This window comes from Brucella sp. HL-2 (genome assembly GCF_025846885.2).
Lineage (GTDB): Bacteria > Pseudomonadota > Alphaproteobacteria > Rhizobiales > Rhizobiaceae > Brucella > Brucella quorumnocens.
In genome coordinates, this window is record NZ_JAOYTK010000001.1 from 574,852 (window position 1) to 632,522 (window position 57,671).

The following is a 57,671-nucleotide window of genomic DNA, read 5'->3' on the forward strand; positions in this document are numbered from 1 at the left end:
GTTCCAGCTGGCGCTTCGCTGACAATAAAACGGATGGCGAGCAGCGAGAGAACCTCATCCGGTTTCTGCCGATCAATGCCTGTTGCTTTCGCGACCGTTACACGATTGAAATGCAATGTGGCGCGACGGCGCTGATACTGGGGTTTGCGAAACAGCTTTGGCTTGGCTTCTTCCCAAGCAAAACGGTTGGCAGTCAGGACAAAGCGTTTGTCCTTCGCAAGATATTGAAGATCGGAGACTTTAAGGACTGCATCCTGAAGATGGGCGGACAGGACCTGCAAATCCTCCTCATCCAGTGCCACAAGCTTCAACATTTCCATATCTGGCATCGTTCCCTGCTATTTTTCAGATCGCGTAGTGCAACTTTACATGCCAGCACAAAAAAATCGACAGGCTTTTCAGCCTGTTGATTAATAAGCCTGAAATGAAAGAAAAGCCGGAAACAAGTTTCCGGCTTTTAGATTTTAGCCGCTGATGCGTTCGACATTCGCGCCGCAACGCGAGAGCTTTTCTTCCAGGCGTTCAAAGCCGCGATCAAGGTGATAGACGCGGTTGACGATGGTTTCGCCTTCGGCAGCAAGGCCTGCGATGACGAGAGAAACCGAGGCACGCAGATCGGTCGCCATAACCTGCGCACCCTTGAGACGATCAACGCCTTCAACGGTTGCGGTCTGGCCGGACAACGAAATCTTTGCGCCAAGACGCGCCAGTTCCTGCACGTGCATGAAGCGATTCTCGAAGATCGTTTCGGTAATGCGCGAGGTTCCCTTTGCCATGGTCATCAGGCCCATGAACTGCGCCTGAAGATCGGTCGGGAAGCCGGGGAATGGATCGGTCGTCACATCAACCGGATGAATTCCGTGACCATTGCGCACAACGCGCAGGCCGCTGTTGGTTTCGGTGATTTCCGCACCAGCCTTACGCAATGTGTCAAGCGCTGCTGTAAGCTGGCTTTCCTGTGCGCCTTCGAGCAGCACATCGCCACCGGTCATGGCAACGACCATGGCATAAGTACCGGTTTCGATGCGGTCAGGAATGACGCGAACACGTGCACCTGACAGGCTGGTGACGCCTTCAACATGGATCGTGCTGGTTCCGGCACCGCTGATCTTTGCGCCCATTGCATTCAGGCAATCCGCAAGATTGACGACCTCTGGTTCGCGGGCTGCGTTTTCGATAACCGTTTCGCCGCGGGCAAGGGCTGCAGCCATCAGCATGACATGGGTCGCGCCGACGGAAACCTTCGGGAACTTGTATCGTGAGCCGACAAGGCCACCCTTTGGCGCGCGCGCCTTGGCATAACCGTTTTCAATGTCGATCTGAGCGCCGAGTGCCTGAAGGCATTCGAGCAGCAGGTCAACCGGACGCGTGCCGATCGCACAGCCGCCGGGCAGGGACACATTGGCTTCACCCATGCGCGCCAGAAGCGGACCGATTACCCAGAAGCTCGCGCGCATCTTGGAAACCAGCTCGTAAGGAGCGGTGGTGTCGACGATGTTGCGGGCTGTGAAATGAATGGTGCGCGAATAGGCTCCATTCTGGTGTTCGCGGCGTCCATTAACCGAATAATCGACACCATGATTGGAAAGAATGCGGATCAGCTGCTCGACATCGGCGAGGTGCGGCACGTTTTCAAGCGTCAGCGTATCGTCGGTGAGGAGGGAGGCGATCATCAAAGGAAGCGCAGCATTTTTCGCGCCAGAGATAGGAATAACGCCGTTGAGCTTGTTGCCGCCGACGATTTTGATGCGATCCATGCTGTTTCACCTTCTGGGCCGAAGCCATTGCCCGGTAATCGATTTTTGCAAATTCCGCAGCGTTCAAGCATGCAGCGTTGCATTATGAAATGACTGTTCTTACGGCAAAATTACGTCGATCACGAATCGTACCCGGACCGCAACGCCATCAAGAATTGAACTGCGCTTTTAACGCAGGTGCTCCCTATCTTCAAGGAAGGCTTTGCTGCGATTGTTTCAGCTTAAATCGAATTCCTTAAAGCTTGCCTACAGCATAATTCCTTAAACTTGAATCAGTTTAAGGTAAAATTATGCTGTAAATATAGAGTGTTAGAGCGACCTTTGTGCACCCAAGAAGGCGCACGGCGCTCTAGTGGTCCGATTCCGGCATTTGCATCTATCTGTTACGAGTGTGGCTCAAATGTCGGGATATGAAGCGCTACCCGCTTCTCGGGCAATTTGCAGTTCAGCGCAGAAAATCGGTTCTTACATTTTGTGAAACGGCTCTAATCATTATCTTCTTTGCCGGCTGTAATGCCGTCATTTCGCTCATCTGCATCGCCCGCGCGTCGCGAACGTGATTGCACTTTGCGGCGCATCAGATTCGCACGGAGCTGCTCCGCGCGCCGCTTTTCGCGTGGATCAGATTGGGCTTCGTTGTCGTTTTTTGTCTTTTTTTCGCTCATAGGTCTCATGTACTACGGTAAAAAGCCTACGAAAAGCCGGTTTCAAAGCGAGTATCCAATGATTTCCACATTAAGTGAAAAGAAATGCGATTGCTTGCTTGCGGTTTGCGTAATGATGTGGCAGAAGTCCGCCGCGTTCAAGAGAATGCTGCGGTAGCTCAGTGGTAGAGCACTCCATTGGTAATGGAGAGGTCGAGAGTTCAATCCTCTCTCGCAGCACCAGTTTCCTCCAGGTTGGAAACCAAGGCCGTATCCCCCCGAGATTAAAGTTCAAACTTCACAATGATAGATATCATTGCGGTTCGCCATGACTTGCGATGACCTGCGATTTGATTTTGTGAATGGAAAAGCAAATTCATATCACTCGTCCGAGTCTCTTTACAAAGAAGAATTCCTGCAGAAACTTATCGGCTACAGCATAATTCCTTAAACTTGAATCAGTTTAAGGAATTATGCTGTAAATATAAAGTGTTAGAGCGACCTTTGTACGCCCAAGAGGGTGCACGGCGCTCTAAGTAGCTGAATAGTTTTAGTAAATCAGCGTTTCCGCTGATCTAAAAACATTGAATTTTATATAGAAAGAATGGCGCACCCGAAAGGATTCGAACCTCTGACCCCCAGATTCGTAGTCTGGTGCTCTATCCAGCTGAGCTACGGGTGCTTGCCTGTGTGCCGCGATTGCTGCGGCGATGGGCGGTTGATAATCGGACGGATTACTAAAAGCAAGCACCTTCTTGGAAAAAAATGCGCTTATGTGAAGTTTTCTTGTCAAAGCCCGCATTTCCAAGGGTTTCCGCGGTGTTTTAGAACGTGGAAAACTAACCTAAAGCGCGAAAATCTTCCGCCGCACTCGTTTTAAGGCAGTCGCAAACAGGAATCAGCTGTATCAACGCTCTGTTTTTTATGAGCATTTTTTGAGTGCACCGTAAAAATCAGGCCACTTCGCTTTCAGATTGGCTGTTTCGCTTGTCATTCCAATTCGGCAGGTCAGGAAGACGAATCTCGAAATGCGCGCCGATGGGCCGATCTTCACGCAGTTCGATCGTGCCGCCATGCGCGCGCACCAGCTCTTGTGCAATCGCCAAGCCGAGGCCTGTGCCGTCGCTGCGTGTAGAGCCCTTAAACGCAGTAAAGAGATTATCGCGTGCTTTCTGCGGCAGGCCAGGGCCAGTGTCTTCGACGCCGATAATTGTTGTGGTCCCGATTCTACCTGCAGATAGCGTGAGGCGCTTGACGGTAGACACATCGCTACGCCGATCACGCTCCATGGCCTGAACGGAGTTGCGGCACAGGTTGTGCAACACACGGAACAGCTGTTCGGAATCGACATTCAGTTCGAAATCAATTGGAATGAGATTTTCGAACTCGATACCGCTTTCCGTTTTCAGATTGAGCGTTTCCTGCACATCAAGAATGACGGTGCTCAGTTGCACGCGGCGCGGGGCAGGTGGGGCCTCTTGCGAGCGGCCATAGGCCATAACGCTTTCAGAGTAATTGATGGCACGACTCAACGTGTGGATGAGCTTTGGCGCGAAGCGCTGCACCATCGGATCCTGAGTGTCGGCCAGTCGATCTGACATGAGCTGCGCCGATGCCAGAATGTTGCGCATGTCATGATTGATCTTGGAAACAGCGAGGCCGAGATCGGCCAGATGTTTCTGTTCTTTCAGGGTGCGCTGCAAATCGCTCTGGATGTGTGCGATCTGTCGTTGCGCTATACCGAATTCATCCTTGCGGTTTTCAGGCACGAGAATCCGGGTTGGATTGTCGGGTGCCGAGGCAAAATCAATCATATTGCGATGCATAAGGCGCACAGGACGCAGCAGCATCTCATGAATGATCAGATAGATAAGGCTTGCGGCTATAACCGAGATAAGCAGAGAGATGATCGCTACATTGGTCGCATAACTCAGCATGGCATGGCGCAGCGGGGCGTCCGATGTGACGATTTCGATAATCCGTCCCGGATTGGCCGATGGCGGGTTCGATCCATAAATGCGCAACGTGCGATTGCCGCCATTAAAGAGCGTTCCAAATGCATCCCAGATGGCAGCGGCTTCACTGATATTATTGAGATCGACCACCTGATCGATCGTGCCCGGCATTTCGCTCATTGCCAGAAGATGGGATGCACCGGCTTCACGCAGCGCAATTGCTTTGGTGCCGGTTGCAAGCAGAACCTTATCCTGAACCTCGCGTGGAATATTGATGTTGCCGCTCGCAATAAGCACTTCGCTCACAGCATCTACGGTGTCGAGGCGTGAACTCATCCAACGCACACGCATATTGGCGATGGACGGCACGAAGATCAGAACTTCAGCGATAAGAACGGCAAGAGCGGTTAGGATAAGGAGCTTGCTTGAAAGCCGGTTTCGCCAGCGAAGACGCGTGAAATGGATAGGCGACATCTTATCGTCTTTGGGAGATGCCACAGCGGAATGCTGCGCAGCTGCATCGGCAACGACCCCACCCGTATCCATGGTTTTTTCAACAGCCGCCATACGTCAAATCCAAACCGACAGGCTGTGTGGCTGCAATGCAGCCGTGCCTTATCCAGAAAGCTCATCACAATGCGATACATATAAATATCGCCTTCTATATATGGTGGCACACGATAATTCCAACGGACTTTGTCGTTTTTGATTGAAACAACTGAGAGCATATCCCGAAAAGTGGGCACCGGTTTTCGGAACAAGACGTGCGTAACACAAAAAGTGAGACGCATTTCTAATGATTCAACTTAATCCAGAAATACTGTAGCCCACTCCTTTGCCAGCATTACCGAAATTTAACTCGACGTGCTGAATCGCGACGTGCAAACTCGCAAAAAGGGAAATCTGTGATGCTTCAATGGCGGCACTTTCGGTGCAATCTATTGGGGCGATCATTATTTTGATACTGTTTGCAGCTTATCCTGCGCCCAACGTGAATATGAATGGTTTGAATCAGCGGCTTGTCGAGGCATTCGATAAGGCCCTGCCGGAGAGTTGAATGAAGTCTTGGAAGCAGATTGTTCTGTGCCTGCTTGTTATTATTGCCGCCAGTGGCGGTTGGTACATCTATAAAAACAAGGACTCTTTGGCGCAAACGGCATCAGGCGCAGCTCCCGGACAGCAGACGCATGGATCAGCCTCAGGACGCGGTGCTCCGCTGGTTGTTGTTGAACCGGCAGGCGAGGAGACGATCAACAGTCGCCTCACAGCCATTGGTTCCGCACGCGCGCTGAGCACAGTTTCAGTCACGCCTTATTCGAGCGGTTATATGGATGAGCTGCTTGTGAAAGCAGGCGATTCCATCAAGGCTGGTGATCCGATTGCAGTGCTGGATAATGAAACCGAGACCATTGCGGTCAGCAAGGCGCAGATCGCGCTGAAAGATGCGGAAACCACCCGCCAGCGCATCGTACGTTTGCGGGCCACGAATACGGCAACGGTGGTGCAGGAAGTTGAAGCTGATCTGGCTTTGTCCAACGCCAAGCTTGTATTGGAAGATGCACAGCTCGCACTGAGCCGCCGCACGGTACGCGCACCGATTTCCGGTGTTGTTGGTATCTTGCCGGTTAATGCCGGGAACTATGTCACGGCACAAACTTCAATCGCCCGCATTGATGATCGCTCCAAGGTACTGATCGACATCTGGGTGCCGGAACGTTTTGCGCCACAGATCAAAGTTGGTCAGCCGCTGACAGCCGAATCCACAGCATTTCCCGGCGTGACGCATAAGGGTGAAATCAACGCTGTTGATAATATGCTCGATGAAGCGAGCCGTACATTGCATGTTCGTGCCGAGATCAACAACGATCAGGACCGCTTGCGTGCTGGCATGTCGTTCTCGGTGACTGTTTTGTTCCCAGGAGATAATTATCCTTCCGTTGATCCGCTGGCTATCCAGTGGGGTGCTGACGGCTCTTACGTCTGGCGCGTGGAAGAAGGCGTCGCGAAGAAGGTTGCTGCGCGCATCGTACAGCGCAATTCGACCAACATATTGATCGACGGTGCAGTTAAGGAAGGCGACATGATCGTTACGCAAGGCGTGCAGACTGTGCGCGATGATGCACCGGTCCGTTTGCAGGATGAGCAAGGCACCGCCCGCATTGATCCTTCCGCCAAAAGCCGCGTTGCAGGGTGAGGATAAAGCGTGAGCAATCCTAATTCGCATTCGGGCCATACCGGTGGATCGACAGCGCTGTTCATTCGGCGCCCGGTCTTTGCCTTCGTCATCAATGTTCTGATCATCGTTGCGGGCCTTGCGGCCTTTACCGGCGTCGACATCCGGGAGCTGCCGGATGTGGACCGGCCAGTCGTTACCATCAGCACCGATTTCAGTGGCGCTTCGGCTGAAACCATTGACCGTCAGCTGACACAGGTGCTTGAAAATGCCGTTGCCCGCGTATCGGGCGTGAAATCCATTTCGTCGTCGTCTTCTTTTGAGCGCAGCCGTGTCACGGTTGAGTTCAACGACGGCGTTGATCTTAATGTCGCTGCAGCCGATATGCGTGACGCCATTTCACGTGTGGCAAACGATGTGCCTGAGGAAGCTGATCCTTCGCGTATCATCAAGGCCGATTCCAATGCCGATCCGGTCATGCGCCTCGCTGTAACGTCCGACACCATGGCGGTCGACGATATGACGGTGTTGGTTGAAGATCAGATCCAGGATGTTCTCTCGGCAGTTCCCGGTGTCGCCGATGTGCAGATCAATGGTGATCGCGACAAGATTTTCCGTATCGATATCAATCAGGCGCGCTTGGCAAGCTACGGGTTGACTATCGCGGATATTTCCAGCGCACTTTCGTCCATGGGCCTTGATGCGCCAGCGGGCTCGTTGCGTAGTTCCGATCAGTCGATTGTGGTTCGCGCCACGGCCAATCTTGAACGGCCAGAAGACTTCGAAAGTGTCTATGTTAAAGGGCGCACGCAGATCCGCGATGTTGCGACGGTAACACTGGGTCCGGATATTGAAAGTTCGGCTGTCCGGTCGAACGGCAAGACAGCCATTGGTCTTGGCATCGTGCGTCAGGCGCAGTCGAACACGCTTGATATTTCGGAAGGTATTCGGGCAGCAGTCGCCAATCTGAAAAACACATTGCCGCCCGGCGTCGATGTGACAGTGACCAGTGACGACGCGAGCTTTATTAACGGTGCTATCCACGAAGTTGAAATTGCGCTGATTGCCTCGGTCATCATCGTTGTCGTCATCATCTTCATGTTCTTGTGGGATATCCGTGCAACGCTTATTCCTGCTCTGGCCATGCCTGTGGCATTGATCGGCACAATTGCGGCGATCTATCTGAGCGGTTTCTCGGTCAATATTCTCACCTTGCTGGCATTGGTGCTGGCCACCGGCCTTGTGGTGGATGATGCGATCGTTGTGCTCGAAAATATCGTGCGACGACGCAATCAGGGCATGGGTCCGCGTGCTGCTGCAGTCCTTGGCACACAGGAAGTATTCTTCGCTGTTATTGCAACGACACTGACACTTGTGGCTGTGTTTGTACCAATTTCCTTCCTACCCGGTCAGGCTGGCGGTCTGTTCCGCGAATTCGGTTTCGTGCTGGCAATTGCTATTTTGCTGTCATCGATTGTTGCGCTGACTTTGTGTCCGATGCTGGCATCGCGGTTCCTTAAAGAAGGTGTTGAAGCCTCTGAGGGTGGCGGTCATGGTCCAAAGTTTTTGCGTCGGATTGGCAGTGGGTTGGCGAACTTCTATCGCAAGAGCCTGCATGCCTGTCTCTCCGCACCGTTCATTGTCGTTCTGGTTGCAGTGCTTTTTGCCGGTGCTTCCTATGTCGGCTTTGGCATGTTGCGACAGGAGCTGACACCGACGGAAGATCGCGCCGTTGCAGTGTTGCGCATCAATGGGCCACAGGGCATCAGTGTCGAGTTTCTTCAGTCGCAGCTTGAGAAGATCGAGACGGCTATCCAGCCCTTGCGCGATAGCGGCGAAATCCTGACCACTTATGGCATTGCCGGGTCAGGCGGTTCGTCAAACAACGGCTTTATGGTTCTGACGCTGGCACCGTGGAAAGAGCGCAGCCGCTCACAGCAGGAAATCATGGCTGATATCACTGCGCGTACACGCGGGATTATGGCTGTGCGTATTTTCACGGCGCAGCCCAACAGTCTGGGTATTCGCGGTGCAGGCAATGGCTTGCAGTTTGCTGTGCTCGGTCAGGATTATGCGAAACTGCGTCCTGCCACTGACGCTATCGTTTCAGCGCTCGAAAAAGATCCTCGTTTTGTGCAGCCGCGTTTGTCTGTCGAACCGACACAGCCGCAGCTTTCTGTCGAGATCAACCGTGAGCGTGCATCTGATCTGGGCATTGATATCACCGGTCTCGCCAATGCGGTTCAGGCTGTCCTTGATGGTCGTAAAATCGGTTCGGTCTATGTTGGCGACAGAAGTTTCGATGTGAAGCTTGTATCGACAACCAACCCGATCAACGATCCAACCGATCTGGAAAACGTCTTCCTGAAGACGACAGATGGTCGTTATGTGCCAATGTCTTCCATCGCAACGGTGGTCGAAAAAGCGGTTCCACCACAGCTCAACCGCGAAGAACGACAGCGTTCTATCGCGATTACAAGTGACCTGCGCAGCGATTTCGCCTTGGGCGACGCCTATGCTGCCGCACTGGAAATAGCCCTTCCGCTATTGCCACCCGGCGCGCATATCATCCCCCTTGCCGAAGCCTCGACACTGAGCGAAACCTCGACGGGCATTGCACTGGTATTTGGCTTTGCCATCATCATTATCCTGCTGGTTCTGGCGGCACAGTTTGAAAGCTTTGTGAGTGCGCTGATCGTTATGGCAACCGTGCCGTTGGGTCTTGGTTGTGCGGTCTTCGCGATGATCCTCACTGGCACGACGCTGAATGTGTACAGCCAGATCGGCCTTGTGCTGCTGGTCGGCATCATGGCCAAGAACGGTATTCTGATTGTCGAATTTGCCGATCAGTTACGCGACAAGGGCATGAATGTTCGACAGGCCATTGAAGAGGCGGCAAATATCCGCCTGCGTCCGGTCTGTATGACCATGATCTGTTCGGTTTTGGGTGGTGTGCCGTTGATTCTGGCAAGTGGCGCTGGCGCTGAAGCCCGTGTGGCGCTTGGCTGGGTGATTGTGGGCGGCTTGGGTCTTGCCACGATAGCAACCTTGTTTGTGACGCCGGTCGCCTATCTTCTTCTTGGTCGGTTCACCAAGCCAAGAGTTGAGGAAGAAGCGCGGCTTGAGCGCGAGCTGGTCAGGGCAGTCGCACTGGAAGAAAAGCTGAAGTAAACTTTGCAAAAAGAAAAAACCCCGGAAGAGCAATCTTCCGGGGTTCTTTGTTATGCACTTTGTTACTTCTTCATCGCATCCGTGATCTTGGAGGTCCATGCGCCTTCCGGCTTTTTGGTAATCACAGGATCGGAACCGCCACCGAGTAGTGTCTCGACCGTGCGGTCTGCCGCTGCCACGTCCAGCGTGCCGTCTGAACCGTCGATCAGCTTGCCGATTTCCTTGATCATCCGCTCCTGAACTTCCTGAGTCTGAGCGCCCGAAGCATCATTTTCGAGAATGATTTCGGCCGCCTCAGCAGGGTTTTCTGATGCATACTGCCAGCCCTTCATCGAAGCGCGGACAAAGCGGGCGAGCTTGTCGACCATTGCAGGATCATCAAGGCTCTTATCAAGCACATATAGCCCGTCTTCCAGCGTTGCCACGCCCTGTTCTTCATAAGGGAACACGACGAGCTGGTCGGCAGGAATCCCGGCATCGATCACCTGCCAATATTCGTTATAGGTCATGGTAGAAATGCAGTCGGCCTGCTTCTGGATCAGCGGATCGACATTGAAGCCCTGTTTGAGGACGGTCACGCCATCCTTGCCGCCTTCGGTCGGAATTTTCAGATGGCTCATCCATGACAGGAACGGATATTCATTGCCACCAAACCAGACGCCAAGCGTGCGGCCCTTGAAATCCTCCGGCTTGGTAATGTTGGTGTCCTTGCGGCAGGTCAGCATCATACCGGATTTCTTAAAAGGCTGTGCGATATTGACGAGCGCCACACCTTTTTCGCGGGTTGCGAGTGCCGAAGGCATCCAGTCCACCACCACGTCCGCGCCACCGCCAGCAATCACCTGTGGCGGAGCAACGTCCGGGCCACCCGGCTTGATGTCCACGTCTAAATTTTCGGCTTCGTAGAAGCCTTTGTCCTTGGCAACGTAATAGCCTGCAAATTGTCCCTGTGTGACCCACTTGAGCTGCAAGGTCAGCTTGTCCGCTGCCATTGCCGAGCTACTCATAAGCGCGAGCGCCAGTCCGGCTGTTCCAAGGCATACAGAAATTGCCTTTTTCATTTCAGTTCTCCTCTGGTTAAGGCTCTACCTTATTTTTGTAGATGCCAAATATTCAGGCTTAAGCCCTCCTGTATGAAGGGTGCCAGAATGTCATTTTGCGCTCAATCATTGCGATCAGCCCATAAGAGAGCGACCCTGCAAGAGCGGCTACAAAGATTTCAGCCCAGACCATATCCACATTCATGCGGCCTATTTCAGCTGATATGCGGAAGCCCATACCGACAATCGGCGTGCCGAAAAACTCGGCGACAATCGCGCCGATCAGCGCCAGTGTGGAGTTGATTTTGAGCGCATTGAAGATGAAAGGCATAGCTGCAGGCAGGCGCAGTTTGACGAGTGTCTGCCAGTAGTTTGAGCCATAGGTTTCCATCAGGTCGCGTTCCATCGAACCGCTCGCTGCAAGCCCCGCAACGGTGTTTACCAGCATCGGGAAGAAGGTCATGATGATGACGACGGCTGCTTTCGACTGCCAGTCGAAGCCGAACCACATCACCATAATGGGCGCAACGCCGACGATGGGGAGGGCAGCAGCGAGATTGCCGAGCGGCAGCAACCCTTTTCGCAGGAATGGCACACGGTCAGCGATGATGGCGGTGATGAAGCCCAGACCGCAGCCCGCAACATAGCCAATGATAACAGCTTTAAGAAATGTCTGCTGAAAGTCGGCCCACAGGATTGGGATGGAACTGGTTATCCGCGCCCATATAACCGATGGTGCGGGCAAAAGCACCTGCGGCACGGCAAACAACCGCACAGTGACTTCCCACAGGAGCAACATTGCAAGGCCGAACAGGGCAGGGACCGCGATGTCCAGCAATTTCTGGCTGCGGGGATTGCGGGATTTCAGGCTTGCGACCCAACCGACAATCGCCCATGAGACGGCAATCAGTGCGACGATGATTATGACATTCGTCATGTTACCGCCCTTTCTGGCTTTGCACCCATGCGTCGATTGACGACGCTTGCGACAAACCCGACGAGGGCCACAAGCACTCCGGCCATGATCGCAGCTGCAATAAGTGCTGCCCATATCTGAACGGTCTGCCCGTAATAAGAACCGGCAAGCAAACGTGCGCCAAGGCCCGCGACTGCGCCCGTTGGCAATTCGCCGACGATAGCGCCCACAAGGCTGATGGCGACGGCGATCTGCATGGATGTGAACAGGAAGGGCATGGCAGCGGGCCAGCGCAGTTTCCAGAAAACTTGATTCTGTGACGCGTTGTAGGTCCGCATCAGATCAAGATGCATGACATCGGGGGATCGCAGACCTTTCACCATGCCCACGGCCACGGGAAAGAAGGAAAGGTAAGTCGATATGATGGCTTTTGGCAAAAGCCCCGATATGCCGATGGCGTTCAAAACCACGATAATCATCGGTGCGATGGCGAGAATGGGGATCGTTTGCGAGGTGATGATCCACGGCATCAGGCTTTTGTCGAGCGTGCGCGAATGCACGATGCCGACCGCCAGCAATACGCCAAGCGCCGATCCCAGCACGAAGCCAAGCAAGGTCGACGAAAGCGTTACCCAGCCATGATAGACCAAACTGCGCTTGGAACTCGGCTTAACATCAAAGACGGTTTTCCAGATTTCTTCGGTCACCTGATGCGGGGCAGGAAGGACAGGACGGTCCTGATGCATCGTGTTGGCAACGATTGTCGAGAATGCAATCTCGGTTCCGGCGCGCTCCGCCTGATCGCGTTCAAACGGCGCATTGAGAAAGACCGCAAGCAGATACCAAAGCCCGATGATGATGGCGAGAACCGTCGTAACCGGTACAAATTTGTCGTGAAAAAAGGCTTTCATGTTTGCCGCCCCCCTTCACCTGATTTATGCCCCCGCCGTTTACTCATGCCCCCTGATTTACTCATGGATATGCCCCAGCCGCAGGCCTTCGCGCACGCGATGGGCTATCTTCAAAAACGCTTCCGATTCACGGATATCAAGCGTCCGATCAGGACCAAGATCGCAGTCGATGATTTCATGAATGCGGCCCGGACGCGGGCTCATGACGACAATTTTGGTGGACAGAAACACAGCTTCAGGAATGGAATGCGTTACGAAGATGACTGTCTTCTGCGTTGCGGCCCAGAGCTTGAGAAGCTGTTCGTTGAGGTGATCGCGAACGATCTCATCCAGCGCGCCGAAAGGCTCGTCCATCAACAGCATGTCCGGGTCAAACGACAGCGCACGTGCTATCGATGCCCGCTGCTGCATGCCGCCTGAAAGCTGCCATGGAAACTTCTTTTCAAAACCGGTGAGATTGACCAGTGCCAGGTTCTTTTCGATCAGCGCTTTGCGCTCGGCGGCACTATATCCCATCACCTCAAGCGGCAGGCTGATATTGTTTTCAATGGTGCGCCATGGAAACAAAGCGGCTGCCTGAAAGACATATCCGTATGAGCGATCCAGCCGCGCCTGCTCTGGCGTCTTGCCGTTGACGGTTACAATGCCAGAGGTTGGCTGTTCAAGATCGGCCACCACACGCATCAGCGTGGTCTTGCCGCAACCCGACGGGCCGATGAAGGAAACAAACTCGCCGCGCTTAATCGTGAGATTAATGTTGGACAGTGCATGAACCGGACCATCATTGGTCTCGAACACCAAGGAGAGATCCTCGACGTTAATCACCGTCTGCGCATCATCCAAGCCCCTCTTCGGGGCCACGCTATCATTCGAATTCATGCGTATTTCCCGAAGCTGAGCTGGAGCCATGTATCAGACCCCTATCGGCATATGTTCGGCGCTGCGTTCCACCTTGCGTGGCGCAACGATTTCCTTCCACTGCGACAATGCCTTGTTCACCGCACCATTTGGTTCGCGTTCAACAAAACGGCCATCGCCCGGTTGTGCTGTTACATGCCCCTTGTCGAAAGCAAGGCGACCGCGCGAGAACGTCTTGACCGGCAGGCCTTTCAGCTCAAAACCTTCGAAGACATTGTAATCAATGGATGAATGTTGCGTCTTTGCCGAGACCTTTTTAGTCGCTTCCGGGTCCCAGATGATGAGATCGGCATCAGCACCCGGCAGGATCGCACCCTTTCGCGGATAGATGTTGAGAATCTTCGCGATGTTGGTGGAGGTGACAGCCACGAACTCATTGGGCGTGAGACGGCCGGTGCGAACGCCACGTGTCCACAGCACAGGAAGCCTTTCTTCAAGCCCGCCTGTACCATTTGGAATCTTGGTAAAATTACCAATGCCATGACGCTTCTGCTCGGAGGTGAAGGCGCAATGATCGGTTGCAACACATTGCAGACTGCCTGCAGCTAAGCCTGCCCAGAGACTATCCTGATTGAGCTTGTCGCGGAACGGCGGCGACATCACGCGGCGCGCGGCATAATCCCAATCGCGATTATGATACTCGCTCTCATCCAGTGTCAGGTGCTGGATCAGTGGTTCACCATAAACGCGCATCCCTTTCTGACGCGCACGGCGGATCGCTTCATGGCTCTGCTCGCAGGAGACATGCACCACGTAAAGCGGCACACCCGCCTGATCGGCGATCATGATGGCGCGGTTAGTGGCTTCCCCTTCCACTTCCGGCGGGCGCGAATAGGCATGTGCTTCTGGTCCGTCATTACCAGCGGCGAGAAGCTTTGCCTGTAATTGTGCAACGATATCGCCGTTCTCAGCATGGACGAGCGGCATAGCGCCAAGTTCGGCGCAGCGCTGGAACGATGCGAACATCTCGTCATCATTGACCATCAAGGCGCCCTTATAGGCCATGAAGTGCTTGAAAGTATTGATGCCGCGTTTCACCACTTCCGGCATTTCATTGAAGGCGCGCTCGCTCCAGCCAGTGATTGCCATGTGAAATGAATAGTCGGTGCGGGCCTTGCCTGCCTTCTGAAACCACTCCTGCAACGCATCGAGCAGATTGCCTTCCGGTCCAGGCAGCACGAAATCAACGACCATCGTCGTGCCGCCAGCAAGCGCGGCTGCGGTGCCGGTATCGAAATCGTCGGATGAATAGGTGCCCATAAAGGGCATCTGCAAATGCGTATGCGGATCGATGCCGCCGGGCATGATGTAACAGCCCGAAGCGTCAATGGTTTCATCGCCGGTCAGATTATCACCCACGGCAACAATCTTCTCGCCTTCGATGAGAACGTCGGCTTTAAAGGTGCGGTCGGCAGTAATAACTGTGCCGCCCTTGATCACTTTGCTGGCCCCAGAACTTACCATGTTCGCGTTCCCCTTTTTGGTTTTGTTTCGAACATTAAGCAGTATTGGATGGAACGAATGCTAACTCACAATTTCAGCAGTCTCCAATACGGCATGAAGAAGCACATCAGCGCCAGCCGATGCCCACTCCTTTGAAATTTCCTCGTCTTCATTATGGCTCAGGCCATCCACACATGGACACATAACCATGGCAGTTGGCGCTACACGATTGATCCAGCAGGCATCGTGTCCAGCACCCGAAACGATATTGCGATGGCTGTAACCAAGCCGTTCAGCTGCATTGCGGATGGCGGTGACGCAACCTTCGTCGAATGTGACAGGATCGAAATGTCCGGCCACTTCGATCTCGATACCGATGCCCAGTTCCTCTGCGATCTTAGGCGCTTCGGCCTCAAAACGCTCTTTCATGGCATCGAGTGTTTTCTGGTTCGGAGAGCGGAAATCGACGGTGAAGACGATCTGACCCGGCAACACATTGCGTGAGTTCGGCGAAACTTCGATATGGCCTACGCCGCCCACGGCATCCGGCTGATGTGACATGGCAATCTCGTTGACGAGTTGCAGCATCTTACCCAAGCCCACGCTTGCATTTTTGCGCATCTTCATCGGCGTCGAGCCGGTATGCGCTTCTTTGCCGGTCAGTGTAACCTGCAGCCACCACAGCCCCTGGCCATGGGTGACAACGCCAATATCCTTGTTTTCAATTTCGAGGATCGGGCCTTGTTCGATGTGGAGCTCGAACATCGAGTGGATCTTGCGCTTGCCGACCGGCTCATCACCCTTCCAGCCAATGCGTTCCAGCTCATCAATGAATTTCTTGCCTTTGGCGTCGGTGCGCTCATAGGCCCAGTCCTGCTCATGCACGCCAGCAAAAACGCCGGATGCCAGCATTGCAGGCGCAAAACGTGTACCTTCTTCGTTGGTCCAGTTGACCACCACGATAGGACGCTTTGTCTTGATATTGGTGTCGTTCAATGTGCGCATGACTTCAAGTCCGCCCAGCACACCGAGCACGCCGTCATATTTGCCGCCTGTCGGCTGCGTGTCGAGATGGCTGCCCATATAGACCGGATCAGCATCCGCATCTTCGCCGGGGCGAAGGAAAAACATGTTGCCCATCGTATCGACGGTCATCGATAGTCCGGCTTTTTCACACCACGACTGGAAAAGTTGGCGGCCTTCGCTGTCTTCATCGGTCAGCGTCTGGCGGTTATTGCCGCCACGAATACCAGGGCCAATTTTGGCCATATCCATCAAGCTGTCCCACAGGCGATCACCATCGACCTTGAGATTGCTGAAACTGGGATTGTTGCTGAGCACCATACGCTCTGCCTCCACATTTCAAGCATGCATCAACGGCGGCATTGCTGCCAGCGCTTCGCATGATATGTTGTTCCCGCGACCTGGCTCTTTGGCCTCAATCTTCTTGCAACAATTGCAAAAACTTGACTAGTTGGTCAAAATGCAGGCTAGAAGAGCGTTCGACACTGGTCAAGCGGTTTTAAGAAATTTTGCTCTGTCAAAAGGTGTTAAATGGTCACAGATGCGACAGCTCCCGTCGAAGCAGGTGTGAACGAGAAGGCGGAGGGTGCGACCCGCATTCAGGGAATCAATCGCAGGCTCATTCTGGATGCGGCTTTGGACGTCTTTTCTGCCTATGGCTTTCGCGGATCTACCGTCGACCAGATCGCCGAAAAGGCAGGGATGTCGAAGCCAAACCTGCTTTATTACTTTCCGCGCAAGCAGAATATCTATGTGACAGTTCTCGAAGAGACACTCACAGAATGGCTCGGCCCGTTTGAGAGCATCAACCCGCAAGGCGATCCGCTGGATGAACTCCGGCACTATATTACGCAGAAACTTGAACTCTCTGCGAAGAGACCGGAAGCATCGCGCCTTTTCGCAAATGAAATTCTGCATGGTGCTCCGGCCATTACCGATTTTCTCAAAGGTCATCTGAAAGATCTGGTCGATGAAAAGGCGCGGGTCATTCATCGCTGGATCGAGGAAAAGCGCATTGCGCCGATTGATCCTTACCACCTCATTTTCACGATCTGGGCGGTGACACAGCATTATTCCGACTTCTCGGTTCAGGTCGCAGCCGTTCTTGGCAAGCGCACGGAAGAACCTGATTTTTATGAGCAGACAGCACGCTCCATTGCAGCAATCATTCTTGACGGTGTGCGTGTTCGCGACGATGTTTCGCCCTTATGAAAACGATTCTTATTGCAGCAGCCATTGTCCGTGATGACGCGGGCCGTTTCCTCCTCGTGCGCAAGCGCGGCAGCGAGATTTTCTTCCAGCCTGGTGGCAAGATTGATGCAGGCGAGAAGCCTGAAACAGCCCTTATCCGCGAGATCGCGGAAGAGCTTGGGATTCTCATTGATGAGAGCCAATTGCGCTATGCTGCAAAGATGTCGGCACCGGCTGCCAATGAAGAAGGTGCAACTGTTGAAGCCGAATTGTTTCACCTTGCATTAAACGATGGGCAGATACCCACCGCCTCAAGCGAAATCGAAGAGCTGATCTGGGTTGCGGCGGGCGATCAGACCCGACCTGTAGCCCTGCTTTCACAAAGCATCCAGACACGGTTTTCGGAAGCAGTTTAAGCAATATCGACGCGATTTCCTTCGCCATCGAACAGATGGAGATGCTGTGCCGGGAAGCTCACTTGAACAGAACCCTGCGCATGAAGCGCATCGCGATCGAGCGTGAAAATCTTGAACGGCAATCCGTGCAGGCTGAGATGCAGGATAATGCCGAAGCCGGTCGGCTCGACCAAATCGACATCAGCCGTCAGGCCTGCTGAATTCTCGATATGAACATGCTCTGGACGAATGCCAAGCGTGGCGTTCGCGCCATCCTTGAGTTTTACGGGCTGCGGTAGCGCGATGAGCGTGCCGTCCTTGAGTTTCAAACGCGGACCACCATCCTGTTCAAGATAGGCAACATCGAGAAAATTCATGGCGGGTGAACCGATGAAACCTGCCACGAAGAGATTGGCCGGGCGGTCATAAAGCTCCAGTGGAGAGCCGACCTGTTGCACCACGCCACCATGCATGGCGACGATACGGTCGGCCAAAGTCATAGCCTCAATCTGATCATGCGTGACGTAGATCGAAGTAGCCTTTAACTCTGCATGAAGTTTCTTGATTTCTGCGCGCATCTGCTCACGCAGTCGGGCGTCGAGATTGGAAAGTGGCTCATCAAAGAGGAAGGCCTTGGGCTGACGCACAATGGCGCGGCCCATGGCAACACGCTGACGCTGGCCGCCGGAAAGCGCCTTCGGACGGCGTTCGAGCAAAGGATCAAGGCCCAGCTTGGCGGCGGTCGATTTGATGGCGCTTGCAATCTTTTCTTTCGGCGTTTTGCGCAGCCGCATACTGTAGCTCATATTGTCGGCGACACTCATATGCGGGTAGAGCGCATAGGACTGAAACACCATCGCAATATCGCGGTCTTTGGGTGCGAGTTCATTGACGCGCTTGCCACTGATCTGCACCTGGCCGGCAGTGATGTCTTCAAGGCCAGCAATCATGCGCAGCAATGTGGATTTGCCACAGCCTGACGGGCCGACCAGCACAATGAATTCGCCATCTTTGATCTCAAGATCAACGCCGTGCAGAACAGCATGTTCGCCATAGCTCTTGCGGACTGACTGAATATCGATGGAAGCCATAGGGAAAAATCCTTTCAGCCTTTGACCGCGCCAGCCGTGAGGCCCTGCACGAGATATCGTTGAATGAGGAAGAAGAAGAGACAGGCCGGGATCAGTGCGAGCACACCCGCCGCCATCATCTGTCCGAAATCGACCGAGAACTTTGAGACAAAGCTCAAAAGCCCGACCGGGAACGTGGCTGAATCATTGCCGGAAATCAGCATCAGCGCGAACAGAAGCTCGCTCCACGCAGCAGTGAAAACGAAGCCGAGCGTGGCTGCAATGCCGGGCAAGGTGAGCGGCAGAATGATTTGGCGAAACGCCATGAATTGCGTTGCACCGTCAATCTTCGCAGCTTCTTCGAGGTCTTTCGGAATACCGTCGAAGAACGACTGCATCAGGAAGGTTGCGAAAGGTACATTGAACGCCGAATAAACGATGATCAAGCCGATCAGGCTGTTGGTGAGGCCGAGCGGCGCCATGATCTTATAGATAGGCGCGATCAGCATCACGAGCGGAAACATCTGGGTGAGCAGCATCAGCGCTACGATCCAGTATTTGGCGCGGAAGTTGAAACGTGACAGCGCATAACCGGAAAGTGATGCCAACAGCGTGACGATGATGGCGGTTGAGCCGGACACGATCAGACTGTTGCGGAAGAACAGCGGGAACGAGCTGTTATTCAAGACATGGCTGAAGTGATCGAACGTCGTGCGCGATGGCCAGAGCCGCACACCTTCGCTGTACAGCAGGTCATTGGGCGTGACCGAAACTTTGACCAGCCAGAAGATCGGAAAAAGCGCGAATAGAACAAACAGCAAAATAGCTATGCGATGTGCGCCGACAAGGAGAAATTTACGGTTTGTCATGACCTTAATCCTTGTTTAGCAGCGTCTGGCGCAACAGCACGATGAGCATCGAATAGACCATCAGCAACACGAGCAGCACCATCGCAATGGCAGACGCATAGCCAAAATCGAGCCGCTTGAAAGCCTGCGTGAAAATGTAGCTTGCGACGATCTGCGTGCGGTCGGCCGGGCCACCGCCGGTCATCACGACAATCAGATCTGCACTGTTGGCAATCCAGACGGTGCGCAACAAAATGGTAATGGCCATGGTTGGTGCAAGATAAGGCAGCGTAATAGAAAGGAAGCGCTGCACTGGGCCCGCGCCATCAATTGCGGCTGCTTCATAAAGATCGCGTGGGATGGCCTGCAAGGCCGCGAGCATGGTGATCGCAAAGAACGGAATCCCCCACCAGACACCGGCGGTGATAATGCCCCACATGGCAAGATTGGGATCGGACAGGATATTGTCAGGCGCACTCAATAGTCCAATGGCGTACAGCCAATGAGGAAGTGGACCGATAACGGGGTTAAACAGCCATGCCCAATTAAGACCGGTCAGGAATGTTGGCACTGCCCATGGCAGGAAGATCAGCGCTTGCGCCAGACCGCGACCCGCAAACGGCTTGTCGAGCAGCAATGCCAGAATAAGTCCAAACACAAATTGCAGCAGGACCGAACAACCCGTCCACCAGAGCGTGTTTTTCAATGAGCGATAAAACGCCTGATCGGTTGCAAGTTCCCGAAAATGTTCAAGCCCGACAAAGCCGCCGGAAAACGGATTGAGCAACTGGATATCGCGAAAGGCATAGGACACGCCAAGGACCAGCGGAACCAGCATGATAGCGCCAATCAGGATCAGCGCCGGAGCACTGTAAAGATAGGGTTCGGAGGCATGCGCAAAACGCTGCAAAAAGCTGCGCTGGTCCTGCTTTGGCACTTCGCTGCGCACCGGGGCCTTTATGGAAGCGGTGTCGGTCATCATTTTTCCCTTCGCGGGGATTGCATGAAGATGATGAGCAGGCGCGAAAACTCCGCGCCTGCCAAGTTTACGCGGCTTACTGCTTGGATAGGTGCTTCTGCTGTGCCTTGGTCAGATATTCTGCCCACTGGTCGGCCAACTGATCCGGCGTGATGTCGCCGAGAAGCGCTTCCTGCGACGTCTTGATGACGAGCGAATCCTTGAAGAAGGCAAATTCTTCAAGATAGGTCGGCATCACGGTTGGAACGACGTTCTTGTCAGCCAGTTCATCGAACCAGCCCTTGAACTGCTCACCGCTATAGAACGGATCGTTCTGTGCGGATTTGAGAACCGGCAACGCGCCGGTGCGCTTGTTCCATTCGATGTTGCCTTCGGGTCCTTCAAGGGTGGAAATCAGCTTCCAGGAAAGGTCCTTGTTTTTGCTTCCGCTCATCATCGACCATCCGGCAAAGCCAATGGTCGGGAAGGTCTTGCCATCCGGGCCCTTTGGCATAATGGCAACGCCGAAATCTTCAGGCTTCATGCGCTCGGCAATGGCGATCAGGGCGTCCGGGTCCTGATTGAGGAAGGCGCAGGTGCCGCTATAGAAACCAGCGACGGTTTCGTTGAAACCCCAGTTCACGCTGTCCTTTGGTGCGAGGCCGTTCTTGTAAAGATCGACCATCCAGGTGATACCCTTTTTCCAGCCTTCGCTGTTCATGGTTGAGGTGCCGTCTTCATTGAAGAACTTATTGTTGCCTGCCATGGACGCAGCAAAGATCACCCAGCCATTAAGTCCGCCGGGACCACCGCGCATACAGAAGCCTGACTTGCCGGGAAGGGCTGCGATCTTCTTGGAAGCCTCAACGAATTCGTCCATCGTCTTTGGCGGCTCGGATACACCAGCCTCAGACAGCAGCTTCTTGTTGTAGAACATGGCGTTCAGATAAAAACCGTAAGGCAGCGTATAGGCAGTGTTCTTGACGCTGCGGCCAAGCTCAAGCGCACGCTCGGTCAGGTCTGGCGTGGTTTCCCACTTTTCCAGATATGGCTCGAGGCTTTCCAGCATCCCGTTATTGGCATAGAGCGAAACCCAGGTGTCGGGCATTTCCATGACGTCAGGAATTTCACCAGCCGAAACCATGGTTGCGAATTTCTGGAAGGATTCGCCCCATGGCAACGAGATGATTTCCACCTTGGTTCCTGGATTGGCGGCTTCAAACTTTGCAACAATTGATTCAAGCGTCTTGGTGCGCTCCGGGCTGGTGATAACCTCCACCAGCTTCAATGTTGTATCGGCAAGCGCTGTGCCACTCATCAGCATGGTGGCGAGTGCGGCGACTACTAGTCTCTTCATTTCCGTTCCCCTTTTTTTATCCTCACGACGGTTTATTTCATGCGATTGACTGAGCGAGCGCTCCTTCAATGTCTCTCCACAACGCTTCGGTTCCTTCCAGTCCGACATGCAGGCGCACCGAGCGCGCATCAATGCCGAATGTGTGTGCCGAATTTGGCTGTGCCTTTTGCTGCAACACCACTTCGCCCGGTACGATCAGGCTTTCATGTCCGCCCCAGCTCACGCCAAGCTTGAACAGGTTGAGATGGTTGCAGAATTCGCGGATATTCACGCCTTCGTGGAAGATCACCGAGAACAGACCGGACGTGCCGGTCAGCCCTGCTGGCAGGCGATTGGCAAGTGCTGGATGGCAGACAGTTTCCACCGTATCGAGCGCTTGAAGACGCTTTGCTATTTCGAGTGCCGAGGCTTCATGCGCCTTCATGCGCGTTGGAAGAGTACGCATGCCGCGAATAAGCAGCCACGCATCAAATGGTGAAAGCTTGCCACCGAGATATGGGTAGGTTTCTGCGCGAATTGCATTGATCAGCGCTTTCGAGCCGGTCACAACGCCTGCCACAACATCGCTGTGACCGCCGAGATATTTCGAAGCCGAATGCACAACGAGATCAACGCCAAGCGACAGCGGGCGCTGGAAGATCGGGCTTGCCCAGCTGTTGTCGATGATGCTCAAAACGCCGTGTTGTTTGGCGATTTTGGCCAGAGCGCCGACATCATGGGCTTCCATGACCCAGCTTGTCGGGCTTTCCATGTAGAAGATTTTCGCGCCGGGCAAAGCCTTTGCGACTGCTTCTTCGTCACGTCCGTCGACATAATCGACCTGCACCTGCATGCGCTTCAGGATGGTACCGAACAGCCGGAACGCATCCGGGTAGACATGGCGCACCGCAACAATGCGATCACCCGGATTGACGAAGGCCAATACGCTTGATGAAATTGCGGCCATGCCGCTGGCAAACCCCAGCGCATCTTCGCCGCCCTCAAGCTTCGCCAGCATTTCTTCAAATGCCCGCACGGTTGGGTTGAGTCCACGTGTATAGATTGGACGAACTTTTTCGCCGCGATAGGAGGCGACCATATCGTCATAGCTTGGGAAGGTAAAAAGCGAGGTCTGCACGATGGGGGGAACCACGGCGTCGTATGCATTGCTTTCATCATGAGCAACCGTAAGTGCTGCAAAATCCAGCGGATCCATCCCGTCGGTCATTTGGACATTTCCTTGATGTCTTCCTCAACAATGTCGAGGATCTTGAGTGTTTCCAGCCGCGCGGATTCAGGGTCCTGAGCCACGATGGCGTTAAAGAGCGTGCGGTGGAACGGAAAGGTCCGCCGCGCGAAATCGACCCGCTCAAACGGATGATCCCAGAAGTGCAGAAAGGCTTCGCGCATCTGTTCGAGCAATTGTCTGAAAAGCGGATTATGGGTCGCGTCATAAATGGCGAGATGGAAGGCAAGATCTTCGGGGCCTGACGTGCCTTCAGCGATGTGAACACGCTCCATCTCGTTCAGATTGCGCTCGATAATTACGAGGTCATCGGCTGTGCGTTTGCGCGCTGCAACCATGCTTGCTTCCGCTTCAATGCCGCGGCGTACTTCAAGCGATTGCAGCAATGCATCGCGCAACTGTGCGGGATCGAATGAGAGCGGCATATGGATTGTCGCCGCCGAAATTGGCTTGAGCAGATAGGTGCCGCTGCCCTTGCGGGCTTCAATCACACCCAATGCCTGAAAATGACGGATTGCTTCGCGAATGGTGGACCGACCGACGGCGAGTGCAGTCATCAATTCACGTTCTGCGGGGAGGCGGTCACCGGCCTGAAGCTGCGCTGTCGCGATGTAATTGGCGAGAGCATCCGTTACCTGCCGGGCACGATCCATCGGCGGTAATGGCGCTATTTGCAGCAGCCTGCGATCTTTCATCCTGCCTCCATTTTACAGATTGGCCCAGAGATCAGCCCAGAGACTAACCTAGTGTTTGGCCCAGTGTCCGGTCCAGAATCTCAACGCGCAATCAGGTCAGAACCGGTTCCCTTATTGGTTTTTAAATTGGTCTGACATCATAGTAATATCGACAGGAAATCGACATTGTCAAGCGGGTGCTGGTGAAGGGTTTTATGATGGGGTGATCGGGGATCATCTGTTATCTTATTGATATAAATCGAATATTTCTCTTATACTCCGTGAGAGCGCTCTGGTGAATGATTTATTTGCGCATGAATAAGCTCTTTGCATGGGCATGTTTTTCCGATTGCACTTGCGCAAACTTGCTCCTATCAATCGGCGGAAGAGGCAGCGCGTCCCGAAACGTGTGAAGCGGTTTTTGGATAAGAGGCGCTGGATAAGGAGCGCGGCACGTTGAGCGCCGTTGTTGGGGAGATATCCATGCAATTGAAGGCATCCGAAAAACGGACGCTTGGCCGGACCGGTCTGAGTGTAACGGCGCTTGGTCTGGGAACAGCACCTTTGGGCGGGCTCTATGCGCCGGTCGCGCGTGCTGACGCCGACGCTCTGCTCGAAGCGGGCTGGGAAAGTGGTATCCGCTATTTTGATAGCGCGCCGATGTATGGCTATGGCCGCAGTGAACACCTTCTGGGTGATATGCTGCGTGAAAAGAATGAGCGTGCGGTCATTTCGACTAAAGTCGGACGCCTGATGACCAATGAGCGTGCCGGGCGCAAGCTGCCGCCAGCGCCACCAAAGAACCCGCTTGATTCCGGCTGGCACAATGGGCTGAATTTCCGCGAGGTATTTGATTACAGCTATGACGGAGTCATGCGGAGCTTTGATGATAGTCAGCAACGTCTTGGCTTTCCGAACATCGATCTGCTTTATGTCCATGACATTGGCCGCGTGACCCATGCCGACAGGCACGAGCTTCATTGGAATGCGCTGACCAGGGGCGGTGGATTCCGCGCGCTGAGCGAATTGCGCGACGCAGGCAACATCAAGGGCTTTGGTCTTGGTGTGAACGAATGGCAGATCATTCGCGATGCGCTTGAAGAAGCTGATCTCGACTGCTCGCTTCTCGCGGGCCGCTATTCACTGCTCGATCAGGTGTCGGAAAAAGAATTCCTGCCATTAGCGCAAAAGCGTGGCATGGCGCTGGTCATCGCCGGTGTTTTCAACTCAGGTATTCTTGCGGCACCGCGCGGCGGCGAACAGAAGTTCGACTATGCCGATGCGCCTGCCAAAATCATCGAGCGCACCAATCGCCTGCATGACATTTGCGATGAGTATCATGTGCCGCTTGCCGCTGCCGCCATGCAGTTCCCGATGATGCATGAGGCGGTTAGTTCCATTCTGATCGGTGTTCGCTCACCTGAACAGATCAGGCAAAATGTTGTGTGGTTTGAACAATCGATCCCGGATGAATTCTGGACGACACTTCGCTCGGAAGGTCTCATTTCGTAATCATGACGTCCAAAATTCTCTGCGTTGGTGCCCTCACCATGGACACCATTTTCCGCCTCGATACGCTTCCCGAACAGGCAGGTAAATATCTGCCTCGCGAGGCGGTCGAGATTGCTGCTGGCATGGCATCAAGTGCAGCCGCTGCGATTGCCCGGCTTGGCGGTGAGGTGGCGCTCTGGGGTTCTGCGGGGATTGATTCGGTGGGCGATCGCGCCATAGCGGAGCTTGAAGCCGAAGGTATTGATTGTTCCCATATTCGGCGGCTCGATGGCGCCCGCACCGCATTTTCTTCGATCCTCGTCGATGCGAACGGTGAACGCATCATCGTGCCTTTTTATGATCGCAGGCTTGCAAGTCCGTCTGATCCGGTGCCGCCGATTGCAGCGGGAGCTTATGTGGCTGTCATGACCGATGTGCGCTGGCCATGGGCTGCTGAAACCGCGCTGCGTGCTGCGCGTGACGCAGGTATTCCGGCCATTCTGGATGCTGATACGGCACCCGTCGAATTGCTCGAAACGCTGCTGCCGCTTGCGACCCATATCGTAGCATCAGAACCTGCCGCGATCAGCGTGGCAGGGACGACCGATTTGAGCGAATGTGTCCGCATTTTAGCTGATCGCTATGATGTTTTCACGGCTGTAACCGCCGGAGCGGATGGCTGCTATTGGTCAGACGGCGCTGGTCATTCCGTTTCACATGTGGCTGGTTTCAAGGTCGATGCAGTGGATACACTTGCTGCAGGTGATGTGTTCCACGGTGCTTTTGCACATGGTCTGGTGGAGGGTAAACCGATGACGGACATCATCCGTTTTGCCAATGCCGCTGCCGCCATCAAATGCGCGCGTTTCGGCGGACGAGCCGGTTCACCCCATAAAGCGGAAGTTCTTTCGTTCATCGAAAGCGGCGTTGTTCCAACTCGATAAGTTAAGCGACGTACATCTTCCTCCCTCGTCCTTCGAGACGCTGTTTTCAACAGCTCCTCAGGATGAGGGACGCAGATGTCAGCGCTTTGGACTAACCCGCGTTTCAGCTATTTTACGTTCTCTCCCATTTTCCCGAAATCATGCGATTACACGCTGAACTCGAATTGACTCTTTACTAACATGTTAGTATGTGCAAACCTAAAGTTCAAACTTGGGAGGAGCCAGTTTTGGCACACGATAATTCTGGTCAGGAGCGCTTCGGGCTCTCTGCAGCGCTTACAACGCCATTCGATGCGGATGGCAAAATCGATGTCAGTCGTGCTCTGAAGCACGCCCGCGCTCGCCTCGATAGTGGCTGCTCAAGCGTCACTTTGTTTGGCACCACAGGCGAAGGTTCGTCGATCGCTGATGCCGAACGCGCAGCACTTCTGGATAGCTTCATTGCTCAAGGCTTTGCAGCTTCCAACATCGTTGTCGGTGTGATGGAAAACTCGGTTGCTGATGCTGTCCTTCAATCGGCCGATGCGCTGCGTCGCGATTGCAAGGCCATTCTTCTGGCACCCCCATCCTATTTCAAAAACCTTTCCGATGATGGCCTGTTCAACTGGTTTTCTGCAGTCTTCAAAGGTCTTGGCGATGATGCGCGCAGCATCATTCTTTACAACATTCCGTCGGTTACTGCTGTTGAGCTTTCTGTCGATTTGATCAGCCGTCTGCGTGCAGCTTTTGGTGGCATCATCACTGGTGTGAAGGATTCGTCGGGGACCTGGGCCTATACGGAAAAACTGCTTGCCGCACACAAGGACATTGCGATCCTGATCGGTGATGAGCGCGATCTTGCTGCGGGTGTTCGTCTTGGTGGGCAGGGTGCTATTTCCGGCATGGCCAATCTGTTCCCGGATCGTCTTCTGCGCATGGTCAACGAAGGTCAGGACGACGCTGAACTCGTCAGCGCCGTGCAGCAGTTGCTGAACTATCCGGTCACGCCAGCAGTGAAGGCTATGGTTGCGCGTCATACGGGTGACATGGAGTGGCGTCGGGTGCGTGCACCGCTCGTTTCACTCAACGACGCGGATTTCAATGCAATTGGCAGTGTATTCGACCGTTTGCATATGGCAAAAGCGGCCTGATCACGGCATAAGCGAACGGCACTGAGAGGGGACAGGCTTTGGCGGAAGATCACAACGAACCGGTAAAATTGCGGGATAAAGCTTATCAAAGCTTCACCCAGCATTTGCTGGCGCGCGATTTTCATCCGGGCCAATTCGTTTCTCAGCGTCAGCTCGTCACCATGACGGGCCTGCCGCTCGGTGCTATCCGCGAACTTATCCCGCGCCTTGAAGCGGAAGGTCTTATCAAGACCGTGCCGCAGCGCGGGCTTCAGATTGCGCATATTGATCTCAATCTCATCCGCGAGGCGTTTCAGTTTCGGCTTTTCATCGAGAAAGAGGCGATTGCCATCTTCTGTCAGGCGGCATCTGACGAACTGCTACGTTCGTTGCGCGCGGAGCATGAAAACACGCTCAATCGCGCAATGAGCGAGGGCGAAACGCCTGAGCTGGAAGAGCAGGCGCAGAATATTGACTGGAGCCTTCACGATACGATTGTCGGCTCGCTCGACAATGAAATCATCTGGCGCGCTTACCAGACCAACACGATCAAGATGCGTCTGATCAATCAGGAGCGCTTCCGCATTACCGGACGCGTTATCCCGGTCATGCAGGAGCATCTTTCCGTGCTGAGCGCAATCGAAACCCGAGACCCGCAGACTGCCATGGATGCCATCGCCGTTCATATCAACAATGCGCGGAAACTGGCTTTGCATATATGAGACTGAAGGTCTGGCGAGAGGAGTCGCCGGGCCGGAAGAATGACAGGCCAAAATGTATAAGGCCTAAAACACAACAGGGGAGGAGTAAGCAATGAATCTGTTACGTCCGACACGCCGCCAGTTTATGGCGGGAACCGCAGCAATCGCTGCATCCGGCATCACGGGCTTCACCCCGTCATTCGCCCAGTCAAATGTCGACTGGAAGAAATTTGCCGGAACCACACTTGAAGTAAACCTCATCAAAAGCCCGCGCGGCGAAATCCTTCAGAAGCATCAGAAGGAATTCGAAGAGCTGACGGGCATCAAGGTGAACTCCGAGCAGATGCCGGAACAACAGCAACGCCAGAAGGCGGTGATCGAGCTGACTTCCGGTCGCCCGAGCTTCGACGTCATCCATATCAGCTATCACGTTCAGAAGCGCCAGTTTGAAAAGGGCGGCTGGCTTGCCGACCTCAATCCGTTCCTGAAAGACCCGACGCTGACCGATGCATCGCTTACAGAAGATGATTTCGCAAGCGCTGGTCTGACATTTGCCAAGGATGCCAATGGCCGCTTCGGCGCGCTGCCATTCTCGGTCGATTACTGGATCATCTACTGGAACAAGGAGCTCTTTGCCGCCAAGGGCATTGAATATCCAAAGACCTTTGAAGAGCTGGTTGCAGCGGCAGAAGCACTCACCGATCCATCGACCAAAACCTATGGCTTCGTCGCTCGCGGCATGAAGAATGCCAATGCGCCGGTCTATACCAGCTTGCTGCTTGGCTATGGCAAACAGTCGGTTGATGCCGATGGCAATCTACAGACGGATTCGGCTGAAGGCATTGAAGCTGCCAAGCTCTATCAGCGCCTGATGACCAAATCGGCACCTCCCGGTGTTGCAGGCTTCAACTGGGCTGAATGCCAGTCGAACTTCCTGCAGGGACGTGTCGGCATGTGGCTCGATGGCATCGGCTTTGCGCCACCGCTTGAAGACCCGAACAAGTCGCGCGTTGTTGGCAAAGTTGGCTATGGCGTCATGCCAGCTGGCCCGAATGCACAGGCAGCACCAACGACAGGCGACGGCATTGGCGTGACCGAAGCTTCCAAGAACAAGGAAGCCGCATATCTCTATTGCCAGTGGGCTATTTCCAAGGAAATGGGTGCACGTCTTCTGCAATCGGGATCGGGCGTTCCTTTCCGCAAGTCGATCATTGACGACGAAGCAGTGCGCAAGGCTGTCACCATGCCGGAAGGCTGGGTGGAAGCCCTCTCGAAGTCTGCCCCGATCAGCCAGCTCTGCCTGCCTGTCATCGTGCCTGTCACGGAATTCCGCGACATTATCGGTGTCGGCCTCACCAATCTTCTCAATGGTGCTGACGCAGAAACTGAAATGAAACGCGCGACGGAAGAATTCCGTCCGGTCCTCGCACGGAGCGAAGGAAAATGACATCTGCCGCCCCGATAGGAGCAAAAACGGAAGCTGCTGCGAAGGCAGCTACCTCCACCAAGGCTGTCACGAGCCGCTTGCGGCCCAGCTACTGGCCGTTTGTTCTGCCAGCCTTGATCACCGTCGGGGCGGTGATCGTCTTCCCATGGGTGTTCACGCTCTGGATGAGTGCCAACCAGTGGCAGCTCGGCGGGGAACAAAGCTTTGTCGGTTTCGACAATTATCTGCGTCTTGCCGCCGATATGCGCTTCTGGGAATCCATGTGGCATACGGTTGTTTATACGGTTCTGTCAGTCGTGGCCCCGATGATTCTGGGCACGATTGCAGCGCTGGTCTTTGACAGCAAGCTGCCAATGCGCGGGCTGTTACGCGGTATCTTCGTCATGCCGATGATGGCAACGCCGGTTGCGGTCGCGCTGGTCTGGACGATGATGTATCACCCACAGCTGGGTGTCTTGAACTATCTTCTTTCGCTGATCGGTATTCCGCCACAGGAATGGATTTTCAACCAGAACACAGTCATTCCGTCGCTGGTTGCTGTTGAAACCTGGCAGTGGACGCCTCTGGTCATGCTGATCGTGCTGGGCGGTCTTGCTTCAATGCCGCGCGATCCGTTTGAAAGTGCGGAAATCGATGGTGCCAATGCCTGGCAGAAATTCCGGTACATCACACTCCCGATGATCCTGCCTTTCATCATGGTAGCTGTGATTATTCGCTCGATCGATGCGCTGAAAAGCTTCGACATCATCTATGCGATGACGCAGGGCGGTCCCGGAACGGCATCGGAAACCATCAACATCTATCTCTATAACGTGGCGTTTTCTTATTATGACATTGGTTATGCATCGGCAATTGCCGTGGTGTTCTTCATTGTCATTATCGCCATGTCGCTTGTTCTTCTGGCGCTGCGCCAGCGGACCAAGTGGAACAGCTGAGGACCGACCATGGCACGCAAGTCAATTCTTTCCAAGCTTGGCACGGCACTCATGGTTTTCATCATTGTGTCGCCAGCGATCTTCTTCTTCGTCTGGATGCTGTCGCTTTCTTTGAAATATGAAATCGACAATGGCGCTTATCCGCCGATCCTGATCCCTGAACGCTTCGCCTGGTCGAACTATACCGATATCTTTGCGACCAACGATTTTCTGCTCTATTTCTGGAACAGTCTTCTGGTCACAGGTACGGCGACCTTGCTTGCGCTTCTGGTTGGCGTTCCTGCGGGTTACGGTATTGCACGGCTCAAGGCGCATAAATCGGCAATCGTCATCATGATTGCCCGTATGACGCCGGGCCTGTCCTACCTGATCCCACTGTTCCTGCTGTTCCAGGCCTTGGGCCTGCTTGGCACGCTCTGGCCGCAGATCATCATCCATCTGGTCGTCACCGTTCCAATCGTGATCTGGATCATGATCGGCTATTTCGAGACAACACCGATGGAGCTTGAAGAAGCAGCCATTATCGATGGTGCTTCCTCGTGGCAGGTGTTCATGAAGGTGGCACTGCCAATCGCCAAGCCCGGCGTTGTGGTGTCGCTCATCCTTGCAGTGATCTTTTCATGGAACAATTTCGTTTTCGGCATCGTGCTCGCAAGCCGCGAGACACGCACCCTGCCGGTTGCGGTCTACAACATGCTGTCCTTTGAACAGGTCAGCTGGGGTCCGCTTGCCGCCGCAGCACTTGTGGTCACATTGCCGGTCCTGTTGCTGACCGTTTTCGCACAGCGCCAGATCGTTGCGGGTCTGACCGCAGGCGCCGTCAAATAAGAGTTGAGGTTCAAGATGGCATCTGTATCCATCCGAAATGCAATCAAGAAATATGGCAATGTCGGCGTTCTGCACGGCGTGTCAGTGGACATTCAGGACGGCGAATTTGTCGTGCTGGTCGGGCCGTCGGGTTGCGGAAAATCCACGCTTCTGCGTATGATCGCAGGGCTTGAGGAAATCAGCGACGGTGAAATCGCTATTGGTCCGCGCGTGGTCAATGACCTGCGCGCCAAGGAACGCGATATCGCCATGGTGTTCCAGAATTATGCGCTCTATCCGCATATGACGGTGGCCGACAATATGGGCTTCGCGCTCATGTTGAAGAATGCACCCAAGGCCGAGCGCGACAGCCGTGTTAATCGTGCGGCGGAAATTCTGGGCCTTAACAAGCTGCTCGACCGCTTTCCGCGCCAGCTTTCCGGTGGTCAGCGTCAGCGCGTAGCCATGGGCCGCGCCATTGTTCGCGATCCGCAGGTGTTCTTGTTTGATGAGCCGCTGTCTAACCTCGACGCCAAGCTGCGCGTGCAGATGCGTGGTGAAATCAAGGGGCTGCATCAGCGTTTGAAGACCACCACGATCTATGTGACCCACGATCAGATCGAAGCCATGACCATGGCCGATAAGATCGTCGTCATGCGTGATGGTCTGGTGGAGCAGATTGGTGCGCCGCTCGATCTTTATGATCGTCCGGCCAATATGTTCGTCGCAGGCTTTATCGGTTCTCCCTCGATGAATTTCATCAACGGCAAGATCGACGAGGGTACTTTCCTCGCTGACGGCGGTTTCCGCATGCCGCTGCCAAAAGGGGATTATGCAAGCCTTTCAGGCAAGGCCGTTTATGGCGTTCGACCAGAGCATATGAAGATTGCCGAGAACGGCGTGCCTGTCACGGTTGAAATCGTTGAGCCAACCGGTTCGGAAATCATGGTTATGGGCAAGCTGGGAGATCAGCCGATCACCTGTCTGTTCCGCGAGCGTCTGACCGTTCGTCCGGGCGATGTCTTGACCATCGCAATCGATCCGGCAACCAGTCATGTGTTCGAGCCGGAAAAAGGCGCTCGCGTCAGCCTGTAAGTCGCTTGTTTGAAATGAAAAACGCCGGGCGTTGCCCGGCGTTTTGTTTTAGTGCGTTTCTGTTTTATTCGGCTGCTTCCTTGACGGCCATTGGATTGTTCGGGTGGGTCGTCCAGTTGGCATACTGATCCGGGATCGGCGCGTTGGTGCGTGGATCAAAGTCGGAAATCTGCTCCATGGTGATGCAGTCCTCGACCGGGCAGACGCTGACGCAGAGATTACAGCCAACGCATTCCTCGTCGATCACCTCAAAATGGCGCGCACCATCGACCATTGCTGTGATCGCCTGATGCGAAGTGTCTTCGCAGGCAATATGGCAGCGACCGCATTTGATGCAGAGGTCCTGATCAATGCGCGCCTTGGTGACATAGTTGAGGTTGAGATATTGCCAGTCGCTGACCTGACCGACTGCCATGCCACGAAAATCATCTAGCGTCTCATAGCCCTTGGAGTCCATCCAGTCGGACAGACCGTCGATCATTTCTTCAACGACTTTGAAGCCATAGGTCATGGCAGCAGTGCAAACCTGAACCGTGCCGCAACCAAGCGCGATAAACTCAGCCGCATCGCGCCATGTGGTGATGCCTCCAATGCCTGAAATCGGCAGTCCGTGCGTTTCCGGATCACGCGCAATTTCCGCAACCATGTTGAGCGCGATAGGCTTGACTGCCGGACCGCAATAGCCGCCATGGCTGCCGCGTCCATCAATGGATGGGACCGGAGACATATTGTCGAGATCGACCGAAATGATCGAATTGATCGTGTTGATCAGTGATACAGCATCGGTGCCATTGGCTTTTGCGCCGCGTGCAGGCTTGCGAATATCGGTGATATTCGGCGTCAGCTTGGTGATCACTGGCATGCGGCTATATTGCTTGCACCATTTGACGACCATGCCGACATATTCCGGCACCTGACCAACAGCCGCACCCATGCCACGTTCGCTCATGCCATGCGGGCAGCCGAAATTGAGCTCAATTCCGTCAGCGCCGGTTTCTTCCACGAGAGGAAGGATGGCTTTCCATGCTTCTTCTTCGCAGGGCACCATGATTGAAGCGATCAATGCGCGGTCGGGCCAGCGCATTTTCACTTCCTTCATTTCGCGCAAGTTCACCTCGAGCGGTCGGTCAGTAATCAGCTCGATGTTGTTGAGGCCGAGCAAGCGCCTGTCAGCACCATGGATCGCGCCATAACGCGGACCATTGACATTGACCACTGGCGGGCCTTCAGAGCCCAGCGTTTTCCAGACCACTCCGCCCCAGCCTGCCTTGAAGGCTCGCTCTACATTATAGGCTTTGTCGGTCGGCGGAGCTGATGCCAGCCAGAACGGATTTGGAGATTTGATACCGAGGAAGTTCGTTGACAGATCAGCCATGATTAATCTCCTCAGCCCTGTTCCTGGCCCACGTGGGCATTACGGTCATGCGATGCTGGCGCAGGCGCATGAAGAGCGCCGCCTGAAAGTACCGCATCGGCAAAGCCTTCAATCGCTTCGGGACGTTTGGTCAGCGTTGCATGGATGGATTCGGCGGCGACCTTGCCATCTTCCACCGATGCAACAGTCAGATCCTGACCACCGGCAACACAGTCGCCCCCCGCCCATATGCCCTCAACGGATGTGCGACGTTCCTCATCAACGCTGATGCGCCCTTTGGAAAGTCTGATGCCTGATCCAGCGACCGGTTCAGGTTCGAACTTCTGACCGATAGCTTTGAAGACCTGATCGGCTTCAAGGATCAAATATTCTCCAGTGCCTGAAAGCTTACCGTCTGTTGCGGTTGTATATTCCATGACGATTGCATTGACTGTGCCGTCTTCGTTCTGCTCCAGTGCATGCGGCTGTAACCAGTGACGGATCACCACACCATGAATCTGTGCCAGTTCCTGTTCATAGGCGCTGGCATTCATGCTTTCCTGTCCACGACGATAGACGATAGTCACGTTTTCAGCGCCAAGCTTTTTGGTCTGGATCGCAACATCGACTGCCGTCATGCCGCCACCGATCACCACGATATTGCGACCAACGGGAAGCGACGAAAGGTCTTTTGCCTGACGCAGATTGGCAATGTAGTCAACGGCGTCGATCACATTGGGCGCATCTTCGCCAACAAGCCCCAGATCGTTGACGCCGGGCATGCCCATACCGAGGAACACGGCATCATATCCAGCCTTAAGTGCCTCGATAGTGATGTCCTGACCGAGTGTCTGGTTATATTCGATATTGATCGCGCCAATCTTCAGCACGAATTCCAGCTCACGCTGGGCGAAATTATTGACTGTCTTATAGGCGGCAATACCATATTCATTAAGACCGCCGCCTTTGGCGCGGGCTTCAAAAATCGTCACCTGATGGCCATGCATTGCAAGGCGATGAGCTGCCGAAATACCTGCCGGGCCTGCGCCAACAATAGCAATATGTTTGCCGGTTTCCGGTGCGCGTTTAAATGGGTGGTTGCCCGTTTCCATCAAAACATCGGTGGCATATCGCTGCAAGTGGCCGATTTTGACTGGCTTGCCTTCCGATGTTTCGCGAACACAGACTTCTTCGCAGAGCGTTTCTGTCGGGCAAACACGGGCGCACATGCCGCCAAGAATGTTTTCTGAAAGAATTGTTTTTGCAGCCCCGATAGGATTGCCAGCATTGATCTGACGAATGAACAGCGGAATGTCGATGCTTGTGGGACAAGCATTCATGCACGGCGCATCATAGCAGAAATAGCAGCGGTCAGATTCAACGATGGCTTCATGTTTGGTAAACGGCGGATGCAGATCATCAAAGACATGCGCATAATCGGCCTTTTCAAGCCGCGCGCCATGAATATCCGGCCCTGACATATCAGGCTGGGCCGCATGATCGATTGCATCAATAGGCGAATTATCTGCTGATCGCATGGATCGCATCTCCCATTTTTGCTGCGTTACGGCGCGGGTTCCCTTTGCGCACCTTAACTCTGTTCCGGGCTGCGATCTTTGCCGTCGCGTGACGCCCGTTGATGACAGGATGACAGATTTTTACGGAAGGTCAAATTTTTTATCATCTGGTCAATTTATGAGATTTCCATACCAGAAATAGCGAAAGGCCCGGCTTTGAAAGCGCGGGCCTTTGAAAGGAGTTACGTTGTGAAATCAGAGGGAGTCGGATTTGAGTGCGTCCGGCGTTGGCTCTGCTACAATTTCTGGATCGGAGAAAGTTTCTGCTTCACGTGACAATGCCGGGCGTGAACTGAGCACCAGAGCACAGCCTGCGATGATGACCGATGCGCCGATGAACTGGATGAAAGACAATTGTTCTTTCAAGAATACAGCACCGATCAGAACCGCGATTACGGTCACGGCAAATTCAACACTGATGGCTTTGGTAGGTCCGACATTTCCCACGAGTTTGAAATAGAGCACATAGGTCAGAGCACTCATCACGCAGGCCGAAATAAGCAGATAGGCAAAATCGATTAGTCCCGGTGTGGTTGGCACGGGAACGGCGAAGATCAGCGGCAAGGTAAGAATGCCGCCAAAGACGAAAGCGCCGATGGTTGTTTCCCAGGAACCTGAGCCGGAAAGGCGACGGCTGGCATAATTGCTGCCAAAAGCGGCTGAAAAGCAGGAAAAAAGCACGGCAACGCAGCCCATGATGAAGGCTGGCGTAACTGCGACTGCCGGAAAACCAACCAGCAGCACGATGCCCGTAACACCAAGCAACAGGCCAACAAGGCCGCGTGACGTGATACGTTCAAGTCCCCAGAGCTGGCTGATAACCATTGAGAACAGCGGAATGGATGCGACGCAGATCGCGGCCATTGCTGTTCCGATCAGCGGTGTACCGTAGGACAGGCCGATAAGCTGACCAGCAACGGTTGTGGCACCAACTACGGCGAAAGGTTTCCAGCCTGCGTGAAAATCAAGCCTGCGTCCAGAGAGTTTCGCAATCGCGAAAAGCGTTCCGGCTGCGATGAAGGAGCGGAATGCAACAGCGCCAACCCAGCCAAAGGCTTCGACCACGCGCAGGACCACGAGGAACGATAGCCCCCATGCTACGGCAAGGAAAATATACGTTGCGATATCTCTGGGTTTCATGCCGATAGGCCTTGTTACGGGTTATGCAGTATCGACTAACTCAAAAGGGCGAAAAGCAAAAATCCTTTCGCGTCTCTTCCTATTATAGATTGGAATGAAATTATGCCGTTTTTGCAGCGGCATTATCGAGCGCTTTTTGCGCTGCCGCAGCGCCGATATTGGCAAAGAACCGATCCGCAATCTTGCGCGCCACCGAGCCAAGCAGTTTCGAGCCGAGCTGGGCGATCTTGCCCCCTGCATCACCTCGGATCACGTAAGTGAGGATCGTATCATCACCGTCGATGGTGAGTGTTACATCGGTATCGCCGTGGGCGAAGCCCGCAATGGAACCTTCGCCGCGTCCGGAGATCGTATAGGAGGCGGGTGGGTTCATGTTGGAGAGTTCGAGCATGCCGTGGAAACGGACTTTAAGTATACCAAGGCTGACTTTCAGTGCCGCCCGTATTTCGGTTTCCGACAGACGTTCGAGGTCTTCGCAGCCGGGAATGCAGTTTTTCAGCGTCTCAATGTCGTTGAGCGCGTCCCATACGGCCTGCCGGGGTGCGGCGATTCTTTCTTCTCCGACGAGGTCCATGCTTTACACTGCTCCTGATCAACCTAAATTGATGCATATCCCTATACGGAACCACATCAAAATGGAAAATTTCTGTAATTTAACGGATGCACTTCTCTACTAAAATGCTCTATTAAGACAATTAAATCGATTTGATTGACCGGGAGTACCATCATGGCAAGAGACGCGGCGAAGCTTGAAGCAACGGTCGCAAAGCTGAAAAAGCACTGGACGGACGCTGCACCAAAAGACATGCGCGCAGCTTTCAAAGCCGATCCAGGCCGTTTTGAGCGCTATTCGCTATCTCTGGACGATCTTCTGTTTGACTGGTCGAAAGCACGTGTCAACGACGAGACGATTGTGCTTCTGACCGAAGTGGCCAAGGCCGCTGACGTTGAAGGTCGTCGCGCTGCAATGTTTGCAGGCGAGCACATCAACAACACTGAAGACCGTGCCGTTCTGCATGTTGCACTGCGCGATACCACGTCTAAGGAAGTGCTGGTCGATGGCTATAACGTTCTTCCGGACGTGAAGGAAGTTCTCGACCGCATGGCTGCCTTCTCTGATGGCATCCGTTCCGGCTCGATCAAGGGCGCGACGGGCAAGAAGATCACCGATATCGTCAATATCGGCATCGGCGGTTCCGATCTTGGCCCAGTTATGGCGACACTGGCGCTGGCCCCTTATCATGATGGCCCACGCGCGCATTATGTCTCCAACATCGATGGCGCACATATTGCCGACACGCTCAATGCGCTTGATCCGGCAACGACACTCATCATTGTCGCGTCCAAGACTTTCACCACCATCGAAACCATGACCAACGCGCAAACCGCGCGCAAATGGATTGCTGATGCGCTGGGAGAAGATGCAGTTGGCGCACATTTCGCGGCTGTTTCCACAGCACTTGATAAGGTTGCAGCCTTCGGTATTGGCGAAGACCGCGTCTTCGGTTTCTGGGATTGGGTTGGCGGTCGTTATTCCGTCTGGTCGGCAATCGGCCTGCCAGTGATGATTGCGGTGGGTGCTGACAACTTCCGCAAGTTCCTTGCGGGCGCGCATTCGATGGACGTGCATTTCCGCGATGCGCCGCTCGAAAAGAACCTGCCAATCTGGCTCGGTCTTATCGGCTATTGGCATCGCGCAATCTGCGATTATTCCAGCCGCGCAGTCATCCCTTATGATCAGCGTCTTGCTCGTGTTCCGGCCTATCTTCAGCAGCTCGATATGGAATCGAACGGCAAGAGCGTGACTGTGGATGGCAAGCCTGTTTCCGGCCCAACGGGTCCGGTTGTCTGGGGCGAACCCGGCACCAATGGCCAGCACGCATTCTTCCAGCTTCTGCATCAGGGCACGGACACCATTCCGCTTGAGTTTATCGTAGCTGCCAAGGGCCATGAAAAGCATCTCGATCATCAGCATGAAATGCTGCTCGCCAACTGCCTTGCGCAGTCAGAAGCCTTGATGAAGGGACGCACGCTCGATGAAGCCCGTGCCCAGCTCCAGTCTAAGAAGCTGCCCGAAGCGGAAGTCGAACGTATCGCGCCGCACCGCGTCTTCTCTGGTAATCGTCCATCGCTGACGCTTGTTCACGACAAGCTCGACCCGTTTGCATTTGGTCGCCTGATCGCCCTTTACGAACATCGCGTGTTCGTCGAAGCGCAGATTTTCGGCATCAATGCGTTCGACCAGTGGGGCGTGGAACTTGGCAAGGAATTGGCGACCGAGCTTCTGCCGGTTGTTTCCGGCGCTGAATCGGCTGAAGGCAAAGATGCCTCGACCGTAGGTCTGGTTGCCCATTTGCATGCACGCCGTAAAGCCTGATATTAAGGCAAATCAATAAGGCAAGCCGGGCGCTCTGCCCGGCTTTTTTTGTGCATGAATTGGGATGAGACATGAAGACCGAGATTATCGAGTTTGCCGGCGATGTACCGGGTAACGCCATTGGACTGCGTGTGCTGCGTTTTGCAGGCAAATACAGCAATGCGCCAACTGCCTATCTGCAATCCTCGCTGCATGGTGGTGAATTGCCGGGGCAGGCTGCTCTGCATTTTCTCGTGCCGATGTTGAAAAAAGCTGGCGATGAAGGCCGCATTCTCGGCAATATCACGGTTATCCCACAGGCAAATCCGATTGGCTCGAACCAGTGGCAGGCACATCAGCATCTGGGTCGTTTCGAGTTTTTCTCAGCGGTCAATTTCAACCGGGCTTTTCCGCTTCTGCCGGACTTCGACACGTCGGAACTGCCCGGCCCGGATGCACCGGTGGCCCTTGCACAGCGCCTCAAATCAACGCTTTTGAAGCTCGCTCTTGCCAACGATATCGTGCTTGATCTTCATTGCGATGATGAAAGCGAAAACTACGTCTACATCGCCAAGGAATTCGTGGAAGACATGAAGGATCTGGCGATTGCGCTGGGTTCGACTGCGATCCTCGCATGGGACACGACGGCAGACGCGGCTTTCGAGGAGGCCTGCGCGCATCCGGTGCTGCAATTGCCTGCTGATCAGCGCAACATGAAGCGCCGCGCTGTTACCACGGTCGAGTTCCGTGGCCTGAGCGATGTCTATGCTGATATGGGAAAAGGTGATGCGGAAGGCCTTTACAAATTCCTCGTCCATCGTGGCGTCATCTTTGATGAAAACGTAAAGCTTGATCTTCATTACAAGGGTCTGGTGACGCCGCTTGAAAACGTAGAAATGCTGCGTGCGCCAGAAGGCGGTATGGTGCTTTATCACGTTGCCCCCGGTGATGTGGTGGAAGCGGGCGCAAAGCTCGTAACGATTGTCACTCGTCCGGGCGAACCGGAAGGCGACATTACGCTGACCGCGCCACAGGCAGGCCGCATCCTCACGCGCCGCACGCTGCGTTATGTTCGCCGTGGCGATGATCTGCTAAAACTGCTCGCCGCGAAGCCGTCTGCGGTAAAAAAGCGTTCGGGTGCGTTAGAGGCATGAGTGCATCGTCTTCTCCTGAAAAACTGAAAGCGATCCGTGCCATCCTGTTCGATAAGGATGGCACCTTGATCGATTTCGACCGCACATGGTTTACCGTGTCGTGGAACCTCGCACAGCGTACCGCGAATGGCGATGAGCATCGTGCGCGCTCTTTGCTCGATGCGGGCGGCTATGATTGGGAGGCCTCACGCTTTCGCGCCAATTCGGTGATTGCAGCCGGTACGGTGGAAGACATTGTCCAGCTCTGGCACCCGGATATTGATGAGGCCAGTTTCAAAGCCAAGATCGACGAATTTGACTCCTACACGGTTGCGGAAGGTGCGCGTTCCGCAGTGGCAATTGAGGGCCTAAAGGAGACGCTGCAAACGCTTCGTGAAATGGGCTACATACTCGGCATCGCCACCAATGATTCAGAAGCCGGTGCGCATGCAACAGCAAAGGCATTGGGGATCGACCATTTCTTTGATGTCGTGATCGGCTACGATACGGCAGCACGTCCCAAGCCTTATCCTGATCCACTGCTTTATTTCGCAGAAAAGGTCGGCCTTGAACCAAGCGCCATCGCAATGGTGGGCGACAATCTGCATGATTTGGAAACAGCGCAGGCTGCGAAAGCTGGACTTGCCGTCGGTGTTCTTTCTGGCAACAGTCCGCGCGAGGCGCTGGAGCCTCACGCGGATGTAGTGCTTGATTCCATCGCAGGCTTGCCTGACTTGTTCAAATGATCCTGACTGGATGGTGAAACGCCATCCAGCAGCCATTCTGTCATTTCTGGCCATAGACTTTGTGCAAAGCGCGAACGGAAAAAGCCAAGATGGCCGATTGGCTGACCCTCGGTATCTGCTGGCGAATACCAGCGCTGCTCAATGGGTGCGTTCACGTGGTAGCTCAGAAAGTGATTCACTGCGCGCCGCGTACCCCATGGGTCATCCTCAAGCCCGACGGACAGAATGGGTGTTTTGACCTTGGCAATAAGGTCTGCAGCGTCAAGCTCGGCGTCATCAAAGAAATAGTTTTTCATCCGGCACCATCGCGCCCAGTCACGAAAAACCGATCCGGGAATAGGCTCTCCATTCATCCAACGCGGTGTGCTCGGTGTGAGATAAGAAACCGGCACGCCGACAATGTTCATGCGCGGCCAGACCCATTTATCATTAAGAAGATGCACTGCACCGGACATGGTTGCGACCATACCATAGCGGGTGAACTCGCCAGAGCATCCCGACACCCCCAGCGCTTGTCCACCGAAGGATTGGCCTATGCCAACCATTTCATGTCCAGGTGCTACAGCTTGTAAGCATCTCAGGGCAGCGGGGAAGTCCAGCTTGGCCCAATCCTTGAAACGGATTGCAGGCACTGCCTTGCGGGCACGGCGGGAAGCGGCGACGCCACGATAATCGTAAGTTAGAACCGCGCGTGCACCGTTGGCGAGGAGGTGCTTGGCAAAGGCGGAATAAAAGCCTTGCGGCACGGCGGTTGCCGATGAAATCAGCACAAGGGGCTTTCTGCCTTCGCCATGGAACAGCTGCCCACAAAGTGGGAAGCCGTCGCTGGCTGTAAAGGTGACTTCTTCAATCATCGGCCATTCCCTTTGACACAAAGCTCTACCGTCTGCGGCTCAGCAGAGCCGCAGTTTGTCATCCTCAATGATTGAGACTGTTTAGTCTCTTAATTCACGACGCAGGATTTTGCCGACATTGGTTTTCGGCAGTGCGTCACGGAATTCGACTTCGCGCGGACGCTTATAGTTGGTGAGGCGCTGGGCGCAGAAGGACTTCACATCTTCTTCCGTCAGGTTCGGGTCGCGGCGCACCACGTAGAGCTTCACCACCTCGCCTGAATGTTCGTTTGGAATGCCGACGGCTGCCGATTCCACGATGCCGGGATGTTCCGCAGCCACTTCTTCGATTTCATTCGGGTACACATTGAAGCCGGAAACGAGGATCATGTCCTTCTTGCGGTCCACAATCTTTGTGAAACCGTTTTCGTCCATGAAGCCCATGTCGCCGGTGCGGAAGAAGCCATCTGGCATGATAGCACGCGCGGTTTCATCTTCGCGGTTCCAATAGCCGACCATGACTTGTGGACCACGCACGCAAATCTCGCCGACCTCACCAAGCGCCAGATCTTTGCCGTCATCGTCGCGGATCGCCACATCGGTCGACGGCATTGGCAAGCCAATAGTGCCGCTGAATTCGGTCGCATCCAGTGCATTGGCAGAAGCAACCGGAGATGTTTCAGAAAGGCCGTAGCCTTCAGTGATGTGACAGCCGGTGAGTTCTTGCCATCGTTCAGCCACGGGGCGTTGCACGGCCATGCCGCCACCGAGTGTGAGAATAAGCGGCTTGAAGTTGAGCGCCTTGAAATCGTCGTTGTTCATCAAGCCGTTAAACAGGGTGTTGAGGCCAGGGAAGATATGGAACGGATATTTCTGCAGCTCTTTTACGAAGGCTGGAATGTCGCGTGGGTTCGGAATGAGAATATTGCGCGCGCCAAGTTTGATGCCGATCATCGCATTCACGGTGAGGGCGAAGATATGATAGAGCGGCAGGGCGCAGACGAAGTTGAGTTCCTTCGGCTTGCCTTTGTTCTGAAATGCGACGTCCATCCAGAGCTGCATCTGCTCGACATTGGCGAGAATATTGTTGTGGCTCAGCATTGCGCCTTTTGAAATGCCGGTTGTACCACCGGTATATTGCAGGAAGGCGAGATCCGAATTGTTGATTGGCACCGGATTAAAAGACTTGCTGCGCCCCTGCGTCAGCGCATCTTTAAAGCGCACATGGTCGGGAATGCTCCACTCTGGCACCAGCTTCTTCACCTTGCGCACCACCAGATTGATGATGTGGCCTTTCAACCCATGCATGTCACCCATCGAGGCGACGATGATGTTTGGCACGTGAATGGAAGCCAGCGACTTCTGGACAGTCGCGGCAAAGTTTTCGAGCACGATCAGCGCTTTGGCGCCAGAGTCATTTAATTGATGCTGAAGCTCGCGCGGTGTGTAAAGCGGATTGACATTCACGACGACGAGGCCCGCCCGCAGGATTGCCGTAATCGCAATCGGATACTGCAGGATATTGGGCATCATCACGGCAACGCGGTCACCTTTGACCAGTCCACGTGATTGAAGCCATGCAGCGAGCGCGCGCGAATTTTCGTCCAAATCCTTATAGGATAAGTCTTTGCCCATACAGGTAAAGGCCGGCTTGTCAGTAAACTGGCGGCACGCGGCGGAGATCATGTCGCCAATAGATGTGGCTTTGCTCAGATCGATCTCATGCGGCACTGATTTCGGGTAGGATTTCAGCCAAATCTTATCCGGTGTAGGCACAGTGGCTGTTGCCTTGTTCGACGTTGCTTTGCCCGACGTTGCTTTGGTTGATGTGGTTTTAGTTTCGGTTGCCTTTTTCGCCATGCCTTCTCCCCGGATTGCTCCGTCCTTTGTTTGAGTAGCAAGCCCGCCACCCTTCTCCCAATGCTGCCTGATCCAGAAAGATGGATAGGCGCGCTCCTCAGAAATTAATGTGGGCGACTTTCGTCGTAATCGCAAGAGTTACATTGACGTAAGCGTAAATTAAAAAGCTGTGCAGCGTCTTTCCCAACTTGTTGGGTTGGGTGGTGTGTAAACACAATAAACATCGCATTTCACTGAATCTGGCATTATTTTGCGGTGACAGGCCGATCGAGTTGTGGTGTCAGATAGATATCAGCTAACGGCGAATTTCTCGCTGCGCATAGACTGTATCATTGTTTTGATAGCCTTGCTGCCTGAACCGACCAGATCGAAGCTCCGCTCGCTTCTGAGCCATTCATTGAGGAGCCCACCCAGGACAGCGAGCAGGATTTGCGCCGCCGTGAAAGATGTCCACTCTCTGGAAAGTTCTCCGCGACGCTCCGCGACTTCAAGCAGTCCTATGAAAAGAGACAGAATGTTGGCGCGCGCTTCTTTCAAATGCTCAACGACCGGAGCGTTTTCGCCAACATACTCGCAGCGCTGGTGAATGATGGTGAAAACATTCTGCTGCCGTTCATTGGTAATGAAGAGTTCTATGGCCGTTAGGATCGACTGTTCAAGGACATAGAGAGGATTGGGGTGGTCACAGGCCGCCGCATGTAGCATAATCTCTTCATGTGGAAAGCGAGTGCGGCTGATAAGCGCTTGAAAAATGTCGAGTTTGTCGTGAAAATGGAAATAGATCGCACCTCGTGTCACACCGGCATGACCTGCTATTTGCATCAATGTGGACTGCGTTACGCCGCGTTCTAGAAAAACATGCTCGGCTGCCGTGAGAATGGCGTCACGTGTTTCCGCAGCCTCGGCTTTGGTCCTGCGCATTCGGGTTCTTTCGAAATTCCAAGGTGAAAAAATTCCAAAACCTCTTTGGGTTTTTACTTCACAATTGGGATAACTCATTCGTGATATGTAACATTAGGTGATTGACTATAACACGGTAATTCGTATTTACAAACATTCGTGTATGTTTATCCGGCCGCACCGTGCGACATCAAGGGCAACTCCCATTATGACCATGAACCGTTCTATTCGGCTTTTTGCGGCAGGAGCCGCATTTTTCATTATTGCAGGACAGTCTGTCTATGCGCAGGCTCCTGGAGGCGCTACGCCGCCGCCTCCACCTGTCACTGTCACAGAAATCAAGGCGCAGAACGTTTCCGTCCCTTATGAGTATGCCGCTCGCGTGAGCGCATATCGTGATGTTCAGGTACGCGCTCGTGTCGGCGGCATTCTTTTGCACCGCAATTTCGTAGAGGGCACGGAAGTCAAAGCTGGCGACGTGCTTTTCGAGATTGACCCGGCACCTTACGAAGCAGAGCTTGCACGCGTTCAGGCGCAAGTAGCGCAGGCTGAAGCCCAGTATCAGCAGTCGATCCGCGATGCCGAACGTGCCGAACAGCTTGTTCAGCAGAGAGTGCAAAGCACGGCTGCCCGCGATACGGCTTTTGCGACCCGCGATCTCAATAAGGCGGCTGTTGCAGCAACCAAGGCGCAGTTGCGGACGGCGGAGCTCAATCTGAGCTACACCAAAGTGACTGCCCCGATCAGCGGCATCACCAGCCTTGAACAGGTTTCTGAAGGCAGCCTCATCGGTACAGATTCGGCATCGAGCCTGTTGACTTCGATCACCCAGATCAATCCGGTCTACGTCAATTTCTCCTTCACCGACACGGAAGCCGCGGAAATCCGCAAGCTGCGTGAGGCGAGAGGGGCAACAGGTCAGGATGCCGATCGCCTGCGCATCAAGATTCTGTTTGGTGACGGACAGGCTTATGAGCATGAAGGCACAATCGACTTCACCTCGTCATCGCTTGATACCGAAACAGGCACGTTGGGTGCGCGCGCGGTCGTGGAAAACCCCGATCAGCGTCTGATCCCTGGCCAGTTTGTGCGAGCCGCCATTCTCGGCGTTACCATCGACAATGCAATTCTGGTTCCAAAAGCAGCATTGATGCAGAGCCCGCAGGGACAGTTCGTCTATGTTGTTAACAAAGACGATGTCGCAGAAGTTCGCCCCGTTACGATTTCGCGTGAACTTACTGACGCATGGCTCGTGAGCGACGGCTTGCAAGCTGGCGACCGCATCATTACCGAAGGCGTGATCAAAGCCGCTCCAGGCAAGACGGTTAAGCCGGTCGAAGCTTCGGCTGAAAAGGCTGCAGGTGATGCAGGGACAGAGGCTGGTAAAGAACAGGCGGCAGACAAGAAATGAATAGATTCTTCGTCGACCGCCCGGTTTTCGCGGCGGTTATCTCTATCGTCATTGTGCTGGCGGGCCTCATCTCGATGCGGATCCTGCCGATTGCACAATATCCCGAGCTGACGCCGCCACAGGTTGTCGTCAGTGCGACCTATCCGGGTGCAAGTGCTGAAACGGTGACGCAAACCGTTGCAGCACCGCTTGAGCAGCAGATCAACGGCGTCGAGAACATGCTTTATATGCAGTCCTCGAGCCTTGGCAGCGGCACTATGCAGCTGACCGTGACCTTTGCTCTTGGCACTGATCCGGATCAGGCGACCATCAACGTCAACAACCGCGTACAGCGTGCAACATCGTCCCTGCCGCAGGAAGTGCAACGTCTGGGCGTTACCGTCGACAAACGTTCGAGCACAATTCTCGGCATGGTGGCGATGTTCTCCACCACTGACCGTTATGATCGTACCTATGTCGGTAACTATGCGCTTCTGAACGTCATTGACGATCTCAAGCGTCTTACGGGCGTGGGTGATGTTCAGCTTCTCGGCAACATTGATTATTCGATGCGTGTCTGGCTGCGTCCTGACAAACTAGCACAATATAATCTAACGCCTTCGGACGTTCAGACGGCTATTCAGGAGCAAAACGCGCAGTTTGCAGCGGGTCGTTTTGGCGATCAGCCTGACCCGCAGGCGGGGCCGTTCACCTATACTGCGACAACGCAGGGTCGTTTGCCTGACGCATCAGCATTTGAGAACATCATTCTTCGTTCCGACAAAAATGCTGCAACGCTGAAGCTTAAGGATGTGGCGCGTGTTGAACTGGGGACAGAAAGCTATCTCGTCGACAGTGCTCTGAATGGCACGCCGGCGGTTCCGATTGCGATCTATCTGCAGCCGGGCGCCAACGCTTTGAACACGATGGAGCTCATTCAGAGCCGCATGGCGGAACTGAAGACGAGTTTCCCTGAAGGCATCGATTATTCGGTTCCATTCGATACGACCAAGTTCATTAAGGTCTCGGTCGAGGAAGTGGTCCATACCTTCATCGAGGCGATTATCCTCGTGGTTCTTGTGGTCTTTATCTTCCTTCAGAACTGGCGCGCGACCCTTATTCCGGTCATCGCGGTTCCGATCTCGATCATCGGTACTTTCGCAGGCATGTATGTGCTTGGTTTCTCCATCAACCTGTTGACATTGTTTGGTCTGGTGCTGGCCATCGGTATCGTGGTTGATGACGCCATCGTGGTGTTGGAAAACGTCGAACGTATTATGACAACCGAGAAACTGCCGCCGCGCGAAGCTGCCATCAAGGCAATGAGCGAAGTGACAGGGCCGGTTATCGCGATTGTTCTGGTGCTCTGCGCCGTGTTCATACCGGTCGCTTTCATGGGCGGTCTGGTCGGCGAAATGTATAAGCAGTTCGCTGTTACGATTGCGATTTCGGTAACGATCTCCGGCATCGTGGCCTTGACGCTGACGCCCGCCTTGTGCGCGCTGATCTTGAAGCCTGGCCATCATGAGCCAATGCTGCCGTTCCGCATCTTCAATCGCTTCTTCGATAGTCTGACGCGCGGTTATACCAATGGTGTGCGGTTCTTCCTGAAACGCGCTGCTATCGGTTTGCTGATTTTCGCCGGTCTGTTGGGCGGTACATACTATCTCTTCGAGAAGGTGCCGAGTTCGCTCCTGCCGGATGAAGATCAGGGCTTCCTGTTCAGTGTGGCTATCCTGCCACCAGCAGCTTCGCTGGAGCGCACGTCTGCAGTGCTTCATGAGGCCAGCAGCAATATCCGCAAGCATCCTGCTGTCGAAAGTGTGTTTGAAGTCTCCGGCTTCGATCTGCTCTCGGGTGGTCTGAAGACCAGTGCGGGTACAATGTTCATTATGCTCAAGGACTGGAAAGAACGCACGACGCCAGATCTCGACGCACGTAATCTGCCCGGTGCTATCATGGGCATGAATGCGGGCATTCAGGATGGTATGGTTCTGGCATTTAATCCGCCTCCGATCATGGGTCTCAGCACCACAGGTGGTTTTGAACTTTACGTGCAGGATCGTACTGGTGGCGGTGTTGAATCGCTGACCAATGCGACCAAACTTCTGACAGATGCTGCGGCCAAGCGCCCGGAACTGACAGGTGTACGTACGACATTCGATCCAAATGTTCCGCAGTACGACATCCAGCTTGACCGTGAAAAAGCCAAGGCGATGGGTGTGCCGATCAACTCGGTATTCACCGCCATGCAGGCGACCTTCGGTAGCGTTTATGTCAACGACTTCACGCTCTATGGGCGCAACTATCAGGTCAATCTGCAGTCGGAAGCCGAGTTCCGTCGTGATCCGAGCGATCTCAAGCATGTGTTTGTGCGCGCCAATTCTGGCAGCATGATCCCGCTGAGCGCACTGGTGACGGTAAAGCGTGTTGTCGGTCCTGATCAGCTCGAACGGTTCAATGCGTTCAATGCTGCAAAGGTTACCGGTAATCCAGCGCCGGGCTACACATCGGGTGACTCGATCAAGGCGATGCAGGAAGTGGCTGCTGAAGTGCTCCCGCAGGGCTATCAGATTGCCTGGACGGGCTCTGCCTATCAGGAAGTCACGACAAGCGGTAGCGGCAGTCAGGCTATGATCTTCGGTTTGATCATGGTGTTCCTGATCCTTGCTGCTCAGTATGAACGCTGGAGCCTGCCGCTGGCTGTTATCACGGCTGTACCATTCGCTATCTTCGGTGCGCTGCTCGCCACCGATCTGCGCGGCCTGACCAACGACGTCTATTTCCAGATTGGTCTGGTGACGCTCATAGGTCTTGCGGCAAAGAACGCGATTTTGATCGTGGAGTTTGCGGTGCTGCAACGTGAAGAGGGCAAGTCGGCTATTGAGGCTGCTGCTGAAGCTGCACGCCTGCGCTTCCGCCCAATTGTGATGACGTCATTGGCGTTCATCCTTGGTGTGGTTCCGCTGGCAATCAGCTCCGGTGCAGGTTCTGCAAGTCGTCACTCGATCGGCACGGGCGTTATCGGTGGTATGTTGGCTGCGACCTTTATCGCAACCTTCTTCATCCCGATGTTCTACAGCCTGATTGCCCGCAAGCCGCCGAAGAAGCGTCCTGACGATGTGGCTGCCACTCCAGCCCCGGTGCAGACTGCTCCGGGCGAGGAAAATGGCCCGGCGCACTAGAGCATAATTCCTTAAACTTGGTTCAGTTTAAGGTAAAATTATGCGCTCATTTTAGAATGTTAGAGCGTCGTGCGCCCAAGTGGGCTCACGACGCTCTAATACAGTGCCCGGCGCAGCCTCCTCGGATGCGCCTGATGGTTACAGCGGTTCCGGCTAATATTGAATCGTAGGAACCGCTGTAACTATTTGTTTTTACGCATTTCCGAACGCAAAACCTGTTTCCACTTTTGCTGGAAATGCTTTAAGATCGAAAAAGAAAAGCCCCGCTCTCAGGCGGGGCTTTTTGTTGAACTTATTGCATATTACGGCATAGTTTAAACTGTTAGAGCGTCCTTTGTATGCCCATTAGGGTACACGTCTCTCTAAGACAGCATGCGGTGCGTCTATGGGCGCTTACGCAAGTATGGATCGCGCTTATGAGCAAGCCCCTCGGGGCGCTGTCCACACCTTCCCGTCACGCTCCGCACAATCCATCAATGGCCGTAACCTGGCGTCTCGGCTCTATTAGCGAGCTTGCCTGACCTTTTTAGAAATGCGTCATTATGCTTTGAGCGATGGCCCAAAGAATGATTGCCGCAGGAACTGTTAGGCACGCCAGAAAGATCCCGAAGAACACATAGGTTGCTTCATTCGGTGACCGTTGGGTCTGTGCAGGAGTCTTGTGCCAATGAGTGCTAATGCCTTGGTACATGTATAATTCCTCCTAATCCTCGACTTTGATTATCGATCAAAAGAAGAAATCTTCAAGCTTAAATAAATGACTGGAATTATTGGCAAAATATGATAAAAGCGACACGAAAGTTACAAGAAGGCGAGCGATAATACGCCGATGATTCTCAAAAAATCCCACCCAATATTCTGATTTCAAATAATTTTACTTATATACTGTAAGTATCGAATAATCGGAAGTTTCAAAAAACACTGAAAATTAGGCTCTGCGTGTGCACTGAGGTGCGACAAAATGGCACGAAATTAGCTCGTGTTCAGACCAGTTTTGGCTTTGGCTAAGGTGCTTTTTCGATCAAGCAGCTTAGAGCGCGTTTCGATCTGATTGAATCAGATCGGCGCTCTAATTATCTGTTTTAACGCGCATCTTTGTCCGAAAACCGTTTCACACTTTTCGGGATGCGCTCTAATTTAAAGCGTTTCCAGCAAAAGTGGGAACCGGTTTTGCGTTCGAAAATGCGTGAAAACAAATAGTTACAGCGGTTACAACGATTCAATATTCACTGGAGCCGCTTTAAGTTTGTGGCTGAACGGCGCATTCAACGCGAGTCAGGCGTGAGCGGTTCCAATTAAAACTGAGCTGTCGAACACTCTAATAAAAGCTGTTTGGAAAATAACGCAGATACAGCTCTGTAAGTTTGCCCTGCTGCTGCAGTGATTGAAGCGCATTGTTGAAAGCGCTCGCCAGCGACGCATTTTTCGGTGCCACGGCTATGCTCAGGCCGGGACCGAGATATTGTGGCGCGAGGTAAGGCCCGTCAACAAAGCTGCAGCAGTCATTGACTTGATCACTCTCCAACCAGAATGACAGGGCCATTCCGTCATCAAATGCTGCATCCACTTCGCGTTTTTGCAATGCGGACAGCAGTGCGGCGCGATCTGGATAGGGTTTGGCGACGGCCTGCGGGAAATAAGATTTCAGAACCTGCTCATGTGCCGTTCCTGCAATGACACCAACATTCTTACCGCGCAGTGCGATAGAAGCGGGCTCGGAGAAACGATTTGCTTTGATTGCCACGAAGCGTGCAGGAAGACGCATATAAGCGCGGGTGAAGACAAACTTTTCCCGGTTTTGCGCACTGGCACTTAAACCTGCGATGATCGCTTCTGCATCGCCACTTTCAAGTCTGGTTTCAAGCTCGTTCCACGGCACAGCTTCTATCTGACATATGTCACTCAATCCCATTTGGCTGCAAAGCGCCTTGGCGAGATCGACATTATAACCGGAAAGCTGGCCAGCGTCATTCAACGCATTAAAGGGCGGAAAGTCGAGCGTGGTTACAAAGCGAAGTCTGTTGAGGCCCTGCAAAGACGGTAAAGCCAGCCTTTCCTTCTGATTGAAGAAGTCAGGTGCCTTGGGTGCGGGTTGCGCGCTGGAGGGGAGGCTGTTCAAAAGCCAGAAAGCTGCGACCGCTATGCTCAAAAGGTGCCGTTTCATCGATGCTTTATGTAAGCAATATCTTATAATTTCACGTTAATAGAGTGGGTGTGGAAAACTATGCAATGATTTTGAATGGGTTGGCACATAAGGACGCAAAAACAAAATAACTTCCATGAACGACGAATAATTCTGTTTCTATTTTAAATAGAATGAAATAAATATAAATATGTGGGGTTATTTAATAAATACATAAATTAGTTAAATAAATAAACCACATTATGCATTGAAATAAATATTATTAATAATTGAAAATAATCCAGTAGTAGTGCGGGGGTACTATGAGTAACGGATCGATTGCGTTCGATCTGGGGATATGCACTGCCATATCCGCCAGATTGGAACGCCGCGGCGTGCCGCGTGATTGCCTGAAGCACGCATACGAAGCGGCTATCATAAACGGGACAAGTTTCTGCGATGAAGTCGGACATCAGCCGGGTGTTTCAGAAGAGATGCTCTTTGAAGCGATAGCCGATTATCTTGAGCTGACATTTACAGAAGAGGTTCTGTCGTCCCGGATTTTTGTCACAGGCGAAGAAACGTCGGCCATTTTCACTGAGCCTGGCCAGCTTATGGTGCTCGGTAGAGATGGCACGTCCTATCTCTATCTAGCGCCAACCGAAAAAGGTATCGCGAAATTGCGAGATCATATTCGACAGTCGCCGGACCTGCGGGATCGGATCAGGATTTGCACCCCTTCCTTCATCAAAAGAATTCTGCGTCAGCGTCATCAGAAAGATCTGATTGCACGCGCCCATGCGATGACGCCGCAGCTTTTTTCTGCTTCCCGTGTTCTCGAGACGCCTCAGGCGTTCATCATAGCGATGGGGCTTTATGCGTTCATTGCCAGTATCGTGAACTGGCCGACAGAAACTATTCTGGCCTTACATGTCTGCCTGACATTGTTCTTTTTCGGCTGTGTGCTTATTCGTCTTTTTGCAGCGGTTGGTAGCCGACGCTTGCGCTTTCCTGAGATCATGCCTTTCAAACGACGTGACTTGCCGGTTTATTCCGTTCTTGTGCCTCTCTATCGCGAACAGGCCGTGGTCGGGCAGTTGTTAGCCTCGCTTGAACGGCTCAATTGGCCGCGCAGCAAGCTGGATATCAAGCTCGTGTGTGAGAAGGACGATTTCGATACGATTGCCGAGATCAGAGGGCGGACGCTGCCTTCCAATTACGAACTGGTTCTCGTGCCGTCAGGCGGGCCGCGCACCAAGCCCAAGGCGTTAAACTACGCGCTGCAATTTGCGCGTGGAGAAATTATCGCGATTTTTGATGCGGAAGATCGCCCGCATCCTGACCAGTTGCTTGAGGCATGGCAGGCATTCCAGCGTGGTGGCAAGCAACTTGCCTGCGTTCAGGCACCACTCATTATCGGAAATTTCCGCCAGAATTTGCTGACGCGTATGTTCGCGTTTGAATATGCCACTTTGTTCCGGGGCCTGCTGCCATGGCTCGCCTCACAGGGTCTTGTTATTCCGTTGGGCGGCACTTCCAATCATTTTCGCCGATCCTGTCTCGATCAGGTTGGCGGGTGGGACGCCTATAATGTGACGGAGGACGCTGACCTTGGTATGCGGCTCGCCCGTTTCGGTTATGGTATCGATGTTATCACCCGGGGCACTGTTGAAGATGCGCCGGTGGATTATTCTGTCTGGCACAAACAGCGGACGCGCTGGATCAAGGGCTGGATGCAGACATGGCTTGTGCATGGCCGAAATCCTTACACAACCTGGCGTGAGCTCGGCTGGTGGCGCTTCGTGGTCAACCAGATTTATACGCTCGGCATTATCGGTTCAGCGCTTCTGCATCCATTTATGCTTATGACGGTTGCAGTGCTGGTTGCGATGATGGCTTTCGGGCCGCTCGGCTCCGAAAATCTGTGGCTGCTGCGCATTGATCTCGTCAACATCATGCTGGCTTATCTGAGCTTTTATGTGCTTGGTTCTAAGACGATGGAACCGACGGAATTGAGTGGCTACGCCTATATTCTGGCCATACCTGCCTATTGGGTTCTGATCTCCATTTCGGCCTGGCGCGCGCTGTGGCAGCTGGTGCGAAAGCCGCATCTGTGGGAGAAAACTCCGCACCAGCCAAGTGTGTTCTATTTGTTGGAGGATGAAGGGGTAGCGGTTTTGGATGCGAGGAATTCAGCCCCGCGTCCGATAATGGATTGATCTTCGGGACCAATGGCTTCCAGATCCCGGCCTTCATAGGGCAATGTGAGCAAAACGCGCCGGATTGCAGCCAGTCTGGCGCGTCGCTTATCATTGGAGCGGATGATCGTCCATGGCGCATAGCCTGTATCGGTGCGCTCCAGCATCGTGTGCAAAGCTGCTGAATAATCATCCCAGCGTGAAATGCCTGCCACATCCATGGGTGAGAACTTCCAGTTCTTGAGCGGGCTGTGGCGGCGTTCATGGAAGCGCTTGAGCTGCATTTCCTGACCAATATCAAGCCAGAACTTGAACAGGTGAATACCTTCGGTGACAACCATGCGCTCGAAATCCGGTGTTTCTGTCAGAAATGTTTCAAGCTGTTCCGGTGTGCAGAACTGCATGACGCGCTCGACACCGGCACGATTATACCAGGAGCGGTCAAAGGTAACAAACTCGCCGGTCGTTGGGAAAAGCTGCACATAGCGCTGAAAATACCACTGACCACGTTCGGTTTCGGTTGGCTTGGGTAGCGCGACGTTGCGCGCAGTACGTGGGTTCATGAACTGACGGATTGTGAAGATCGTACCGCCTTTGCCTGCGGCATCGCGCCCTTCAAACACCGAAATGACGCGCCCGCCCGTGCCTTGCAGCCAGTACTGCATCTTGACGAGTTCGATTTGAAGACGCTCCAGCGTTTCCTCATATTCCTTCGTTTTCATTTTTTCCGTATAGGGATAGCCACCGGACTGAAGAGCCTGATCATCTATCCAATCGGGAAGCTTTGGATCATTGATATCGAACTTGTGCGTCTCACCATCGATTTTGATCTTCAATGGCTTATCGGCGGATTTGGAATTGTCCTTTTCTGCTTTCTTTTTGTTAGCTGTCTTTGAACTGTCACCCACGGCAAGCTCCTTTGGTTTATAGAAAAGCACGCTTCGAAAAGTGCCCACATAGCATTATGCATGATATGGGCTGTTTATAAGCCGCGTAAAGGATGGTTTGTTCCCGAAGGAACAATCGCCTGCGTCAGGTCAATTGCTTGCGCGGTGCATTAAGTGAGAGATGTCAGAATGAGTGAAAACAGCAACCAGCCTTCGACCGGTTCCGAGCCAGAGGAAACCCTCTTCGCTCCGCTTCTCCGGGTCAAAGGCGTGCTCATTGCCAGCATGGTACTGGTAGTCTGCATCATGGTGCTGGAATTGCCGCTATGGTTCCGTATCGCTCTGATGGTTTTGATCATTATAGGTGCCATCTGGGTTGCGAGTGCAACGCGCGAAGATGCCATTGAGGACAAGCCGCAGGGCGTCCATACAACCAATGAAATGGCGGATGTTTCGGGAGAACGGCTGGCTGAACTGCTGACCGATCCGATGATCGTCTTCGATCAACGTGGAACTGTGCTTTTTACCAATGCCGCTGCTGTTGATGCATTCCAGTCTCTTGAAAAGGACACTGGCCTTTATCTGCGTTTTCGTGCACCGGAAATGCATGCGCTTATCCAGGGTGTGATTGCAGACGGTGAACCACGTAGCATCGACTATTTCGAGCGCGTGCCGATTGACCGTTGGTACAAAGCGATGGTCAAGGCGTTGCGTGATGCCGATGGTAGGCCAGAGCTTTTTGTTCTTCTTTTCCGCGATCAGAGCGAAACGCGGCGTATCGACCGTATGCGGTCGGACTTCATTGCCAATGCCAGCCACGAACTGCGCACGCCACTTGCTTCGCTGCTGGGCTTTATCGAAACTCTGCAGGGTCCGGCCCGCAACGATGCAGCAGCACGCGACAGGTTTCTCGGCATCATGCAGAAACAGGCCGAACGCATGTCACGCTTGATCGATGATCTCCTGTCGCTATCACGGCTCGAGATGCGAGCGCATCTGTCAGTGAATGAATGCGTGGATATGACCGCTGTGCTCAACCATGTAGCAGATACGCTGAGCCCGCTGGCTGCTGGATTAGACGTCACGATCGAACGCCATCTGCCGGATCGTCCAGTCAATGTGACGGGTACACGCGATGAACTGATTCAGGTGTTCCAGAATCTGGTTGAGAATGCCTGTAAATATGGGCAGGGCGGTAAGCGTGTTATTCTGAAGCTGGATGAAGAAAACAACGGCGGCGCATCCGAGGCTGTGGCTTCCATACAGGATTTTGGTCCGGGCATCGCCGCTGAACATCTACCGCGCCTTACAGAGCGCTTCTATCGCATCGACGTCGAAACCAGCCGTGCACAGAAGGGGACAGGTTTGGGGCTTGCCATCGTAAAGCACATTCTGGCGCGCCATCGCGGACGACTGGTTGTACGTTCGCAGCTTGGTGAAGGTTCAACCTTCCTGGTGCGCCTGCCTAAGCGGGCTTGAACGAGAGCAAATCCCGAAAAATGGGAACGGGTTTTGGAATAAAGACATGCGTTAAAGCAGGCAGTGAGACGTATTTCTAACGATTCATCGTAAACAGAAAATGCTCTAAGACTTCTGCAAACAAAAGCCCCGGTAGCGTTTTCGCTCCGGGGCTTAGATTTTTCCGATTTGGCCGATCGTTCAGCGCGCGCGGCGACGTTCTGCCGTCGGCTGGAAAGCCAGTTTCGAATGATATCCGCAATATGGGCTGGATTCACCGGATTCACTGCCGCAGAAGTGGAAATCTTCATTGAGCGGATCGCCGATTGGCCACTTGCAGGTGCGTTCGCTAAGCTGCAGCAAGGTCAGCTTGCGGGAAATAGGTACAACAACGTCCGAAGTTGGTCTTACGACCCGTTCAGTCACTGCATCAGCCACATATTCCATCTGAAGTGCGGTTGCACCGACGGTCTGCGTAACGGTTGCCGTGCGGATGGTCGTGGTCGTCTGAGGACGGCTGCCGCCGCCATTGGTCTGGGTTGCAGCGGGACGTGGAGTGGCTGCAACAGTATTAACTTTTTTGCTGCGAGGAGCAGCCGTGGTGGTTTTGCCACGGCCCGAAAGCTTCAAACGATGCACTTTGCCGATCACTGCATTGCGGCTCACGCCGCCAAGCTGTGCTGCGATCTGGCTTGCACTCAAGCCCTCGTTCCATAATTTCTTCAGCAGTTCGACGCGCTCATCTGTCCAGTTCATCGCCCTGGGCTCCAATCAATTTTCGTTATCCGGAATCCGCCAGTGCTCCCGGATTGCTCCAGGCACAAACACTATATCTATCCGGGTGACTAGGTCCGTCGCACGAAATGTAGTTTTTTTGCTTTGAATAGAAACTACATTAATCAACGACTCCATGACAAGGGATAGCCTTGTCAGGCGGATTCCATTTTTATGGTTTTCCCCAACTTGGGTGCTAAAGACGGTTTTTCTGAGTCAGCTTCGGGTATTTCGCGGGAGCTTTTCAGCGGGATGTTCCGTCAGGGAAAACATCTGGGGTCTATATATCGACCCAATCCGCAAAATGCCAGCCCCGGAGCGCATAGGTCCCATCTTATTATAGTGAGTTCTTTCCAGCATGAACTCATGCATAAAGATGGATGATTATCCTTGCGCGCTTTGATTGACATTTTTTTTGCGAGCGCCAATATACGCCCGGGAATAAATAATGCCGCCCTGAGGGCGGTTTTTTATTTCCGCCGGGAGGCTCATGCAAAGACATGAGATCGCCCGATCCCGTTCAGGAGCCTTTCTAGGCATCCTGCGGGTATTTAAAACAATGGGAAACGCTGCCTGACCGGCTTTGCCGGAGGCGCTGCATTTACAAGGCTTATGGAGGCCTGACTGCAATGACCGACGTTACGACTGTGCAACCGCTCTACGACACCTATAATCGTGCGGCTCTGCGCTTCGAGCGAGGTGAGGGCATCTGGCTGATTACCGAAGGCGGCGACCGTTATCTCGATTTTGCTGCAGGCATTGCAGTCAATTCACTGGGCCATTCCCATCCGCATCTGGTCAATACGCTCAAAGATCAGGCCGACAAGCTGTGGCACCTGTCCAATCTCTATGAGGTTCCTGGACAGGAGAAGCTGGGCGCTCGTCTGGTTGAAGCGACATTTGCGGATAAAGTGTTCTTTACCAATTCCGGTGCCGAGGCTCTTGAATGCGCGATCAAGACCGCGCGCCGCTATCATTATGTAAACGGCAATCCTGAGCGCTTCCGCGTCATCACTTTTGAAGGCGCATTCCACGGCCGTACATTGGCTACGATTGCCGCAGGCGGTCAGGCCAAGTATCTCGAAGGTTTCGGCCCGAAGGTCGACGGCTTCGATCAGGTGCCATTCGGAGATGAAGCAGCATTGCGTGCTGCGATCACCAGTGAGACCGCAGCAATTCTGCTCGAGCCTGTGCAGGGCGAGGGCGGTCTGCGTGGCTTCCCGGAAGAGTTCATGCGTCTGTTGCGCCAGATCTGCGATGACAAGGGTCTTCTGCTGATCCTCGACGAAGTGCAGACGGGGGTTGGCCGTACCGGCAAACTCTTCGCTCATGAATGGTCGGGCATCAAGCCCGATATCATGGCGGTCGCCAAGGGAATTGGTGGTGGTTTCCCGATGGGCGCCTGCCTTGCAACCGCTGACGCTGCCAAAGGCATGACCGCCGGTGTTCATGGCACCACCTATGGTGGCAATCCGCTTGCTATGGCTGTCGGCAATGCTGTGCTTGATGTTGTGCTTGCTGACGGATTCCTCGAAAACGTTCAGGAAACTGCATTGACCA

47 protein-coding genes and 2 tRNA genes (2 of these 49 only partly in view) are annotated in these 57,671 nt (G+C 53.8%); 22 read left to right on the forward strand and 27 right to left on the reverse strand.

Annotation, left to right across the window (positions count from 1 at the left end; genetic code table 11):
* The 3 genes from OIV19_RS02720 to OIV19_RS02730 all read right to left on the reverse strand — a co-directional run.
* Positions 1-320, reverse strand: partial view of a DUF2948 family protein gene (locus OIV19_RS02720; RefSeq protein WP_095447837.1) — the 5' portion only. It extends 121 nt beyond the left edge of the window; only the first 320 of its 441 coding nucleotides appear in the window; the start codon lies at positions 318-320; its stop codon lies beyond the left edge, outside the window.
* A gap of 144 nt (positions 321-464) precedes the next feature.
* Complete coding sequence (murA, locus tag OIV19_RS02725) at positions 465-1,757, reverse strand: UDP-N-acetylglucosamine 1-carboxyvinyltransferase (protein ID WP_095445989.1); 1,293 nt, start codon at positions 1,755-1,757, stop codon at positions 465-467.
* A 485-nt stretch (positions 1,758-2,242) separates the two neighbouring features.
* Positions 2,243-2,422 carry a hypothetical protein gene (locus OIV19_RS02730; protein WP_095445990.1) on the reverse strand — a complete coding sequence of 60 codons (180 nt, stop codon included), beginning with the start codon at positions 2,420-2,422 and terminating at the stop codon, positions 2,243-2,245.
* A gap of 147 nt (positions 2,423-2,569) precedes the next feature.
* Between OIV19_RS02730 and OIV19_RS02735 the strand changes: the two genes are divergently transcribed.
* Positions 2,570-2,644 (forward strand) — tRNA-Thr (locus OIV19_RS02735).
* A gap of 362 nt (positions 2,645-3,006) precedes the next feature.
* On the opposite strand, the gene OIV19_RS02740 is transcribed toward OIV19_RS02735, so the two are convergent.
* Positions 3,007-3,083 (reverse strand) — tRNA-Arg (locus tag OIV19_RS02740).
* Between the two features lie 271 nt (positions 3,084-3,354).
* Positions 3,355-4,923, reverse strand: coding sequence for a sensor histidine kinase (locus OIV19_RS02745; RefSeq protein ID WP_151095063.1), 1,569 nt, complete (start codon positions 4,921-4,923; stop codon positions 3,355-3,357).
* A gap of 349 nt (positions 4,924-5,272) precedes the next feature.
* On the opposite strand from OIV19_RS02745, the gene OIV19_RS02750 reads away from it, so the two are divergent.
* From OIV19_RS02750 to OIV19_RS02760, 3 genes are read left to right on the forward strand one after another with little or no spacing between them, the layout of a single operon-like run.
* On the forward strand, positions 5,273-5,413 hold the full coding sequence (locus OIV19_RS02750) for a hypothetical protein (protein ID WP_157743452.1): 141 nt from the start codon (positions 5,273-5,275) through the stop codon (positions 5,411-5,413).
* Positions 5,414-6,550: an efflux RND transporter periplasmic adaptor subunit gene (locus OIV19_RS02755; protein WP_264230590.1), complete on the forward strand. Its 1,137-nt coding sequence runs from the start codon at positions 5,414-5,416 to the stop codon at positions 6,548-6,550.
* A gap of 9 nt (positions 6,551-6,559) precedes the next feature.
* On the forward strand, positions 6,560-9,700 hold the full coding sequence (locus OIV19_RS02760; protein ID WP_264230591.1) for an efflux RND transporter permease subunit: 3,141 nt from the start codon (positions 6,560-6,562) through the stop codon (positions 9,698-9,700).
* 62 nt (positions 9,701-9,762) lie between these two features.
* On the opposite strand, the gene OIV19_RS02765 is transcribed toward OIV19_RS02760, so the two are convergent.
* Genes OIV19_RS02765 through OIV19_RS02790 form a run of 6 tightly spaced genes read right to left on the reverse strand, consistent with a single transcriptional unit; the run spans position 9,763 to position 16,272 of the window.
* Positions 9,763-10,761 (reverse strand): ABC transporter substrate-binding protein, encoded by a 999-nt coding sequence (locus OIV19_RS02765; protein WP_264230592.1) that lies wholly within the window; start codon positions 10,759-10,761, stop codon positions 9,763-9,765.
* A 58-nt stretch (positions 10,762-10,819) separates the two neighbouring features.
* Positions 10,820-11,677, reverse strand: a complete 858-nt coding sequence (locus tag OIV19_RS02770; RefSeq protein ID WP_264230593.1) for an ABC transporter permease — start codon at positions 11,675-11,677, stop codon at positions 10,820-10,822.
* On the reverse strand, positions 11,674-12,567 hold the full coding sequence (locus tag OIV19_RS02775) for an ABC transporter permease (RefSeq protein WP_264230594.1): 894 nt from the start codon (positions 12,565-12,567) through the stop codon (positions 11,674-11,676). The genes OIV19_RS02770 and OIV19_RS02775 overlap by 4 nt, the downstream gene beginning before the upstream one ends.
* A 57-nt stretch (positions 12,568-12,624) precedes the next feature.
* On the reverse strand, positions 12,625-13,446 hold the full coding sequence (locus OIV19_RS02780) for an ABC transporter ATP-binding protein (RefSeq protein ID WP_095445997.1): 822 nt from the start codon (positions 13,444-13,446) through the stop codon (positions 12,625-12,627).
* A 33-nt stretch (positions 13,447-13,479) separates the two neighbouring features.
* Positions 13,480-14,949: a dihydropyrimidinase gene (gene hydA, locus OIV19_RS02785; protein WP_264230595.1), complete on the reverse strand. Its 1,470-nt coding sequence runs from the start codon at positions 14,947-14,949 to the stop codon at positions 13,480-13,482.
* A 60-nt stretch (positions 14,950-15,009) separates the two neighbouring features.
* On the reverse strand, positions 15,010-16,272 hold the full coding sequence (locus OIV19_RS02790) for a Zn-dependent hydrolase (protein WP_264230596.1): 1,263 nt from the start codon (positions 16,270-16,272) through the stop codon (positions 15,010-15,012).
* Positions 16,273-16,482: 210 nt separating this feature from the next.
* Here OIV19_RS02790 and OIV19_RS02795 point away from each other — a divergent pair, with 210 nt between their 5' ends.
* Both OIV19_RS02795 and OIV19_RS02800 read left to right on the forward strand, forming a co-directional pair.
* Complete coding sequence (locus OIV19_RS02795) at positions 16,483-17,163, forward strand: TetR family transcriptional regulator C-terminal domain-containing protein (RefSeq protein WP_095446000.1); 681 nt, start codon at positions 16,483-16,485, stop codon at positions 17,161-17,163.
* The gene (locus OIV19_RS02800; protein WP_264230597.1) at positions 17,160-17,558 is read left to right on the forward strand and encodes an NUDIX hydrolase; all 399 of its coding nucleotides are present in this window, start codon (positions 17,160-17,162) and stop codon (positions 17,556-17,558) included. The genes OIV19_RS02795 and OIV19_RS02800 overlap by 4 nt, the downstream gene beginning before the upstream one ends.
* Here the strand turns inward: OIV19_RS02800 and OIV19_RS02805 are convergent.
* The 6 genes from OIV19_RS02805 to OIV19_RS02830 form a co-directional block, all read right to left on the reverse strand.
* Complete coding sequence (locus OIV19_RS02805; RefSeq protein ID WP_264230598.1) at positions 17,555-18,628, reverse strand: sn-glycerol-3-phosphate ABC transporter ATP-binding protein UgpC; 1,074 nt, start codon at positions 18,626-18,628, stop codon at positions 17,555-17,557. The genes OIV19_RS02800 and OIV19_RS02805 overlap by 4 nt on opposite strands.
* A gap of 14 nt (positions 18,629-18,642) precedes the next feature.
* On the reverse strand, positions 18,643-19,476 hold the full coding sequence (locus OIV19_RS02810; RefSeq protein WP_095446003.1) for a carbohydrate ABC transporter permease: 834 nt from the start codon (positions 19,474-19,476) through the stop codon (positions 18,643-18,645).
* A gap of 4 nt (positions 19,477-19,480) precedes the next feature.
* Entirely contained in the window at positions 19,481-20,434 is a 954-nt protein-coding gene (locus tag OIV19_RS02815; protein WP_095446004.1) for a carbohydrate ABC transporter permease, read from the reverse strand.
* A 76-nt stretch (positions 20,435-20,510) separates the two neighbouring features.
* Positions 20,511-21,770 carry an ABC transporter substrate-binding protein gene (locus tag OIV19_RS02820; RefSeq protein WP_264230599.1) on the reverse strand — a complete coding sequence of 420 codons (1,260 nt, stop codon included), beginning with the start codon at positions 21,768-21,770 and terminating at the stop codon, positions 20,511-20,513.
* A 37-nt stretch (positions 21,771-21,807) separates the two neighbouring features.
* Entirely contained in the window at positions 21,808-22,977 is a 1,170-nt protein-coding gene (locus OIV19_RS02825) for a PLP-dependent transferase (RefSeq protein WP_095446006.1), read from the reverse strand.
* Complete coding sequence (locus OIV19_RS02830; protein ID WP_095446007.1) at positions 22,974-23,690, reverse strand: FadR/GntR family transcriptional regulator; 717 nt, start codon at positions 23,688-23,690, stop codon at positions 22,974-22,976. The genes OIV19_RS02825 and OIV19_RS02830 overlap by 4 nt, the downstream gene beginning before the upstream one ends.
* Before the next feature lie 462 nt (positions 23,691-24,152).
* Between OIV19_RS02830 and OIV19_RS02835 the strand changes: the two genes are divergently transcribed.
* From OIV19_RS02835 to OIV19_RS02870, 8 genes are all read left to right on the forward strand, one after another.
* Positions 24,153-25,181: an aldo/keto reductase gene (locus OIV19_RS02835; protein WP_264230600.1), complete on the forward strand. Its 1,029-nt coding sequence runs from the start codon at positions 24,153-24,155 to the stop codon at positions 25,179-25,181.
* Between the two features lie 2 nt (positions 25,182-25,183).
* Positions 25,184-26,104, forward strand: a complete 921-nt coding sequence (locus tag OIV19_RS02840) for a PfkB family carbohydrate kinase (RefSeq protein ID WP_264230601.1) — start codon at positions 25,184-25,186, stop codon at positions 26,102-26,104.
* Between the two features lie 227 nt (positions 26,105-26,331).
* A complete protein-coding gene (locus OIV19_RS02845; protein ID WP_264230602.1) occupies positions 26,332-27,234 on the forward strand; it encodes a dihydrodipicolinate synthase family protein in 903 nt (300 codons plus the stop codon).
* 38 nt (positions 27,235-27,272) lie between these two features.
* Positions 27,273-27,935: a GntR family transcriptional regulator gene (locus tag OIV19_RS02850; protein ID WP_264230603.1), complete on the forward strand. Its 663-nt coding sequence runs from the start codon at positions 27,273-27,275 to the stop codon at positions 27,933-27,935.
* Positions 27,936-28,026: 91 nt separating this feature from the next.
* Positions 28,027-29,361 carry an ABC transporter substrate-binding protein gene (locus OIV19_RS02855; protein WP_264230604.1) on the forward strand — a complete coding sequence of 445 codons (1,335 nt, stop codon included), beginning with the start codon at positions 28,027-28,029 and terminating at the stop codon, positions 29,359-29,361.
* On the forward strand, positions 29,358-30,296 hold the full coding sequence (locus tag OIV19_RS02860) for a carbohydrate ABC transporter permease (protein WP_264230605.1): 939 nt from the start codon (positions 29,358-29,360) through the stop codon (positions 30,294-30,296). Before OIV19_RS02855 ends, OIV19_RS02860 begins: the two co-directional genes overlap by 4 nt.
* Positions 30,297-30,305: 9 nt before the next feature.
* Positions 30,306-31,124, forward strand: coding sequence for a carbohydrate ABC transporter permease (locus tag OIV19_RS02865; RefSeq protein WP_264230606.1), 819 nt, complete (start codon positions 30,306-30,308; stop codon positions 31,122-31,124).
* A 15-nt stretch (positions 31,125-31,139) separates the two neighbouring features.
* Positions 31,140-32,198 (forward strand): ABC transporter ATP-binding protein, encoded by a 1,059-nt coding sequence (locus tag OIV19_RS02870; protein ID WP_095446015.1) that lies wholly within the window; start codon positions 31,140-31,142, stop codon positions 32,196-32,198.
* A gap of 64 nt (positions 32,199-32,262) precedes the next feature.
* Here the strand turns inward: OIV19_RS02870 and preA are convergent, their stop codons facing one another.
* The 4 genes from preA to OIV19_RS02890 all read right to left on the reverse strand — a co-directional run bounded on the left by preA (position 32,263) and on the right by OIV19_RS02890 (position 36,843).
* Complete coding sequence (preA, locus tag OIV19_RS02875; protein ID WP_095446016.1) at positions 32,263-33,573, reverse strand: NAD-dependent dihydropyrimidine dehydrogenase subunit PreA; 1,311 nt, start codon at positions 33,571-33,573, stop codon at positions 32,263-32,265.
* A gap of 11 nt (positions 33,574-33,584) precedes the next feature.
* Entirely contained in the window at positions 33,585-35,099 is a 1,515-nt protein-coding gene (locus tag OIV19_RS02880) for an NAD(P)-dependent oxidoreductase (protein WP_264230607.1), read from the reverse strand.
* Between the two features lie 225 nt (positions 35,100-35,324).
* Positions 35,325-36,269 (reverse strand): DMT family transporter, encoded by a 945-nt coding sequence (locus tag OIV19_RS02885; RefSeq protein ID WP_095446018.1) that lies wholly within the window; start codon positions 36,267-36,269, stop codon positions 35,325-35,327.
* A 100-nt stretch (positions 36,270-36,369) separates the two neighbouring features.
* Positions 36,370-36,843, reverse strand: a complete 474-nt coding sequence (locus tag OIV19_RS02890; protein WP_095446019.1) for an SRPBCC family protein — start codon at positions 36,841-36,843, stop codon at positions 36,370-36,372.
* A gap of 153 nt (positions 36,844-36,996) precedes the next feature.
* On the opposite strand from OIV19_RS02890, the gene pgi reads away from it, so the two are divergent.
* From pgi to OIV19_RS02905, 3 genes are all read left to right on the forward strand, one after another.
* Positions 36,997-38,646 carry a glucose-6-phosphate isomerase gene (gene pgi, locus OIV19_RS02895; RefSeq protein WP_264230608.1) on the forward strand — a complete coding sequence of 550 codons (1,650 nt, stop codon included), beginning with the start codon at positions 36,997-36,999 and terminating at the stop codon, positions 38,644-38,646.
* 71 nt (positions 38,647-38,717) lie between these two features.
* Positions 38,718-39,779, forward strand: coding sequence for a succinylglutamate desuccinylase/aspartoacylase family protein (locus OIV19_RS02900; RefSeq protein WP_264230609.1), 1,062 nt, complete (start codon positions 38,718-38,720; stop codon positions 39,777-39,779).
* Entirely contained in the window at positions 39,776-40,504 is a 729-nt protein-coding gene (locus OIV19_RS02905; RefSeq protein WP_264230610.1) for an HAD family hydrolase, read from the forward strand. The genes OIV19_RS02900 and OIV19_RS02905 overlap by 4 nt, the downstream gene beginning before the upstream one ends.
* Here OIV19_RS02905 and OIV19_RS02910 read toward each other — a convergent pair.
* From OIV19_RS02910 to OIV19_RS02920, 3 genes are all read right to left on the reverse strand, one after another.
* The gene (locus OIV19_RS02910) at positions 40,450-41,358 is read right to left on the reverse strand and encodes an esterase (protein ID WP_264230611.1); all 909 of its coding nucleotides are present in this window, start codon (positions 41,356-41,358) and stop codon (positions 40,450-40,452) included. The genes OIV19_RS02905 and OIV19_RS02910 overlap by 55 nt on opposite strands.
* An 81-nt stretch (positions 41,359-41,439) precedes the next feature.
* Positions 41,440-43,197, reverse strand: a complete 1,758-nt coding sequence (locus OIV19_RS02915) for a long-chain fatty acid--CoA ligase (RefSeq protein WP_235901981.1) — start codon at positions 43,195-43,197, stop codon at positions 41,440-41,442.
* Between the two features lie 291 nt (positions 43,198-43,488).
* A complete protein-coding gene (locus tag OIV19_RS02920; protein WP_095446023.1) occupies positions 43,489-44,118 on the reverse strand; it encodes a TetR family transcriptional regulator in 630 nt (209 codons plus the stop codon).
* Positions 44,119-44,305: 187 nt separating this feature from the next.
* Here OIV19_RS02920 and OIV19_RS02925 point away from each other — a divergent pair, with 187 nt between their 5' ends.
* Together OIV19_RS02925 and OIV19_RS02930 are read left to right on the forward strand one after the other, a co-directional pair.
* A complete protein-coding gene (locus tag OIV19_RS02925) occupies positions 44,306-45,508 on the forward strand; it encodes an efflux RND transporter periplasmic adaptor subunit (protein ID WP_095446024.1) in 1,203 nt (400 codons plus the stop codon).
* Positions 45,505-48,672 (forward strand): efflux RND transporter permease subunit, encoded by a 3,168-nt coding sequence (locus OIV19_RS02930; RefSeq protein WP_095446025.1) that lies wholly within the window; start codon positions 45,505-45,507, stop codon positions 48,670-48,672. Before OIV19_RS02925 ends, OIV19_RS02930 begins: the two co-directional genes overlap by 4 nt.
* 1,318 nt (positions 48,673-49,990) lie before the next feature.
* Here the strand turns inward: OIV19_RS02930 and OIV19_RS02935 are convergent.
* On the reverse strand, positions 49,991-50,836 hold the full coding sequence (locus tag OIV19_RS02935) for a transporter substrate-binding domain-containing protein (protein ID WP_264230612.1): 846 nt from the start codon (positions 50,834-50,836) through the stop codon (positions 49,991-49,993).
* 281 nt (positions 50,837-51,117) lie between these two features.
* Here OIV19_RS02935 and OIV19_RS02940 point away from each other — a divergent pair, with 281 nt between their 5' ends.
* Positions 51,118-53,013 carry a glycosyltransferase family 2 protein gene (locus OIV19_RS02940; protein WP_095446027.1) on the forward strand — a complete coding sequence of 632 codons (1,896 nt, stop codon included), beginning with the start codon at positions 51,118-51,120 and terminating at the stop codon, positions 53,011-53,013.
* Here the strand turns inward: OIV19_RS02940 and ppk2 are convergent.
* Positions 52,941-53,900, reverse strand: coding sequence for a polyphosphate kinase 2 (ppk2, locus tag OIV19_RS02945; protein WP_264230613.1), 960 nt, complete (start codon positions 53,898-53,900; stop codon positions 52,941-52,943). The two genes, OIV19_RS02940 and ppk2, sit on opposite strands and share 73 nt — an antisense overlap.
* A gap of 168 nt (positions 53,901-54,068) precedes the next feature.
* Here ppk2 and OIV19_RS02950 point away from each other — a divergent pair, with 168 nt between their 5' ends.
* On the forward strand, positions 54,069-55,358 hold the full coding sequence (locus OIV19_RS02950; RefSeq protein WP_151095080.1) for an ATP-binding protein: 1,290 nt from the start codon (positions 54,069-54,071) through the stop codon (positions 55,356-55,358).
* 180 nt (positions 55,359-55,538) lie between these two features.
* Here OIV19_RS02950 and OIV19_RS02955 read toward each other — a convergent pair whose 3' ends face one another.
* A complete protein-coding gene (locus tag OIV19_RS02955; protein ID WP_095446029.1) occupies positions 55,539-56,093 on the reverse strand; it encodes a GcrA family cell cycle regulator in 555 nt (184 codons plus the stop codon).
* 647 nt (positions 56,094-56,740) lie between these two features.
* On the opposite strand from OIV19_RS02955, the gene OIV19_RS02960 reads away from it, so the two are divergent.
* Positions 56,741-57,671, forward strand: the 5' portion of a protein-coding gene (locus tag OIV19_RS02960; RefSeq protein WP_095446030.1) for an aspartate aminotransferase family protein. The gene runs 281 nt beyond the window's last position; the window shows 931 of its 1,212 coding nt (coding positions 1-931); its start codon is at positions 56,741-56,743; its stop codon lies off the right edge, out of view.

Excerpts from the sequence above, each read along its gene's own strand:
- murA (WP_095445989.1), bottom strand. The coding sequence starts at position 1,757 with ATGGATCGCATCAAAATCGTCGGCGGCAACAAGCTCAACGGCGTTATT.
- OIV19_RS02730 (WP_095445990.1), bottom strand. The coding sequence starts at position 2,422 with ATGAGCGAAAAAAAGACAAAAAACGACAACGAAGCCCAATCTGATCCA.
- OIV19_RS02745 (WP_151095063.1), bottom strand. The coding sequence starts at position 4,923 with ATGGCGGCTGTTGAAAAAACCATGGATACGGGTGGGGTCGTTGCCGAT.
- OIV19_RS02750 (WP_157743452.1), top strand. The coding sequence starts at position 5,273 with ATGGCGGCACTTTCGGTGCAATCTATTGGGGCGATCATTATTTTGATA.
- OIV19_RS02755 (WP_264230590.1), top strand. The coding sequence starts at position 5,414 with ATGAAGTCTTGGAAGCAGATTGTTCTGTGCCTGCTTGTTATTATTGCC.
- OIV19_RS02765 (WP_264230592.1), bottom strand. The coding sequence starts at position 10,761 with ATGAAAAAGGCAATTTCTGTATGCCTTGGAACAGCCGGACTGGCGCTC.
- OIV19_RS02770 (WP_264230593.1), bottom strand. The coding sequence starts at position 11,677 with ATGACGAATGTCATAATCATCGTCGCACTGATTGCCGTCTCATGGGCG.
- OIV19_RS02775 (WP_264230594.1), bottom strand. The coding sequence starts at position 12,567 with ATGAAAGCCTTTTTTCACGACAAATTTGTACCGGTTACGACGGTTCTC.
- OIV19_RS02780 (WP_095445997.1), bottom strand. The coding sequence starts at position 13,446 with ATGAATTCGAATGATAGCGTGGCCCCGAAGAGGGGCTTGGATGATGCG.
- hydA (WP_264230595.1), bottom strand. The coding sequence starts at position 14,949 with ATGGTAAGTTCTGGGGCCAGCAAAGTGATCAAGGGCGGCACAGTTATT.
- OIV19_RS02790 (WP_264230596.1), bottom strand. The coding sequence starts at position 16,272 with ATGGTGCTCAGCAACAATCCCAGTTTCAGCAATCTCAAGGTCGATGGT.
- OIV19_RS02795 (WP_095446000.1), top strand. The coding sequence starts at position 16,483 with ATGGTCACAGATGCGACAGCTCCCGTCGAAGCAGGTGTGAACGAGAAG.
- OIV19_RS02800 (WP_264230597.1), top strand. The coding sequence starts at position 17,160 with ATGAAAACGATTCTTATTGCAGCAGCCATTGTCCGTGATGACGCGGGC.
- OIV19_RS02805 (WP_264230598.1), bottom strand. The coding sequence starts at position 18,628 with ATGGCTTCCATCGATATTCAGTCAGTCCGCAAGAGCTATGGCGAACAT.
- OIV19_RS02810 (WP_095446003.1), bottom strand. The coding sequence starts at position 19,476 with ATGACAAACCGTAAATTTCTCCTTGTCGGCGCACATCGCATAGCTATT.
- OIV19_RS02815 (WP_095446004.1), bottom strand. The coding sequence starts at position 20,434 with ATGACCGACACCGCTTCCATAAAGGCCCCGGTGCGCAGCGAAGTGCCA.
- OIV19_RS02820 (WP_264230599.1), bottom strand. The coding sequence starts at position 21,770 with ATGAAGAGACTAGTAGTCGCCGCACTCGCCACCATGCTGATGAGTGGC.
- OIV19_RS02825 (WP_095446006.1), bottom strand. The coding sequence starts at position 22,977 with ATGACCGACGGGATGGATCCGCTGGATTTTGCAGCACTTACGGTTGCT.
- OIV19_RS02830 (WP_095446007.1), bottom strand. The coding sequence starts at position 23,690 with ATGAAAGATCGCAGGCTGCTGCAAATAGCGCCATTACCGCCGATGGAT.
- OIV19_RS02835 (WP_264230600.1), top strand. The coding sequence starts at position 24,153 with ATGCAATTGAAGGCATCCGAAAAACGGACGCTTGGCCGGACCGGTCTG.
- OIV19_RS02840 (WP_264230601.1), top strand. The coding sequence starts at position 25,184 with ATGACGTCCAAAATTCTCTGCGTTGGTGCCCTCACCATGGACACCATT.
- OIV19_RS02855 (WP_264230604.1), top strand. The coding sequence starts at position 28,027 with ATGAATCTGTTACGTCCGACACGCCGCCAGTTTATGGCGGGAACCGCA.
- OIV19_RS02860 (WP_264230605.1), top strand. The coding sequence starts at position 29,358 with ATGACATCTGCCGCCCCGATAGGAGCAAAAACGGAAGCTGCTGCGAAG.
- OIV19_RS02865 (WP_264230606.1), top strand. The coding sequence starts at position 30,306 with ATGGCACGCAAGTCAATTCTTTCCAAGCTTGGCACGGCACTCATGGTT.
- OIV19_RS02870 (WP_095446015.1), top strand. The coding sequence starts at position 31,140 with ATGGCATCTGTATCCATCCGAAATGCAATCAAGAAATATGGCAATGTC.
- preA (WP_095446016.1), bottom strand. The coding sequence starts at position 33,573 with ATGGCTGATCTGTCAACGAACTTCCTCGGTATCAAATCTCCAAATCCG.
- OIV19_RS02880 (WP_264230607.1), bottom strand. The coding sequence starts at position 35,099 with ATGCGATCCATGCGATCAGCAGATAATTCGCCTATTGATGCAATCGAT.
- OIV19_RS02885 (WP_095446018.1), bottom strand. The coding sequence starts at position 36,269 with ATGAAACCCAGAGATATCGCAACGTATATTTTCCTTGCCGTAGCATGG.
- OIV19_RS02890 (WP_095446019.1), bottom strand. The coding sequence starts at position 36,843 with ATGGACCTCGTCGGAGAAGAAAGAATCGCCGCACCCCGGCAGGCCGTA.
- pgi (WP_264230608.1), top strand. The coding sequence starts at position 36,997 with ATGGCAAGAGACGCGGCGAAGCTTGAAGCAACGGTCGCAAAGCTGAAA.
- OIV19_RS02900 (WP_264230609.1), top strand. The coding sequence starts at position 38,718 with ATGAAGACCGAGATTATCGAGTTTGCCGGCGATGTACCGGGTAACGCC.
- OIV19_RS02905 (WP_264230610.1), top strand. The coding sequence starts at position 39,776 with ATGAGTGCATCGTCTTCTCCTGAAAAACTGAAAGCGATCCGTGCCATC.
- OIV19_RS02910 (WP_264230611.1), bottom strand. The coding sequence starts at position 41,358 with ATGATTGAAGAAGTCACCTTTACAGCCAGCGACGGCTTCCCACTTTGT.
- OIV19_RS02915 (WP_235901981.1), bottom strand. The coding sequence starts at position 43,197 with ATGGCGAAAAAGGCAACCGAAACTAAAACCACATCAACCAAAGCAACG.
- OIV19_RS02920 (WP_095446023.1), bottom strand. The coding sequence starts at position 44,118 with ATGCGCAGGACCAAAGCCGAGGCTGCGGAAACACGTGACGCCATTCTC.
- OIV19_RS02925 (WP_095446024.1), top strand. The coding sequence starts at position 44,306 with ATGACCATGAACCGTTCTATTCGGCTTTTTGCGGCAGGAGCCGCATTT.
- OIV19_RS02930 (WP_095446025.1), top strand. The coding sequence starts at position 45,505 with ATGAATAGATTCTTCGTCGACCGCCCGGTTTTCGCGGCGGTTATCTCT.
- OIV19_RS02935 (WP_264230612.1), bottom strand. The coding sequence starts at position 50,836 with ATGAAACGGCACCTTTTGAGCATAGCGGTCGCAGCTTTCTGGCTTTTG.
- OIV19_RS02940 (WP_095446027.1), top strand. The coding sequence starts at position 51,118 with ATGAGTAACGGATCGATTGCGTTCGATCTGGGGATATGCACTGCCATA.
- OIV19_RS02950 (WP_151095080.1), top strand. The coding sequence starts at position 54,069 with ATGAGTGAAAACAGCAACCAGCCTTCGACCGGTTCCGAGCCAGAGGAA.
- OIV19_RS02955 (WP_095446029.1), bottom strand. The coding sequence starts at position 56,093 with ATGAACTGGACAGATGAGCGCGTCGAACTGCTGAAGAAATTATGGAAC.